Here is a 57,671-nt window from a genome sequence, read left to right as displayed (position 1 = left end):
ATGGGACTCTCCTCCCTTTGAGCCGGTCATTAAAAATGAAAAAATTTACGCCCGTGGATCTGCCGACGATAAAGGGCAGATGTACATGCACGTAAAAGCCTATGAAGCACTAATAAAAACAGACAGCCTGCCTTGTAATGTAAAGTTTATGATTGAGGGTGAAGAAGAGGTCGGTTCTGAAAACCTGGAGGTATTCGTAAAAGAAAACAGGAAAAAATTAGCCGCTGATGTCATCCTGATCTCGGATACCGCCATGATCAGCAATGAAACCCCATCCATTAATGTAGGCTTAAAGGGTTTGAGCTATTTGGAAGTAGAAGTGGTAGGCCCCAATCGTGACTTACACTCCGGAGTATATGGTGGCGCAGTAGCCAACCCAATCAACATTTTATGTCAGATGATTGCATCTCTACAGGATGAGAAAGGAAGAATTACCATTCCTGGTTTTTATGACAAGGTGCAAGAGCTCTCTGATGAATACCGGGCAAAAATGGCTGAAGCACCATTTAATCTGGATGATTTCAAAAAAGACCTGGGCATTGATGAGGTCAAAGGAGAAGAAGGATATTCAACCATCGAACGAACAGGCATCAGACCAACGCTGGATGTGAATGGTATTTGGGGCGGATATATTGGAGAGGGGGCTAAAACCGTGCTTCCTTCTAAAGCAAATGCCAAAATCTCTATGAGATTGGTTCCAGACCAAACCAGCGATGAAATCACGAAACTTTTCGAAGAACATTTTAAAAGCATCGCTCCTAAGTCCGTGAAAGTGAAGGTAACGCCTCATCATGGAGGTGAACCGGCAGTAACTCCTACAGACTCGATCGGCTACAAAGCAGCAGTAAAAGCGATGGCCAAATCATGGGGAAAAGATCCTATACCTACACGTGAGGGAGGAAGTATTCCAATCGTTGCGTTATTCAAGGAAGAGCTGGGTTTAGATTCGATATTAATGGGATTCGGATTGAATGAAGACGCCATTCACTCTCCTAATGAAAGCTATGGACTCTTCAACTATTATCGTGGGATTGAAACGATTTCCTATTTCTATCAGTTTTTCACGGATATGTCAAAATCGTAATCGATGAAGAAAGCACTTGTTTTTGTATCATTCTTCTTAGTTCTTCTATCTGCATCTAGTCAGGTTCTCAAGCCGATCGAATGGAAGGTTGAGCTCTCAAATGAAAACCCTGAGGTAGGAGATGAAATTGAGATAAGGTTCAATGCAAAGATTGAAAAAGACTGGTACCTGTATTCTTCAGATTTTGATCCAGATCTGGGACCACTCGTTACGGAATTCACTTTTGAAGAAAATGACTCCTATGAATTAATCGGTGAAATTGTCCCGATAGACCCAAAGAAAAAGTACGACTCTCTTTGGGAGGGCGAATACACCTATTTCAAGAAAAAGGGCCTCTTCATTCAAAAGGTCAAAGTTCTAAAAGAGAATTTCAAAATTACTGGTGGCTATTTCTATCAAGTTTGTTCCGACATTGACGGCAAGTGTATTCCTTTTGAAGATGAATTTTCATTCGGTGGGAATTCAAAAAAAGCTGACGGTTTAAAAAAAAAGACTGAACCGGAAGAAGAAGGAAGCCTTTGGTCCATTCTAATCACGGCGTTTTTAGCCGGGCTAGTAGCACTCCTCACCCCATGTGTTTACCCGATGATTCCGATTACGGTCTCCATCTTTTTAAAACAAAGCAAAACGAAAAAAGAAGGAGTTGGTAAGGCCTTGATTTATGGCCTATCCATCATTGTGTTTTTTAGCCTTCTGGGATTTCTCATTTCTTTGATTTGGGGATTCACAGCCCTAAATGAGCTTAGCACACATTGGCTATTTAACCTGATCATTTTTTCCGTTTTCATCCTTTTTGCCCTTTCGTTTTTTGGGTTATTTGAAATCACACTTCCTTCAGGATTGGTCACTAAAATTGATCGACAAGCAGACAAAGGAGGCCTTATTGGGATATTCTTCATGGCCATTACCTTAGTGCTGGTGAGCTTTTCTTGTACGTTCCCTATTGTAGGAACCGCACTGATCAACACTTTAAGTGGTGGTAGCATAGTGGAAGGAACGATGGCCATGTTTGGCTTTTCTTTGGCATTCGCTATCCCTTTTACAGGGTTTGCTATTTTCCCAACCTGGTTAAAGTCAATGCCGGAATCCGGTGGCTGGCTGAATTCCGTCAAAGTTGTTCTGGGTTTTCTAGAGCTTGCACTTGCTCTAAAATTTTTAAGCGTTGCTGATTTAGCCTATCACTGGGGCATACTTGACAGAGAGGTGTTTATCGCGCTATGGATCGCCATATTTGGTTTGCTGGGATTGTATTTAATCGGAAAACTCAAGCTGAAGAGCGATACGGACTCTGATAAGATCCCTGTTTTTAGACTGATTCTGGCAGTAATTACATTCTCTTTTACTATCTCACTAATCCCCGGACTATGGGGTGCCCCATTAAAATCATTGTCTGGTTTCTTGCCCCCAATGGCTACTCACAATTTCAATTTGCTTCAGGAGGAAGCAGGCGGAAATACATGCGAGGAGCCAAAATATGATGACATTTTAGAGTGGCCACACGGACTTCAAGGTTACTTCAACTATGAGCAGGCATTAGCATGCGCTAAGGATCAAAACAAACCACTATTCATAGATTTTACGGGTCATGGATGTGTAAACTGCAGAGAAATGGAGCAGCGGGTATGGTCTGATCCGGCAGTATTAAAGCGACTGAGTGAAGACTTTGTGCTGGTTGCCCTTTATGTAGATGACAGAACAAAGCTCCCGGAAAGTGAGTGGTATACCTCCTCCTATGATGGCAAAACTAAAAAGACTATTGGTCAACAAAATGCAGACTTTCAAATCAACAGGTTCAATAACAACGCTCAGCCTTTTTATGTGATTTTGAATGACGATGAAGAAATGCTTATCGCCCCAAGAGCATATAATTTGGATGTTTCCGCATTTGTTGATTTTCTGGATAAAGCATTGGAAAACCACCGAAATGACGCAGTTTTGTAGCGTCATCAAACCAATTGCATGAGAAGAACGAGAATTTGGCTGGTAATTACCGGACTGACCATCGCATTGATTTCTGTTATTTACTTACAATTTCCACAAGTGGAAAAGGATAATGTTGTCGCAGAGATTGAAATCGATCCTTCTTTTTTTCACTTACCCACACTCCACTATGGTTTCCCTATTGATTCTTTCGAAGTAGTAGAGGGAAAAGTAAAGTGGAATCAGAACCTCTCAGAGATTTTATCAGAATTCAACATTTCGTTCCAGGACATCCATACACTCGCACAAAATGCAAAAGAAGTTTACGATGTACGCAAGCTTAAAGCTGGTTCCAACTACTCCATTATTCTGAATAAAGATTCTTTAAGAACCGCTCGTCAGTTCATTTTTGAGCCTTCCCCTACAGAGTTTGTGGTTTATAATTTAACCGATACCATTTTTGCCAAACTTGAGCAAAAGCCGGTTAAAGTCACAGAACGGATGATCGCTGCAGAGATCAATTCCTCGCTGTACGAATCCCTTTTGGATCAAGGCGCCTCCCCTGTTCTAGTTCATCCTTTAGTGGATGTTTTTGCCTGGCAGGTAGATTTCTTTAGAATCGCACAGGGTGACAAATTCAAGGTCATTTATGATGAACAAACGGTAGATGGGAAAATCGTTGGTATAGGAGATATCAAGGCAGCATACTTCGAACATTGGGGCAAACCATATTATGCTATTCCATATAAAACCAATGATGAAGTTGATTACTTTGATGAAGAAGGCAATAGTTTACGAAAGACTCTTCTTAAATCCCCTCTTGAATATTTTAGTCGAATCAGCTCTCGATACTCACTCAGAAGATTTCACCCGGTACAAAAGAGATACAAAGCTCACCTTGGCACAGACTATGCTGCACCCACCGGAACTCGTATTCGAACAGTAGGTGATGGAGTTGTACTTGAGGCTCGATACCATGGAGGAAATGGTAACTATGTGAAAATCAAACACAACAGCAACTACACCACACAATACCTTCACATGTCTAAAATTGCCAGAGGAATTAGGCCCGGAGTAAGTGTGAAACAAGGACAGACGATTGGGTATGTGGGTAGTACCGGTCTGGCAAATGGACCACACCTCTGTTATAGGTTCTGGAAAAATGGGCGACAGGTAGATGCGTTGAAAGTAGATATCCCGTCATCAAGCGGAATCGATGAATCGATGCTCAGCGAGTACAGGTCAGTAGCCGACTCTATCAGGTCCGTTTTGGACAATATTGATTTTCAATTAGAGGAAACTAGGTTGGCAAAAATCCCATCAAACGAGAAGGATAATCCATAGTCAGAATCAAATCGGCTCAACTATTCTTTAGTTTTTGCATTTATTTACGTTATTTTGGCTTAAATCATCCAAAATACACATGCGAAAAATATTTCTTTTAGCCTTTTTTTCGCTCATTATCGTAACCGCCTCACACGCCCAGGTAAGCAATGACACCTTAGTTCTGGTTTATGGTAAGATGCTAAAGGCTTCTGATAGTTCCGTCCTTACAGGAAACATCCTTTATGAAAAGCTACCCTATTATGACGACATGGGAATGGCTTCCGTCCAATCAGATGGCACCTATGAAGTTCAGCTCATTCAAGGTGAGAGCTACAATTTCTCCGTTACAAAAAACGGATTCAAAAAGTATAAAAAGGAAATAAAGGTCAATGGAACGTTAAATCATGATATTTACCTTGTTGAAGATGTTGTGGAATTGATGAAGCTTGAAAATCTAATTTTTGCCAGAGGCAGTGATCAGATCTCATCAAGTTCATTCCAGGAACTGGACGAATTGGCGGAATATTTAAATGAAAACCCAACCCTAATTATCCAATTGGAAGGTCACACGGATTTTGCTGGAAATCCTGATGCAAACATGCGTCTTTCTGAAGCTCGGGTACTTGCCGTAAAGGAGTACCTCATTGACAAAAAAGTTAAAAAGAATCGAATTTTCACCAAAGCCTTTGGTGGATCTCAGCCTGTAACACAAGAACGTACAGATGAAGCTAAAGCGCTCAACAGAAGAGTAGAAGTAAGGTTCATCCGCCGCTAAATTGAAGCAAATGAAAAAGTTTTATTTATTGATCGTTGGATTACTTACTATGCAGTACACTTCAGCACAGGAAACTGTTGCCTGGGGAACGCAAGTAGTCGATGTTTCATCAGAGTATTCACCATATGAATATTCTGCTATACAGGTCTTACACAGACCAAATGTCCTTCCAAATGGAGGGGAGAATCCAAATGCCTGGAGACCAAAGAGCACGGACAAAGAGGAGTTCATCATGGTTTCCTTTCAAAACCCTATACAAGCAAAGCAGGTAGCTATCGCTGAATCTGAAAATCCAGGTGCTGTAAAAGCAGTATATGGATATGACAGTGAATACAATGAGTACACCTTGTTTGAACTTACGCCGCGCGACTTGCCAATAGAATCAAGATTATTAAATCTTTTCTTTGAAGAGACCCCTTATAAAATTGAAGCAATTCGTGTGGTGCTTGATTGTAGCATCTCCGACGGATACAATGCCATCGATGCGATTGGGGTTTCTGCTTCAAACATTCCTATCAACGTTTTACTAAACCTTGCAAAAGGAGTCAACAGCTCAGTTGATGCCGAAAAGCTTAGCACCAATGTAAATAGTGATTACGTTGAGCATAGTCCAATCATTTCCCCTGACGGGAAGAAACTATATTTCAGTAGGCAATTTCACCCTGACAATGTGGGGGGAGTAAATGATGCTGAAGATATATGGGTGTCCGAATTAGATGAAGAAACAGGTGAGTGGCTACCCGCCAAAAATGTAGGTCCTCCTCTTAATACTCAAGGTCCAAACTTTATTAGTTCGATCACAAAAGTTGGTGATAAAGAGGTTTTGATACTTGGTAACCGATACGGTAAAAAAGGAAGGATGTACACAGGAGTATCAATGTCTACAAAAGATGGTGACACCTTTACTGATCCGGAATCAATAGAAATCGCAAATGAGTACAATTACTCCCCAAATGCGGACTTCTTCCTGGTTCCAGGTGGAGAAGCCATGATCATGTCAGCAGAGCGTGACGACACCTATGGTGACAGAGACCTTTACGTTTCTTTTAAGCAAAAAGACGGTAGCTGGTCTGAGCCTATGAATTTAGGAAATGACATCAACACCATTGGAGAAGATGAATCTCCATTCATGGCAGAAGATGGCAGAACACTTTATTTTTCATCCGATGGATACACAGGGTATGGAGGTGCCGATATTTATGTGTCCTTTAAACTGGATGATAGCTGGAAAAGGTGGTCTGAACCGGAAAATTTAGGCCCGGGCATTAACAAAGAAGGAAATGATGAATATTTCAGTATCCCTTCTACCGGCCAAAATCTTTACTTCACTCGTGGTGAAAAAGGAGAAGACACAGACATTTTCAGCTTCAAGGTAGAAGATCTTTTTTCTGATCAGGTTGAATCGCCTTATGTCGCTTCAGTTGATCATTTGATACCCAAAGAAATCATTGCAACTGTATCAGGCACTGTTCTCGATGCAAAAACAGAACAACCGGTTAGCGGAGCAACGGTTTTAATCGAGCGACTCCCTGATGGGCTTGATATTGGACATGCGGCGACCGACGAAAGCGGATCATTCAGATTTACTGTACAAGGTGGATGGCAGTATGGACTGGTAGGAGAAGCAGAGGGATATATTTCTGAAACAGAGAGACTAAATTTCGTAGAGTTAAAAGAGTCAGATACGGTTGAAAAAGCAATCCGAATATTCCCAATTCAGAAAGGAGAGACCATCGAACTTAAGAATATCTTCTTCGATTTTGATAAGGCTGAATTAAAAACTGCGTCATATCCTGAGCTAAATAGAATTTTAGATTACCTCAAAGAGGATAAAATCGAGAAGATCCACATTACAGGACATACCGATAGTGTAGGAGACGAGAATTATAATATGACTCTATCAGGCAAGAGAGCTAAAGCAGTCATGGACTATTTCATTAGAAATGGAATTAACCGAGATCGCCTTTCCTACAAAGCATTTGGAGAATCTCAACCAAAAGCCCCTAATGACACCCCTGAAAACAGGCAAAAGAACAGGCGTGTAGAATTCCAAATTCAATAGGTATTAAAAAGACTTCAGGTTAAAGTCAGCTTTCTGAGCTGACTTTTTTTATTTTTAATCCATGGATACAGCAACCCAATCTCATATTCGTGACTTATTTGAAGGTGTTAAAAAACACTCCATTCGTTTACGGACTTCCTCCATTCAGGAAAGAAAGGCGTTACTCAATAAGCTAGAGGGTTGGATCATGAGCAACAGGTCAAATATCCATGATGCCGTCTATAATGACCTTCAAAAACCACATCATGAAACAGACATCACCGAAGTGTTTGTCGTGCTTTCGGAAATCCGTAAGGCTAAAAAGAACTTAAAATCATGGATGATGTCGAAACCGGCAGCATCTTCTATCACTTATCTAGGTACAAAAGCTTACACTCAATACGAACCAAAAGGAGCGTGCCTGATTATAGCCCCATGGAATTATCCTTTTCAACTGGCTGTAGGTCCGTTGGTTTCTGCACTAGCTGCGGGAAATACCGCCATTGTGAAACCTTCCGAATTTGCTGAGAGTACCTCAGAACTTATTCTGCGAATGTGCAAAGAGGTTTTTAAACCGGAAGAAGTATCAGTGGTTCTCGGCGCAGTAAAGGAGTCTCAGGAGTTGATTTCACTTCCTTTTGATCATATCTTCTTCACCGGTAGTCCGCAGGTAGGTAAAATTGTGATGGAGGCCGCTTCTAAACACCTAACCTCAGTTACATTAGAACTGGGAGGAAAGTCGCCAACCATTGTCGATGAAAAAGTAAACATTAAAGATGCTGCAGAGAAAATTGCCTGGGGAAAATGGCTTAACGCCGGCCAGGTCTGTATCGCACCTGATTATCTATTTGTACATGAGCGTGTCAGAGAGAAGCTCGTAGATGAACTCACGGTACAATCAGAAAAGCTATATGGAACGAAAGAAAGCTATGGAGGCATCATTAGCCGACAGCATCACAATCGCATCAATGATTTAATGGCTGACGCCATCAACAAAGGTGCAGATATTGAATTTGGCGGAAAATCAGATCGTGATAACCTGAGATTTACACCGACATTACTTTCAAATGTTTCCAAAGACTCAAGGGTACTGGAAGAAGAAATATTCGGACCTATTCTTCCGCTGATGGTTTATACCGATATCAGTGAAGTAATCGAGTTCATCAACAGAAAGCCTAAACCACTTGCATTATATGTTTTCTCTAAACGCCAGTCAATCATTGAAAAAGTGAAGAAGGAAACTAGTTCAGGGATGATGGCAATTAATGATGTGGTGCTTCAATTCGCACACCCCAACCTTCCAATAGGTGGAGTTAATAATAGTGGAATAGGAAAAGCACATGGGCATGCAGGGTTTATTGCCTTTTCAAACGAAAAAGCAGTGGTAAAGCAACGAACCGGATGGACGATGACAAAAAGCGTTTATCCACCATATTCTACTGTAAAAAAATTTATGATTGATTTTATGGTTAAGTATTTTTAAGCCGTGAAAAAATTACCATTTATTCTATTCATCATCGTTTGCTCTTGTACCTCTCCATCAAGTGAGAAAGCGAATCTCAGGCCATCAGAATGGCAGGGAACATGGGTCGCAGAATGGGAGACACCTCCTGAATCGTATCCGGGCATTGAAGACATGGAGTTTTACATGGATGGTCGTTTCATATTCAATGAAGACAGCCTCACTAAAGTTGTATACGGATATCCGGGGTGCATCTTCGCCATTGATACATTGTCACACACCCAATCATGGTATGTATCGAACGACACATTGTTTCTTGTCAATGGCCCGGATAGCCCGGGAATGACATACCGAGTGTCATCAAAATCAGAAAGCCGCATCAAGCTTCAGTTGATGGATGACATCTTCGTTACATTGACTAAGTAAGTTTTCTTTCTGTTAAAATTCTTGCCGGGCTTATTAGATGGCATGCATTCTCTTTAATTTGGTGGTAAATTATTGAGGTCATGAAAAAATTTCTTGTCATTCTCGGCGTAGTAATTGTTCTTATTATCGCTGCAGTCATCATATTACCTGTCATCTTCAAAGATGATGTGAGAAAAGCCCTTGATGATTCGATGGCGGATAATCTTAACGCGAAGGTTTATTACGATATTGATGGTTTTAGTCTATCACTCATTAAAAACTTTCCAGATATCACCGTTAGCATGAGTGATTTTGGTGTTGTTGGAATAGGATCTTTTGAAGGGGATACACTAGCGGGAGTAAAGAACTTTGAAATAACAGTTGACCTTATGTCCGTCATAAGCGGAGATCAAATTGTCATTGAAGAAATTGCCCTAAATCAACCAAAAATATTGGTGAAGGTTTTACCTGATGGATCGGCTAACTATGATATTGCAAAGACTTCCGGAGAAGCAGAAGTGACAGAAGAGACAAGCAGTGAGCCAGGCAATCTTAGTATAGGAATTAATCGCTGGAGCATTAATGATGCAGAGGTAACCTATACTGACCAGTCACTGAACTTTTACACGACTCTCATGGGACTGAATCATGAAGGTTCCGGTGACTTTACGCTTTCCCTATTCGACCTTACGACTAAAACCACAGTAGATGCTGCATCACTTGGCTTTGAAGGTGTAGAATACGTCTCAAACAAAAGTTTAGACCTGGATGTAACGCTTAATATGGACCTGGACCAGATGAAGTTTACATTCAAAGAAAACCGGGTGGCAATAAACCAGTTCGCTATGAAAGCTGATGGTTTTATCAGCATGCCGGGCGATGACATAGAGATGGACATCACCTTCGGTGGTAGTGATATTAGCCTAACCAGCATTCTCTCTTTAATTCCGGGTGTGTATCAAGCGTATCTCGATGGAGTAGATGCGAGTGGTGAGATCAACTTTGATGGATATGTGAAGGGTACTTTCAATGAAACTTCAATGCCTGCAATAGCTGCAAACCTGTCCATTGACAATGGTCGAGTAAGCTATTCAGAATTCAACATCCCTATTGAAAACATTGACCTAAAGTCTAACTTCAATTATCCTTCTGCAGACCTAAGCGAAACAAGCTTCAATATTGACAATTTTTCAATGCTTGTAGATGGCCAATCAGTTGCTGCCTTTTTGAAATTTAAGGACCTTGAAAACTATCAATGGGATTTCGGGTTTGAAGGAAATCTTGATCTGGAAACAATTACTAAAGTGGTTCCACTTGAGGGAATGACCCTGGCAGGTCAAATAAATGCTCAATTGAAAAGTGCTGGTCAAATGGCGGATGTAGAAGCCGAGCGTTACGATCAACTGCCTACCAGTGGAAGCTTAACAATTGATGACTTTCTTTTTAAAAGCGGAGATCTCCCTCAAGGGTTCTCAATTTCTCGAGCTAATCTTACCTTCAACCCTTCCGAAATTAACCTTGCAGAATTTGCTGCAAAATCCGGTAATTCAGACTTTAGTCTTGCGGGCAAGGTGAATAACTATCTAGACTATGCATTAAATGAAAATGGTGTTTTAACAGGCCGTCTGGATTTTAACTCAACCTTAATCGACATTGATGAATTAATGCCTGAAGAAATGGAAGAGGACACGGTTAGCTCCGATGAGCCGCTGGAAGTGGTGAAAATACCTGAAAATATAGATTTCACTTTAGCTTCCTCTATTGACAAGATTGCATATTCAAACATGCCAATCACAGATTTTAAAGGAACAGTATTAGTAAAGGATGGAGCAATCATTCTTGAAAAGAATACCTTCAATATGCTGGAAGGAGCATTTGAGATGACCGGCTCTTATGTTACAAGAGATCTTGAAAAGCCAAAGTACGATCTTGGTTTTAAGGTTTCCGGACTCTCTATAGCAAGTGCTTTCAATACGTTTGAAACCGTTCAGAAATACGTTCCAATTGCTGAACAAGTCACCGGAAAATTCTCAGCAGATTTTAACGCTGATGGGATACTTGGCGAAGATATGATGCCGATAATGGATGAAATTTACCTGCAGGGGCTGGTCAATGTTGCACAAGCTACATTGGAGAAAGGCCAGTTTATGCAAAAACTGTCATCTGTTGCTGCTCTTAAATCGGGGGCTAATTCAAATACCTCAAATAAAATATCACTCCGGGATGTACTTGTTCAAACTGAAATTAAGGATGGGCGATTATTTGTAGAGCCCTTTGAACTGGATGTAAGTGGCCAAAAGGCTGTTGTAGGAGGAAATAACACACTCGATGGCAAGCTTGATTATTCCATGCTTTTGAAGGACATCCCAACAGGTCAAATTGGAAATGCCCTAAATAGTGCAGTTAGCTCTTTAACAGGGGGCAAAAAGCTTGTCGCAGATAAGATCAATCTTAACCTGGGAATTGGAGGTACCTATGACGATGTTTCGGTTAAGCTCCTAGGGACAAGTAATGCTTCGGGTGAGAGCACCAGTGCTTCAGAAACATTCAAAAAGGAAATCACTTCCAAAGTAAACGAGCAAAAAGAAAAAGCTGAAGCAGAGCTTGAAGCAAAGAAGGAAGAACAGCGCCAAAAGATCATTGCAGAAGCTCAAGCGCGGGCGGAGGAAATAAGAAAGAACGGAAAAGCGACTGCTGAGAAAGTCAGAAAAGAAGGATATGCTGCAGCAGATAAGGTAATTGCAGAAGCAGGTTCTAATCCAATTAAGAAGAAGTTGGCTCAGGAAACGGCAAAGAAACTCCGATCCGAAGCAGATGAAAAAGCAAACAAAATAGAAGCAGAGGCTAACAGTAAAGCAGACAAGCTAGTTGCTGAAGCAAAAGAGAAAGCTGCGAATCTATAAATATCAGACAAGGAGAATATATTACCACCTCTGAAGCACCTGCATGCGGTGCGCATCCAGCTTTAAAAAGCTGAATAGCAATATGGTAAATGCCCAAAGTGAAGATCCTCCATAGCTAAAAAATGGAAGAGGAATTCCAATCACCGGGAAAAGCCCAATTGTCATTGCAATATTGACGGTGAAATGGAAAAATATGATCCCGATAACGCTGTAACCATATATCCGTGAAAAAGTAGACTTTTGCCGCTCTGCCAGGTGAGCAAGTCGCAAAAGGAGTGTGGTAAAAAGTCCTAAGAGGAGCATGCTTCCCAGCCAACCTTGTTCCTCGCCAATGGTACAAAAAATGAAATCAGTAGTTTGCTCAGGCACAAAATCAAACTTCGTTTGAGTCCCTTCCAGATAGCCTTTGCCGGCAAAGCCACCTGAACCTATCGCAATTTTTGATTGCGTAACATTCCATCCTGCGCCTAAGGGATCTATGTTCGGATTGACCAAAGACAACACCCGTTTCTGCTGATGAGGTTTAAGGACATCTGTCAGAATAAAGTCCACACTTCGAACAGCAAATGTGACAACAATAGCGGAAGCCACTATATACACCAGTCTTTTGGGGTTTCTTGCATTTAAGCCAAGCGCCAGGAGTGTAAGAACAGCAATACCGGCCAAGAGCACCGTCTGACTTACTAGCAGTGTCAACAAGAAAACAGCTAAAATAGATACCCCAATGATCAAAAGTAAAGGCGGCATTCCTTCACGAAACATCGGAAGGACAAGCGCTGCGAACACCAGAGCTGTACCCGTATCACCCTGTAAAATGGTCATTGCCATCGGCAATAAAATAATAGCGAAAGCCACCATTAAGGTGTTGAGGTCGGTCAGTTTTCTGGTGGGATGATTCAAGTATCTCGCCAATGCAAAGGCGGTAGCGAATTTTGCAAATTCGGAGGGCTGCAGGCCAAAACCTCCTATACCCACCCATGACCTGGATCCGGCCACCTCTTTTCCTCCAATCAAAATGAAAAGAAGCAATGCCATTACCACTCCATAAATGACGTAAGCAAACGAATCAAAAAACTTGTAATCAAAAAAGAATATGGTAAATGCAATGACCACAGATGTAGCAATCCAGATCAGTTGCTTTCCTGCGCTGGTACTAAAGTCAAAAATGCTTTGATTAACCTCCGGGTCATACTCTGCCGCATAGATATTCAGCCAGCCTGCCATCACAAGCACCCCAAATAAAAGGACTGACAGCCAGTCAGTTTTCTGCGAGAGTTGGTCTTGGCGCATTTTCAGGTAAATATCTTTCTTCTAACACATAATCTTCGAGCCAGGGACGTGAAACCTTTCCCAATACATACTTTTCGGCCATCAAACTGGCAACCGATACAGCTGCTCTACCTCCCTGACCCGCATTTTCAACATAGGCAGCAATTGCGATCTTGGGATCGTCAAGGGGAGCAAACCCCATAAAGCCGGAGTGATCCTCACCATGCGGGTTTTGAACGGTACTCGTCTTTCCTGCCAATTTCAGCGTATCCAAAAATCCTCGAATCCCGGATCCTGCCCTTACCACCTGCTCCATTCCGTAAAGTATCGGATCAAACAGTTCTGGATCGAATGGTAAGATTTCTTTTTTTACATGGGGGTTAGGCCAGCCTTCAATTTTATCAACCACATGAGGGGTAATAAAGTATCCCTTGTTAGCCAAAATCGCTGCTAGATTAGCCATCTGGAGTGGGGTCACTAACAACTCTCCCTGTCCAATACTAAGTGAAGCAATGTTAGAGTACTTCCATCGCTTGGCACCATAAAGTCTATCGTAATACTCGATACTTGGCACTTTCCCGGCTTTTTCATTTGGTAGATCCACACCAAGTGTTCGGCCCAACCCAAACTGCATCACATATTCTCTCCATTTTTCCAGACCAATCCTGGAATCCAGGTATTGGCTTTCTTCGATTCCTTGCTCTACCATCCTTCTCATTATTAGATAGAAGTAGTTATTGGAAGATTTCGTGATTGCCTTGATCATATTATAAGGACCCGGAGGCGCAAGGTCTCCAATATTAGAGCCATCCGTACGTATAATCTCGTCGGCCTTTACTACCTCCTCGTGCATTGCAATGATTCCCTGGATGGTCTTAAACATTGATCCCGGTGGATACATAGCCTGTAAAGGGCGATTAAAAAGCGGTTTGTCTTCATTCCTGTTAAGTTCAGGAAAGTTTTTACTTAGGTTTTTCCCACTCAAAAGGTGAGGGTCATAAGACGGGGCAGAAACGAATGCTAAAATTCTCCCCGTTTTCGGTTCGATAGCAACAACGCTTCCCACCTTGTCCTGCATGAGTTTTTCAGCGTACTGTTGCAATTCCAGATCAATCGTAAGGTGAATGTTTTCTCCCGACTTAGGCAAGGTGTCATACTCTCCGTCACGATAATCATCTTTAATAATCCCCTGAACATTCACTACTTTGTAGGAGGCACCTCGTCTGCCTCGTAGGTATTGCTCGTATGATTTTTCGATTCCTCCAATCCCAATGTAATCCCCAGGGCGATAGTAGTTTGTAGTGTCTCTGTTTATAAAGCTGCCGCTTACTTCCCCCACATAGCCCACCACATTGGCTAGCGAAGTAGTATTATACGAGCGAATCGTTCTTGGAAGCACATAAAAGCCGGGATAGTTTATCAGTTGATCCTGTAGTTTGGCAAAGAGTTCATCAGAAAGCTGCTCAATTAATTTTGACGCTAAAATGGATGAGTACTTCTCAGCATCTTTCAATCGCTCATTCAGCTCTTCTTTTTCGATACCCAGCAATTTGCAAAAGGCCGTAGTATCTGCAATTTCTGCTTCTTTTGGAACGACCATGAGATCATAAACCGGAGAATTGTAAATCACCAGACTATCATTGCTGTCATATACCAAACCACGAAAAGGATATTGAATAATCTTTTGAACGACATTATTCTCTGCGGCAACCTTATAGTCCTCTTCCAGAAGTTGGATATAAAACAGGCGAGCCGCGAAAATGACAGTCGTAAAAACTATTAGCGCTCTGATTATGACACCTCTGCCTCTCATACTCTCCGTCTTTTAGGTGTAATCACAAAGTTGATTGTGAAAATCACCAACGTACTAAAGATAGCACTGAAAAACACTTTACTCAAGACCATCCCAAATAAATGGAACCCTCCATTTTCAACGAAGAATAAGACGAAGTGATGAATAAAAACGAGTGGGAAAATAAAGTAAAGAAACCCTGATTTTTTCAGGCTCTCAATGTTTAGGTTGTTTACATCCTGAAGATCATCATTAACGATGTTGAGCCAAAAGCCCCGGATAAACATGATGAATACTGAGGCTGATGCATGCATCCCGGGTGTGTCGGTAAACATATCTACCAATAAGCCAACAAAAAATCCGATAATCATCAAATATGTTCGGCCCAGATTTCTTGGCAGAAGCAACAGAAAACCAATATAGAAAAACCCAAATGCTTGATTGAATAATGTAACCCGATGCACTAGAGGTAGCTGGATCAGCAATAGCAAGACCAGGTTCAGTATTTGTTCTTTTACGCTTACCCTATTCATAGCACTTCTAATGAATCCTTTTCCTGCTTCAGTAAATCCTTAATGACAAAAACCTGGTGTAAGCTGGTAAAGTCTGTGGCCAGCTTCAATTTGGCTTCATAAAAGGTCATATGTTCTTCCAGGTGCAACTCATCCACTGTACCTACCAAAATATTTTCAGGAAATACTGAATTAAACCCGGAAGTAACGATCGAATCCCCTTCCTTAAGATCAATGTGGCGAGGTATATACTTCAGGCTGGCCCGATCATATGTGACTTGATCCCACTGCACAGTGCATTTTGTTTCTGTCCGCTTCACTTTGGATGACACCATTAGCTTCGGATGAAGCAGTGAATAGATGGTCGCAAAATTGTTTGTTACTGACTTCACCTGGCCTACCACACCAAATGACGAGATCACACCCATTCCCACATTTATACTATCTTTTCTTCCGGCAGAAATGGTAAGAAAGTTGACATTTCGATCAAACGTATTGTTGATCACTCTCGCGCCAATTACTTGATATTGATCAATGGTATCAAGCTGGGAGTTTTTTTCTGTGCGTAGCTTCTGAAGCTCTTGCTGTAATTTTTCATTTTCCAGCATCAGCTGTTTATTGACCTCTGTCAAATGAAAATATTCGCCAATGTTTTCAGAAGTTTGATTGACGTTAGCAATTGCCTCGTTGCTGGAATTTAAAAAAGCTGCATTGTGTCGGTTGTTAAAATTGACCAGCAACCACACACTTAGAATTTCCAAGCCCAAAAAAACGGCTATCTCTCGTTGTTGATAGAGAAAATCTAAAAGCCTTTGCATTCACTTCTTAGGTCATCAATACCGCTTTGAACTGGTTCAGGTTCTTAAGCGCTGCTCCGGTTCCCCTTACTACGGCTCTCAATGGATCTTCAGCGATATGAATCGGGAGTTTCGTCTTCATGGAAAGACGCTTATCCAAACCTCTCAACATGGCTCCTCCACCCGTAAGGTAAATTCCATTATCGTATATATCCGCTGAAAGCTCGGGAGGAGATATCTCCAATGCTTTAAGCACAGCCTCTTCAATTTTTGACACAGACTTATCAATGGCAAAAGCAATCTCTGAGTATGAAATCTTGATCACTTTAGGAATGCCTGTCATCAAATCTCTTCCTCGGATCTCATAATCTTCCGGAGCATCATCATCCAGCTCAGTCAGTGCTGACCCAACTTCAATTTTTACTTTTTCCGCAGTTCGTTCTCCGATAAGTAGATTATGCTGTCTTCGCATGTAGTCCAGAATGTCTTTGTTGAAGGAATCTCCAGCTACTCGAATGGATTGGTCACATACGATTCCACTTAAAGCTATAACCGCGATCTCTGTAGTACCTCCTCCAATATCTACTACCATGCTTCCGACAGGTTGGTCTATATCAATCCCAATACCTATTGCAGCAGCAATTGGCTCGTGGATCATATACACTTCTTTTGCTCCGGCATGTTCGGCAGAATCTCGAACGGCTCGTTTTTCCACTTCTGTAATGCCTGAAGGAATACAGATGATCATCCTGTGAGAAGCAGGCAAAAAGTTTTTCTTGCCCTTATCCATCATTTTGATCATACCCCTGATCATATGCTCTGCAGCATGGAAATCAGCGATCACCCCATCCTTAAGCGGTCGGATGGTTTTAATATTTTCATGTGTTTTTTCATGCATCTGCATGGCATTGCGACCGATTGCCAGCACCTTGTTGGTGTTTTTATCAATCGCAATGATGGATGGTTCGTCTACAACTACCTTATCCTTACTGATGATAAGTGTGTTTGCAGTACCTAAATCGATAGCTATGTCGCTCTGGAAAAAATCAAAAAGACCCATGAATGCTCACTCAGAATTTGAGCACGAATTTAGGTTCGATTTTGCATAAAAGCTAAAGCATCACCAAATAGTGATAAAAGTTTCATTTTTAAGAAGTTGTGCGTGCATTTTTTGCCTTCACCATGCGCATTTTTCCACGTAGCTCATTGATGGTTTCCTTTGACAATTCCATGTAGATTCTAAAACTGTCATTGGCAACTAACTTTTCAGCAATCAACATCTCAAAAGCCTTATTTTGAGCTGCTTGTACACGCTTTACATACTCGATTGCAGTTGGGATTTGATTGATTTTAGGTATAGCGTTTTTAATATTCATCAAATCCTCATAAAACTCATCAATCTTATCTTTCTTCTTTTGAGCCTGCCACTTGGTGAGCGAAACAATTCCACTGAAGATGGCGATTACTATCGAGAGAATTACGCCTCCTAGTTCAGCATATCGCTCCAGAAAGCTGGGCTCGTCCCGATCCAAAAATGTGCGTGCTCCTTCATGAAGAGGTATATTCAAAATTCCTTGATTGAAGTCCTCTCTCAGACCATTGAACAGTAGCGGGTCAATGGATGTAAAAACCTGTCGGTTTCGAAGCATCGTCTTAGTGAAATCATTGACAGTCACTTCAAGCAAATCTGATCTAACCACCATAATTAAATCGACAGAAAGCGTAACTATCGGATCCATAGTATAACCCCAGTATGAATTTTCCGGGATAACAAATGGAGACAGCCTTGGGTATTTTAACGCAATCCCTTCCACAATTGAAGCATTTCCAATATTCTCTACCTGATCAAATGAAAAGAGCTTAAATCCTTCATAATTTTTGAGCTTCTCAAGTGTAAACAGGTTGGTAAACTCAACAATGACTCCTGCCTGTGGCATGTCAAAGGTGACTTCAATTCTGGATGGGTCTAATCCATAGAAGTCAAAGAGATCCATCATCATGTTGTACGTAGGAGATTCTGCTCTTCCGATATAAATGGGGCCTGAATACATCATTGATTCAAAAGAGCTGCCATCAATATCTTCCCTGTAAAAGATGTGTAGTACTTCCGAATAGACTGAAAATGCAGAGCTAATGCCTTCCTGATAGTTGACATAGTTTTCAACTAAAGCGATATCTACACCTCCTAAGCTAAGGCTGTCCAGGTTTGCATTCGTCCCTACCCCTTTGATTAACTGGATATCTACATTATAAAATTTGCTTTCAAGCAACTCCTCCATTCTGAGAGCTATTTCTTCATTAGGGCCCTCATCATTATAAATAAATTTGAATGTGTTTAAAGTAGGATTACAAGAAGTCACCAATAAAAATATGATGACCAGGCGCGGGATTATCTTCTTCATAACTGCATATTACGCATACATTAAAAATACCGCTAATTTTCTTTGTCTCCTCTTTGACACATGCCATTTTTCAGCTAAATGACGTCCAGTCATTATTTTGCATTATTTTTAGGAGTAGTTTTGCTGCCTGTAGTAAAGAGTGATTATTTTTTGAATGAAAGCAAGTCACCGCACATTTTAAAGTGATCTGAAAAAGATTGCGGCTGCAAAAAATACTTATAGACACATGAAAAACATTTCCTTTAAGGATAGACTCAGTTACAGATTTGACAGTTTCGTTTCGCAAGGAACAATGTCCATGATCAAGGGGCTTGGGGTTATAACAGTTGTAATTATCATCCTGTTTGGGGGGGTGCTTTTATTGCTGGGCCTTCATCCTGACCATGATAATGATTTCACTATTTACGAATCTGTTTGGGTGAACCTTACACATGCCCTTGACCCTGGTGTGATCGGGAACCACGAAGAGAATTGGCCATTTCGCTTGTTTATGATGATAACAACCGTGTTAGGTCTTGTTATTATTTCCACATTGATTGGTTTGGTGTCCAATGGTATCCTTACGAAACTGGAGGTGTTAAGGAAAGGTAGATCATTTGTAATCGAAGAGGATCATGTGCTAATCCTTGGGTGGTCTTCAAAAATATTTACCATCATTCCGGAAATCGTAGAAGCAAACGAAAATCAAAAGCGAGGCGTAATCGTGATTCTTGCTGACATGGACAAGGTGTTGATGGAGGATGAGATCAAAGACAAAGTGGGAAATACTGGTAACACCCATGTGATTTGCAGAACCGGAAATCCTATTGATATCCATGACTTAAAAATTGCCAATCCTTTCGAAGCAAAATCAATCATCATTCTGGATAAGGAAAATGAGAACTCCGATAGTCAAATAATTAAGACTATTGTGGCTATTGTAACGGATCCAAAAAGAGATAAGCTCAGGGGTCCGGCAGAAAAAAGACCATACCACATCACAGCAGAGATGGAAGACAAACGAAACTTTGAGGTGGCCAAGATGGTGGGGAAAGATGAAGTGGAGCTTATACTGTCTGACGAGATTATCTCGAAAATCATGGTGCAAACCAGTAGGCAGTCAGGGTTGAGTGTGGTTTATCAGGATCTAATGGATTTTGATGGAGATGAAATTTATTTTGAGGACGCTCCGGCCTTAGTAGGTAAACCTTTTAGAGATGTGCTGTTCGCTTATGAAGATTCAGCCATCATGGGAATTCAGTTTGCTGACGGTCATGTGGCAATCAACCCACCGATGGAGACTATCTTTAGTGAGGGTGATAGAGTAATTGGTATTACAGAAGATGATGACACGTTGATTCCAAATGTAGATCAGGAGATTGATCCTCACGAGAGCAAAATAGTGTATACCGAACCAGAGCCTCAAGCTCCTGAAAAGCTTCTCATTGTCGGTTGGAATAATAGAGCACGATATATCATCCAGGAGTTAGACAATTACGTGCCTCATGGGTCAGAAGTTCGTATTGTGTCAAAATTTCCAGACGCTGAAAAGACCGTTGAACGGTTGAAGAACAGTGTTCAAAATATCAACATAAGCTTTGAGGTAAAAGACACTACAGGAAGAGAGACACTGGAGTCGATGGGTCTTGAGCATTATAACTACATCATCCTACTTTGTTACCAAAATTATTTCCCTATTCAGGAGGCCGATGCACAAACACTTATTACACTTCTTCACCTTAGAAATTTCACTGAAGTTAGAGGAAGTAAGTATAAGATCGTAAGTGAAATGCTCGATATCAGAAATAGACAACTGGCTGATATCACTAGTGCTGATGACTTCATTGTAAGTGATAAACTAATCAGTTTGTTGATGAGTCAGGTGTCAGAGAATAAAGATTTGATGCGCGTATTTGAAGATTTATTCGATGCTGATGGATCTGAGATCTACATTAAGCCGGCGAGAGAATATGTTCAAACCGGTGTTCCGATGAACTTTTATACAGTGCTTGAGTCGGCGGCAAGAAAGAATGAAGTCGCTATTGGCTATCGAAATATATCGAAAGCGAAGCTAGCGGATGAACAATATGGCGTTGTGCTCAACCCTAAGAAGACCGATGAATTCGTGCTCGAAGAAAACGATATGGTAATCGTTTTATCGGAAGACTAAGAACTCTTAAGTGCTTCCCTAATTTCCTTCATAGCTCTTCTTCTGTATAGCCTGGAATTGTGGCTTGTAGGCCGGATGTTTTTGATGTAATCAAGCACATCATTCTTTTGATGTCCATTCAAATGCTGTACAGAAGAAATAATTTCGCTTTCTAGCTTTAAATAATTCATAGTACGTGTGGTTTATATCTAAACTAATTTACGTGCTAGATGTTAGTCTGGTTTTAGGCTAATATTGTATTTCGATTAAATTCACCCTTTTTAATGTTAACTCTACTGTAATATTCGTTGTTTTAACGGATGCTTAATAGATAAAAAACACCTAAATTCAACTCATTAAATAAACTAACCCATGTCCAATCACTCTAAAGAAATTTCTCAATTCATTGATAAGGTTGCGAGTAAAAACCCCAATGAACCTGAATTTATGCAGGCGGTAGACGAGGTAGCAGAAACGATTATTCCTTTCATCGCCGACAAGCCAAAATACAGAGACACCAACTTACTTGAAATGATGTGTGAGCCTGAACGGGTGTTCATGTTTCGCGTCCCATGGATGGATGACAAAGGAAACATTCAGGTGAATAGAGGGTATCGAGTGCAGATGAACTCTGCGATTGGACCATATAAAGGAGGGTTGCGATTCCACCCTTCAGTTAATCTAAGTATTCTAAAATTTTTGGCTTTTGAACAAACTTTTAAGAATAGCCTGACTACACTGCCTATGGGTGGTGGAAAAGGTGGATCCGATTTTAACCCAAAAGGTAAGAGTGACAATGAAGTTATGAGGTTTTGCCAAAGCTTCATGACTGAGCTAAGCAAATACATCGGGCAGTTCACGGATGTGCCTGCCGGAGATATTGGTGTGGGAGGAAGAGAGATTGGTTACCTTTTTGGCCAATATAAACGTGTGCAGGGAGAGTTTACGGGTGTTTTGACAGGTAAAGGACTTCCATATGGTGGCTCTTTAATTCGTCCGGAAGCTACAGGATACGGATGTGTATATTTTAGTCAGGAAGTGCTAAGCCTAAAAGGTGATGATCTTGAAGGAAAAGTATGTACTGTTTCAGGGTCAGGAAATGTAGCTCAGTTTGCCATTGAGAAATTAATTCAAAGTGGTGCCAAAGTGGTGAGTGTATCTGATTCCGGAGGGTGTATCTATGACAAGGATGGGATCAATGAAGAAAAACTTGCATTCATTAAAGAATTAAAGAACGTTAAACGAGGAAGAATCAGTGAATATGCTGACAAGTTTAGCGGCTCAGAGTTCAGAGCAGATGAAACTCCATGGAATATTAAATGCGATCTGGCCTATCCGTGTGCGACTCAAAATGAGTTGCCACTGGAAGACGCAAAAACATTGATTTCAAATGGGTGTGTAGGTGTTTTCGAGGGTGCTAATATGCCTACCACTGCCGACGCTGTGGAATTAATTAAGTCTAAAAAATTAATGTTTAGCCCGGGTAAAGCTTCCAACGCAGGTGGTGTAGCTACATCAGGATTGGAAATGTCTCAGAATTCCTTAAGATTATCCTGGACGCGAGATGAGGTTGATGAAAAACTTAGAGGAATCATGAAAGACATTCATGAAAACTGTGTGAATCACGGCCAGGAGAGCAAGGATTATGTCGACTATGTGAAAGGTGCTAATATTGCTGGGTTTGTGAAAGTGGCGGACGCCATGCTCGCCCAGGGATGTGTTTAAACCTTTCTCAAAATTAAAAAGCTTTGTGCACGCTCATTGTGCTGCACCCATGTTCTTAAGGGTTCGATTTCTTCGAACCCTTTTTTCATTACCTCATACAAAGCCTCCGTCAATACAAATCGTGTTTTCGTATCAGGAAATTCGTGCTTGCCTTCCGCTAAAGGCTTCCCGATTTGAGTATCGACAACTGAGTCCATGGAGACATAAATACCTCCGCCAACACGCAGGAGAGATTTAAGCTTTTCCCACATTTTAAGAAACTGTGCTGATGATTCAGCGAAATGCAGTACCCGACTACAGATTATAAAGTCATATTGTTTAGAGGAATCAGCTTGAAGTAAATCTTGAGTTTTGAAGCGAGCTTTGGCAGGAGTAATTGAACGAGATAAGTATTCAACAAGGCGAAGTTTCGACTCATCAGTGTCTATGCCCGTGTATTCATATCCATTCTGGATGAAGTAAATTCCGTTTCTTCCCTCTCCGCACCCAACATCAAGCACTTGGGCATTTTGTGGGATTTTTTCTTTAAGGATCAAATCCATAAGGAAAAGATCCATGTCACCAAAAAAATTATTGACCTCTGATGCTTTCACACCAGCAATTTAATGCCTGTGAATATCAATTTCCTTTTGAAACCCCCCTGACATTTCACTGAAAGGCATTATAACTATCAATAGATCGTCATCGAATTCCGCATGAATATTCTCCAGTTCGACATCCACGGATATCTTCACTTTCCCCAACACATTAGGAAGGGTATAGGCGTTTACGTGAATATTTTGGTATACCAGAAGGTCACTCCCGTTCACCTCTACCTTGATATCTTCCGGGTCTATTGAGGGTGCGCTTACTTCCAGCCGATAGTGATCTGCTTCGGTACTTTTCTTAAAGGTGGGGAATATCGTACCACCATTTATTCCATTTATGATGTTGGCTGTTTCAGCCAGTCGTTTCGTTACTTCTCTTTCTACTTTCATCTCATCTCATTTCTATCTGTGGTTTGGCAAAAGACATTCCAAAAGCTATTTGCCTTAAAAACATGTCACCTTGACCGATATCCCTCAAGTTACTAGCCATTTTGACTGATTCCAAGAAATCAACAATTCATCCCGCTTAAGAAACATTCCGTCATTTTTTCTGTCTTTGGAATAATTTGATTACATAATTTCAAACTCATAAATAAAATACTCATGAAAAGGACACTATTTGTTTTCTCGCTACTTGTCGCAATAATCGCTCATGCTCAAAGCGATCGACCAAAAACGCTGATCGGTAACGACCCTGAGGACATCTCCGGGTTTGGTGGGGTGCTATTTTCTTTTACGCCTATTGACGGACAGCTAAACACCCTGACAGGTGGTGGTGGAGCCGTGCTCTTTGATAACACCTTTTTTATTGGTGGTTACGGACTAGGATTAACTACAAACAAGGAAACAACACTGGATGGTGCCGGATATTCTTCCAGTTTCGATCACGGTGGGTTTTGGTTGGGTTATAACATTAAGCCAGACGAGCTCCTTCACCTCGGTATTGACACCAAATTAGGCTGGGGAGGCATTACTACAAAATCAGAAGCAACAAACCAGGAAGTGAATGAGGATGATGTTTTCGTATTTAATCCTTCATTCTACGGAGAGGCAAACATTGCCTACTGGTTTAAAATCAACGCAAATATCGGATTTCAAAAAACCATCGGAGTTGATTCGCAGTACTTTGATCCTGGGGACTTTGATGGACCCACTTTTGGTATTTCTCTGCTTTTCGGGTGGTTTAATTAACCGAAAAATGAGCTAAATTCCCGTTAAACCAAGCCCGAATTACTAACAAACACGGGATGCGTTTTATAAAACCTAAACTAAAAACCTATGACTTCACCTAACAGCAAACGAGCCATTATTGGCATCATCCTGATCTTATTGGGTACCATATTCCTTTTGGATAACATGGGATATGATATGTATCTACCTTATTATTTATTCTCCTGGCCAGCAGTTTTTGTGGTATTAGGCGTGATTAATTTATTGTCAGGAAATGGCAAATCATCTTTAATCTTTTTTGGATTGGCTGCCGTTTTTTATCTACACCATTACAATGTGGTAAGGATAGGAGAAATATGGCCGGTTATCCTGATCATTATTGGCCTCACATTTATCTTTCGGCGAAGAGGTCAGGCAAGGAATATTGCCGAGAGCTCAGATGATGTCATCGATGAAGTGGCCATTTTCGGAGGTACTGAGAAAAAACTAGTCTCTGAAAACTTCCAGGGAGGTAAAATCACCTGCTTGTTTGGTGGCTCAGAAATTGACATGAGGGGATCTAAAGCTCAAGATGGAGCAGTCATCGAAATCTTCTGCATGTTTGGAGGTGTCGAGTTGATCCTGCCGGAAGACTGGAAGGTAAATATGGATGCCACCGCCATTTTTGGAGGGTTTAGTGATGCCAGAAAAAACATCAGTGACACTCCGTCCGCCACGGTTCACATTAAAGGGTTCACCATGTTCGGTGGTGGAGAAATAAAGAGTTGAGTATAAGTAAAAGACCTGAGGTTTAATCTCAGGTCTTTTACTCCTTCCACTAATCCTCCTCTAATAATTCATACCCCTGATTAATCCCTAACTCAGTCGGTGGAACACCATCTCGCATCCATTTAGGCATTGGTGCTCCCTTTAGGTAATAATCAAAAAATTGGGCCAGACGAATGTTAAAGTCGATTCGGTTTTGCACTTTGACGGGCCAGTGTGGCTCCCCTCGGTAATTCAACATCCAGGCGGGCTTGCCTAATCGTCTCAATGCTCCAAAATATTCAATGCCTTGGTACCATGGCACAGCTCCGTCTTCATCGTTGTGCATAATCAACACTGGCGTTTGCACTTTGTCAACAAAGAAAATCGGGGAGTTTTCAATATACCGGAGCGGGTATTCCCAAAGGGTTCCTCCAATTCTGCTCTGTGTGCGCTCGTATTGGAACATCCGACTCAAACCAGACCCCCAGCGAATACCACCGTACGCACTAATCATATTGACAACCGGCGCACCGGACTCAGCACATTTAAATATGTTCGTTTCGTTTATCAAATGCGCAATTTGGTAGCCTCCCCAGCTATGCCCCTGTACACCAATATTGTCCTCATCCACAAACCCTTTCTCAATCAGTGAAGTAACTCCAGGAATCACACAGTTGAAGGCATCTTCTCCCGGATAGCCTGTTTTATAATTTACATTTGGATTAAATATCAGGTAGCCTCTTGATGCATAAAAACTATATGTAATGGTAGACCTGCCCGGGTATGGGTCTCTATGACGATTGAGTCCATCAGAGCTTTTCTCATAGAAATTGACAATCATTGGATACTTTTTATTCGGGTCAAAGCCTTCAGGTTTCACCAGCATGCCTTCCATTTTTTGACCATCAAGGGATGTCCAATAAACCAGCTCGATCGTGCCCCACTTATAATCTTTTTGCTGTGGATTGATATCAGAAACTTTCTTAACGGACTTGAAGCTTAAATCAGATGCCAGAATGTCCGGGAAAACCTGAAAATTCTCCTTTGTGAAAATCACATTATTTGCATCCCGAGCTTTAGTAAAGGAGCCATACTGATAGTCTCCGGAGAGAAGCTTGGTCGGTTTGTTTTTTCCATAAGTCATTGAAAAGAGTGCTTCACTTTTATCTCCTTCGTAAAACCCGGATAACAGGAGTTCTTGATTCTTTTTGATAAACCGCTCCTCATCGTCAAGCTTGACATAGCGATAGGACAACTTCTCAGCCCTGCCATTCGGCGTGATCCGCTTAGGTGCTATCTTCCCTGCCGGATCAATTTCCCAAATATCATATCGATCATAAATCAGTACACGATCATCGTTTTCTGTCCAGCTCATGACTCCATAAGGCCATGGGTCTGACGGTGTATCATGAATTTCATTAAAAAAAGGAACCTGTTTATTGTTTGTGATTTGCCTAATCTGATCGTCATTAAATGAATAGGTAAACCACGATGAGTCGCTGTTATTATACCAGTAGGCGTACTTTCCTTTGGGTGAAAGTGAGACAAACCCTCGAACACCTTCAGCAACCTTTGTCTTGTTCCCTGAAGTAAGATCAACCCGATAAAGGTCATTCAAAGAATATCCCTCCCAGGTAATGAGCTTTTGATAATTGTAATCACTCATGGCTAATGCTGTATTGCCATCACCCTCATCACTGACAATGACCCGTGAATAGTCCGCCCCGCCCAACTTCACGTTTTGATTTTTTTGAGCGTCATAGTAGTTGAGGTAGCCAAATTTCAAGTCATCATTCTTTTCATCCTCCTGGTGTGTATAAATTCGTTGGTCCTGGTAGTTCCAAACCTCAACATTCACTATTTCTTCATCCAGCAGTGACGTGTCTTGCAAAACAGGAAACTCCTTCACCTCATAAAAAAGGCGGCTTCCGGATTCAGAAAAATATGGATTGAAGTCATCGTTAACCATCAGGTCATTCAAGCTTTCATTAGTAGCAATGGTCTTGCTGCTGTCCCAGTCTGTTTTATAATAATGCAGATGATAGTCTCTTTTTAGCGCCTTGGTGGTATCTGTATCTGAAATAAAGGCTAGTTGCTCCCCGGCATTATCCCACGCCAATCGGCTGTATTTGCCTTTCGCCCGATAAATAGGTGAAAATGATTTTTCTTCAAAATCAAACCGATATACACCTTCGGCAAGGGTGCTGTCATTTCCGGTGGTTGTCAATGCCAGGCTTGCCCCATCTTCTGCAATTTCATAGTCCAGCACATATGGAAACGTGTATTCCGATTGATCACTCAGGTTCCTTAGCACCAAGTCATAACCATTCTTTTTGCTCCGTTTTTTCTCCTTTTTCTTAGCAGTATCGGGTGCAGGTTCATACAAATACACCACATAGTCGTCCCACTCTTTGGGCACCTTAAAAGACTGTAATCCGGCTATCTTTTCAATGCTGCCCGAGGCAATATTGTATATCGCAAGTGTGTCTCCCGGAAGATCATCTTCCTTCGTTTTTTTTCGCTTTAAGTCCCTGAGCTCATCAAAATCAGGAGATACCTTAAAAACTAAAAACTTTGAATTATTGGTGAAATACGGACTATACGATCGGTCATGCTGAAGCACAAGTGCTCCATTAAATTCATGAAGCATCAAAGATTCATTGCCATATCCATTTGGCTTTAACGAGTAGGCTATATGTGTGCCGTTGTTGCTAACCATCCTTTTTTCTACACTGCGCCATTCATTATAGGCGCTGTGGTCTAGTTCTTTCTTGGATTGAGCAATTCCAAAAAATGGAATTACAGCAAGAAGTAAAATGAGTTTTTTCATATCAATCATTTTTCTGGGGATTAAAAAGCTTACTAAAACGCTAATTGAAATTTAATACTAATGAAAATAAGCTCTAGCACTTAGGTAAAACTATACAGGCGGTTGTATGGGGGTTTTACATTACCAATTTCAACAAAAAGTAAACGCCCAACCCTAACAATAAGAAGCCCGGAACTTTATGCACAAGGAATGTATTATCGGCAATTTTTGTAAAGCGCTTGCCGGATGCATTGACCGTGAGCAGCAGGCAAAAGGTACCGGTTGCAAGACCAATCAAATACATCCAAAAACCGTATCCATCCACATTGATCAGGTCGTCATTTTCCAGGTAGGTGGTAATGGCCAGCCAAAATGGGATCGTCATCGGATTTAATATGCCTAAAATTAACCCGCGCAAAAAGCCGTGCCTTCCGGTCACCTTCGTGTCTACCTTAATCGATGATGAAGTTGATTTTGAGAATATATTGTACAAGCCCAGAGCAATAAGGGCAATAGAGGTAATGATCTTGAAATAATCTGCTATGGTCTCATTGTTGTTGAGAAAAATGTGGAACTGTACCGTGATACCTGCATAGATAAATTCAACTGCTGATGCTGCCAATGCGAAAAAAACGGCGGCTCTTCTTTTCTTCAGAATAGCCAACTGCATTACAGAAACGTTGATGGTTCCGGGTGGAATGGAACCAATATAACTGACTATAAAAGCAACGATTAATGTTTGAATAATCATGAACTGGTAAGCAAGCGATTATATCGACGATGCGATTTCCACATGTGATAGCCCTTCCAAAAGCTCCAATAGGAATGGCCTCTTTTTCGATTCAGAGCACTAATATCAGACAAAAGACGCAGATGCCAAAGGATGTCACTGTAGGCTTTCCACAAAGGATATCCCGGCTCATAGATGTGCCCCGGCTCAGCCCCAGCTCCATTTAATTCCAATATTTTGAAATTCTTTAATTGCTTTAAGTCGCTATAAGAAGTACACTTCAAGTCAAATCTTCCAAAGTAAAAATCAGGTACTTGATCCGCTAATTCATTAAAAGCATCAGTCAGTTCGTCATCTATTTCATGGTTGTCGTTTAAGAACTTGGTGCCTCTGCAGTGGTTCCCAATGGGTTCGACCACCAATGTTTCTCCATGCTTTAAAATCAACTCTTTGTTTGCCACAACGAAATCACTTTTAAGATCTGCCGTCATCAATGCACGCTCATTCTTTTCCAATAAATCAATCAGCTTGGTGTTTCCATCACCGGTTACTGTTAAGAAATCCTTTCGTACAATGGATGTAATTTTTCCTTTTTCATCCGGTTTTCTAACAAAGAATACGCCTAGCTCGATTGGATAATCGATTAGCTCCTGAAGCAGAAAATTAACAGGACATTTTCTTACATATTCTTTTAGCTGATTCTGATTGTTGATTTTCTCCACCCAAACCCCTCGTTCGCCAACATCCGGTTTAGCGATGATTGGAAAACCAATCTCCTCGGCCATGAAGGAAGCCCGTTCCAAATCACCTTGCTGAACCAATACCGTTTTTGGCAAGTGCTCAGCAGGTATCAATTTGAATATATCAGACTTCTTTTCTCCAAACATCCCACCAAACTCAATACTTGGGTTGGAGGCAGTAAAGAAGAAAAAGGAGCGGTGCTTTAGGATCAACCACCCGTAATAAATGAAAATGGGAAAGTAGAGTACCGCAAATGGCCAATACTCCCAATTGGTCAGTCTGATAAAAAACTTCTTTATCAAAATAGTAGCTAAGATTTAGTACTGGCTCGATACCTCACAGTGGAGCTGGCCACACCGAAATGTTCTGGTAACGAAATGTAATTCAGCGACTGCTTTACAGCGACTTTCAGTAATGCCATATGGTGAATGGCATGCTCAATGTTGTATGCTAGTTCTCTGTAAAAACTGCTTTTCATTTGAAAGTCCTGTCCATCCTCTTCTGAATAGTTAGCCTCAAAGACCAACTCAAAATCTTCCTGATCCTTTTCAAGGAACGTAATGATGGATGAAATGACACTTAAGGCCAACTTTCTGTCAGTTTCTATCAGTGTATCATGCTTGCGCTGATCATAGTTTACCACTCCTTCGTTTCTTGCATCAAACAAACAAATGAAAAACTCTAAGGTGTGACGAATGTGTTGGCCAAATGTAGACTTACTTAACTCATCCAGTGGACGAGCAAAGTCTTCGTCCTTACATGCGTTTACGACTATCTCTAATTGTGAAAGTAGATCCTTAGCTGATGAATGAAGCATAAAATAATTTTATCCGGAAATAAACTTACGGATTTTATTTCTTTCAGATTTTAAAAATTCCCGAAAAAGTAATTTCAGAGACGTTCTTCCAACTTATTGATAGCTGTCCAAATCAAATCCATTTCAAACCCTTTGTTTGCGAGGTAGTTGACCGTTTTTTGCTTGCGTTTCATTCGATCAGTTTCTCTTTCAAGGCTCTGCCACTTGGTTTCAGCCAGCTCAAAGAGTCTGTTTTCGTACTGGTCCGGATCGATTCTGTTGAGCGCATTGGTAACTATCACTTCGGGCAATTTATGCGAATAGATATGTGCTTTTATTTTCTGCTTTCCCCAGGAGTTAAACTGGAATTTGTCATTACAAAAAGCATTTGCAAATCGCTGCTCATCTACAAAGCCTTCTTTTGAAAGCTCTGAAAGAACCTCTGACGCTTGATCTTCCGGCAGGCCCCAGCTTTGTAATTTCTCGAAGAGCTCATTGGGTGATCGTTCCCGAAAAGCACAAAACCTGCCGGCTCGCTGCTTGGCCTCCTTGATGCCTAACCTCCCAGGCATGATCTACTTCTCCTGGATATACCCTTTGCGCTTAAGTACCGTTTCAAGAAACCGAATCTCGTTATCATTATTGAAAATCTTGAATGGCAAATGAACGAGCTGTGCTTTACTTGCAAATAAAGTGAACGCATCTTTCCCTTTTTTCGCGCGTTTGATTTGGTCCCATTTCATAGGCATGCCTTGCTTAGCATTCATTTTAATCAAGATCTGCTGAGAAGAAATCTCATAAGAGAGTTTTTGGAACATGAATTTTCCTTGTTCCAGCTGCGTAATACCAGCGAATTGGATCAACCAAAAAAGCAGGTATAAAGCCAATCCAATCGATGCTCCGGTTATCCACCAATGGCTGGGTGCCAAAAAGTAGCCCGAACAAATGGCCAGGAAAATCAAAAAGACCCACCATTGCTGCTTAAGTGTTGCTTTCAATGCTACACCGATGTATGTTTTGGTTGGAAGCTGGTATTTTTTTGTCCGTACTATCATGTCTCAATCGCTCTCGTTTCTACTTCGAAAATGTTTCTACCGCGAATATAGAATTTAAATAGCTTTGAGACTCATATCAAGACTTGTGTATGAGTGGGTGAGTGCACCTACAGATATGTAATCGACTCCTGTCTCTGCTATTTCAGAAATCGTCTTTTCAGTAATTCCCCCAGATGCTTCAGTTTCAAAGCGTCCTCCGATCATCTTTATCGCCTGCTTAATATCTGATGGAAGCATATTGTCCAACATCACTCTGTTTACCATCCCTACCTCCAACACTTCTTCCAGCTCTCTCAAGTTCCTCACTTCTACCTCAATGTTCAATTTGAGGTTGTTTTTTTCAAGGTACGCCACCGTTTGATTGATGGCATTTTTAACTCCGCCGGCAAAATCAATGTGATTGTCCTTAAGCATGACCATATCATATAACCCAAACCGGTGATTGACTCCTCCTCCTATGACAACCGCCCACTTTTCCGGTAGACGAAATAAAGGAGTAGTTTTTCTGGTGTCAAGTAAACGAGCCTTTGATCCCTTGATCAGCTGGTTCATATGATGCGTGTAGGTCGCAATTGCACTCATCCGCTGCAAGCAGTTTAAGACCAATCGCTCAGATGAAAGAATCGAACGAGAGTTTCCTTCAACCGAAAAGCCAATTTCACCATGTTGAATTGGATCGCCATCTTTTTTGTGGAAGTCAAGCACCAAGTCTTTATCAACATGATTAAAGATTTTTTCAGCCAACTCTATGCCGGCAATAATTCCATCTCCTTTAATAATCAAGTGTGCCCTATTACGTGCACCTTCAGGAATGGAACCAAGTGAGGAATGATCCCCATCTCCGATATCCTCAGAAAGGGCAGCCTTTATGAAGGCATTGATGTTTTTTGTGGTTAAATATGGTAGTTGCATAACATGGCGGATTTATTCTGGCGTGGGGGTAAGGCGAAATAAGCTACTCCTCACTGAAATTCAAAGTATCAATGAGGTATTTGTCGCCAATCTTCTTGATAAACATAACCACCCTGAAGGCTCCTTTTTCATGTGTGTACCTTCCAATCGTATACTTAAGGCCCTCAGGTGAAGCCCCTTGATGAATGTAGTTGAAGTTCTTTGGAGGGTTTTTTGTGAAAAAATTCTTCAAGATTACTTCCGCTTGTGCCTTGCTGTAATTCGAACTTTCCCCATTGATCTTAATTTCTATCGTTTGATTGCAAAACTTTATTAACTCCTTTGAACTGCCTGCTTTCATTGCAGTTCCAATATCCTGCATGATCTCATCCTGAATTGAAAAGATCGATAAGGAAAGAAAAATTATAATCAGTTTCATTATTTAATGTCGGTTTACCAGCTGCATATTTCAGCTCCTCTCAATTCTTTGTACATAATGTAGTAAAAACCATGCCCAATTTATTCATTCAGTAAACCAGATTCAAAAAATGCCGCTTCTATATTTGCCATATGAAAAAGAAAGTTATCCTCCTCATCCTTGACGGTTGGGGCATTGCCCAAGACAAGTCCGTTTCAGCGATTGATAAAGCAAACACACCTTTCATGGATCGCATGTTTGCCGAATATCCTCACAATACGCTTGAAGCTTCCGGTTTGGCCGTTGGTTTGCCTGATGGGCAGATGGGTAATTCAGAGGTTGGACACATGAATATCGGCGCAGGAAGAGTGGTGTATCAGGATTTAGTAAAAATTAGTAATGCCGTTGAGGATGGCTCTATCGCGAGTAATGAGACGCTTCGTGGCGCAATAGATTATGCTAAAGCAAACGATAAGCCCATCCATTTAATCGGGCTGGTTTCAGACGGTGGTGTTCATTCACATATCAATCATCTAAAAGGTTTACTTTCTGCCTTTTCAGAAGAAGATCTACACGATGTTCATGTTCATGCATTCACAGATGGACGAGATACCGACCCAAAAGGTGGTGTGGATTACTTAAGAGACCTTCAGCATCACATGGCTGATACGACAGGGTCACTAGCTACCATTACGGGTAGATACTACGCAATGGACCGTGACAATCGGTGGGAACGAGTAAAGCTTGCCTATGATGCCATGGTGCATGGTGAAGGAAAAAAAGTGCAAGATCCATTAAGAGCCATCGAGGAGTCTTACATGGAGGATGTAACGGATGAGTTTATCAAGCCCATCATCTGTTCTGACGCAAAGATTAAAGAAGGAGATGTTGTTATCTGTTTTAACTTCCGAACGGACAGAGGCAGACAAATTACGCAAGCGCTTACCCAGCAGAATTTTCCTGAACAGGAAATGAAAAAAATGGATCTTCATTACGTCACCATGACAAATTATGACGCTTCATTTAAAGGTGTCCATGTGATGTATGGTAAAGAAAACCTGAATATGACACTAGGTGAGGTGCTGGAGAAACATGGAAAAAAACAGATCCGTATTGCTGAAACAGAAAAATACCCGCATGTTACGTTTTTCTTTTCAGGAGGGAGGGAAAACCCATTCGAGGGAGAAACACGAATCCTTTGTCCTTCGCCCAAGGTAGCCACTTACGACCTCCAGCCGGAAATGAGTGCCTTTGAAATCAGAGACAAAATCATTCCTGAGCTTGATGCAAAGTCTGCTGACTTTATCTGTTTGAATTTTGCCAACCCGGACATGGTGGGTCACACCGGAGTGTTTGAAGCTGCGGTAAAAGCTTGTGAAACAGTGGATCAGTGTGCGGAAGCTGTGGTCAATAAGGCACTAGAAAACGACTACTTATCAATTATTATTGCTGATCATGGCAACTCAGATATGATGATCAATCCGGACGGCACACCAAATACAGCACACACCACGAACCTTGTGCCATTCATTGTGGTTGACAAGGAGTTTAAAGGTGATCTCAAAAAAGGAAAGCTGGGAGACTTGGCTCCAACCATACTAAAGTTTATGGGCATTGATAGCCCTGAAGAGATGACTGGTAATGTTTTGATTTGAAGATGAGTCGATTAATTGATTTGAAGAGTGTTCCCTTGCGGCAGTTTGTTGTTACGGGATTACAGGGGTGTTTTTTGATACTCATTCTATTGGGCTGTCAAAAGCTCAAGCCAGAGGATGTTGAAATTCCTGAATACCCGAATTTTGAGGAATTGATTAAGCAACAAGTCCCTCTCTTAGGTAAGACAACTATTAAAAAAACGGTAAGCCTGGAGGGTCAAAGTGAGGAGCAGGTTGTGCAAATGGATACGACCAAATGGAAAAACGAGCTTGACTTTCTTAAAGAAATCAATCCGAATCAGCCTGAATACATAGGAGCCTTTACCAAAGAACAAAATGGTAATCAAACAGTGCTAACACTTGGCCCTGAGGAGAAGGGGGAACTCAAAAATGTCCGCTACGTAAAGATTGGCGATATCTATTCCGCTATTAATGCTACATTTCATGAAGACAAAGACGTATATGTCCACCACCGAGACATAAGTATTGACTTCCGGGATGGACTAATTCAGTCGATTGAAATCAATGGCTATCAGAAAATGATGTTTAAGGATACGGTGAGGTTTGGGATAAGCATTTCTACCGCTCTGGATAAGTAGCTGGAGTCATTTCTTTAATAAACAGTACTCCATCATATACGTTAGTCCATTCACCCTTCAACTCTAAGTAATGAAGAACTCCAGACATTTTAAATGTTCCAAGATTCCTGTGATTCGAAAAATCTACAAAAGCTTTTTCGTGGCTTTTAGCTAAGTGATACTCAAGTGTCCTCTTTGATTTTTCTTTAATGGTTTGAATATGGTAATCTGCATTATGTAGGTATTTTCCTGAATAACTTATTGTTGCTACACTGAAAAAATCATCACCTATCAAATCTTCGAGATAGTCTCCGACGACCACTGTGTTTTCATTTTTGAAATATTTGTGGCTTTTAACTTTGGTAGGAACATTTCGTGCTATGTGCATATTAGCCGCCCAAACTATTATTTTTTCATTTTTGTATCGTTCATTCATCAACCACTGGATATTAAGAGCCATAGTGCTATCATGAACTCTATAATCGAACCAGTCAGGTTTCGTGTGCGTAGTTACATCCCACCATTCAGAAGCATGAACTTTCAAGCCATCCAAAACTCTAATCCAAAAGGTGTTCCTGATTGAAGGCTTTTTTGCTTGGAGCTCTAACGACATTCGACTTAAATAAGTCAAGAGTGCTTCCTTATTTTCATCCTCGATTGGCTTGGAAGCTCTATACTTTAAAAGGAATGCTAAATCCTGATCGAAGCTTTCATAAACTGGTATTTGAAGCGCTTTTGCCAATGAATCAACCTCCGATAAAAATACATCAAGGTATTGATAATCATCAATGTTGTCACAGCCGATAAATACTAAATCAGGATTCTCCTTTAGATAAGAGAAAAGCTCTTGCATCTCAAAAGAGTTACTCCATTGGTAGGGCATGGATTTAAGAATGTCCTCAAATTCTGCCTGCCCTTTATCCATCTTTTCACTCCACTTAAGAAATGAATACATCCCATCTTCCAAAGCCAAGACATTATATCCAAGCTCCTTATGCAGATATTTAACCAAGTCTGTTTTTAATCTAAAAGCAGCTCCATCTCCGTGAGTCATTTCACCAAGCAAAACAACTCTTTTGTCCTTAAGAATTGGCTCGAAAAAGGAAAAGTCCGCTTTCTCCTCAATTGAATGGACAGGGAGATTTGAAAAATCTTGTGTGAATGCAAAGAATGATTTGAGGATAATGAAGGTAACGGTTAGGTGTCTCATACCTACTTTAACTTCACCCCAAGCATCTTTATTGCAGTTGCGGCCGCTTCATCGCCTTTGTTTCCATGTTTTCCTCCAGCCCGATCCAGTGCTTGCTTCATGGTGTCCGGCGTGAGCACCCCAAAAATTACCGGCTTATTGAATTTCAATGATACATTCGTAATGCCATTCGCTACCGCATCGCAGATGAAATCAAAATGACGGGTTTCCCCCTGGATCACACACCCCAGGCATATTACTGCATCAATGTCTTTCCTTTCTGCCATCCACTGACCACCCAGACTCAACTCAAAAGTTCCTGGTACATTCATCCGTTCTATGTTTTCACGGATTGCTCCAGCTCCAATTAATGTTTGGTAGGCTCCCGAAAATAAAGATTCTGTTACCTGTTCGTTCCACTCCGCTACCACGATCCCGAACTTGAATTTACTGACGTCTATCGATGAATTTATCTTAACGTCGCTGAGGTTTTTATCTGCTGATGACATGGTGTAAAATTAAAAAAGGAAGTCATCCTGAGCATGTCGAAGGATAACTTCCTTTTGTGAAGATGCTGAAACAAGTTCAGCATGACTTAATATTTTATTGTGCTAACGCTTCCAGTCTCGCCTTCTGCTTCTTCGCATCATGAATCTGAGCTGAAGTTGGGTAATCTTCAATGATTACTCCATAAGTGGATGCAGCAGCGGTTAAGTCTCCATTCTGCTCTTGCGCTACAGCAAGCTTCTTTAGATAAATCGGGGTGAATGATTCATTCTCCTTATAATCAACAGCCTGCTCATAGTATGACGTGGCATTTGAGAAATCATCCATTTCCATATATGCATCACCGATGAGCGAATATGCTCTGCCTTGAAGCAAATAATCGTCACTACTAAATTCTTTTAGTTGACGAATGGCTCCATCAAAATCACCTTGCTTCAAGAATGACGCGCCCGCATAAAACCTTGAAAGATTCGCTGCTTTCGTTCCTGGGAATTCCTCAATGATTTCAAGGAAACCGTAGCTGTTACCGTCTCCATTCAACGCTAGCCCCAAGCTGTCTGCATCAAAGTAGAACTGAGCCTGAAAAAGCTCCTCTTGAGCTGTTTGATTCTGGTTGGTTATGTAGTAGTTGTATCCGGCAAAGCCTACAATTAATAAAGCAATAACTCCACCGATTCCAAAGACCATTGCTTTGTTTCGCTTGCTACTAAAAAATTCATTGGCTTTTTCAACGATTGCATTTGGATCCTCCAGGATCTCAATACCATCATCTTGCTTTTTTCCTTTTGCCATTTTATTCTAAAATCTTAATTTTTTTCCGTCGCATTCGTGCTTATATCAGCCCAATATGTCTCAGCCGATAAAAAATGCGGTCGCAAAGATATATTTTTTGTTCAGATGTATAAGACTCTCAGTCAATTATGTGTTCACAAAAGGATAGTCATCCTCCACATAGTTGTCTGTGTAGGCTTCAGAAGCTTCCGGCCATGGTGATTCTTCTGCAAAATCTACCGCTTTCTGAACTTCCTCTTTGATTTCCTTATCAATTTCCTTTAGCTCATCTTCAGTTGCCCACTTGTTTTTGATGATGGTTTGCTTCACTTGCTCGATTGGATCTTGGTTTTTATATTCCTCAAGCTCCTCTTTGGTTCTGTATTTAGCGGGATCGGACATGGAGTGTCCTTTGAATCTATACGTTCTAAACTCCAGGAAAGTAGGTCCGTCCCCTTTTCTCGCTCGTTTTGCAGCTTTTGCTACGGCATTATGCACATCCTCTACCTTCATGGCATCAATTGGTTCCGATGGCATATCATAGGCTTCAGCCAATGTATAAAGATCTGTAACGTTGGATGTCCGCTTCACAGAAGTTCCCATTGCATATCCATTATTCTCCACTACGAATATCACAGGCATCTTCATCGTCATGGCCATATTGAATGCCTCATGCAAAGCACCCTGACGAACCGCACCATCTCCCATGTAGCAGATGCAAAGATTCTTTGTTCCTTTATATTGCTCAGCAAAGCCAATACCGGCTCCTAGAGGAATCTGACCACCAACAATTCCATGACCTCCCATGAAGTTTACTTCTTTGTCAAACATATGCATGGATCCTCCTTTTCCTTTGGAAACGCCTGTTGCTTTACCAAAAAGCTCCGCCATTACTTTACCCGGATCTGTGCCCAATGCAAGCGGGTGACCGTGATCGCGATATGCGGTGATCCATTTATCGTCCTTCTCAAGCGCTGAGACAGCTCCCGCCGCACACGCTTCCTGCCCTATGTATAAGTGACAAAACCCACGAATTTTCTGCTGGCCATATAGTTGACCTGCTTTCTCCTCAAACCTCCTCATGAGCTGCATAGAGCGAAACCACTCCATATACTGCTCTTCAGAAAACTCACTTGATTTTTTTGATGTCTTTTTAGCTGCCATAGGACCCGATTGTTTGATTTACTTTGCTAAACGGATAGCGAAATTAGCTCAAAACAGATTGAGTTGAAAAAATTTGCCCGTAGATGCTTCCTTCGCCCGCCTGAACTAATGGGCAGGTTAGCATAACAACATGAAAAAGCACGAGTTGAAAATCGGAGTGTCATCCTGAACGCAGTAAAGGATCTCTCTGATAAATTAATATGATCCTAAGAGAATTAAAACTTACATCTTTCAAAAACCACCCCGAATCAACGTTCGATTTCGGCGAAAGGATCAACTGTGTTCTTGGGAAAAACGGGGCAGGTAAAACCAATTTGCTGGACGCTATCTACTACTTGTCATTCACAAAAAGTGCTGTAGGGTCACAAGATAAACTGGCCATTACACATGAGCATCGGGCATATACCATTTTCGGCACCTACGATGAACTGACCATTGCATTGCAATTTGAAAAAGGCAAAGTAAAAACCCTTAAGATTGACGGCCAGGAACCAGATCGGCTAAGTGATGTCATCGGAAAAGTGCCTTTGGTGATCGTGTTGCCAGACGATACCTCCATGATTAAAGAGGGTAGCGATGAGCGGCGAAAGTTTTTTGATGGCGCTCTATCACAATTTGATAGTGAATATTTGAAATCATTGCTCCAATACAACAAAGTACTCAAGCAGCGAAACAGTCTATTGAAAATAGAAGAGGGAACAGGGCTCAATAAAAGGTTGCTGGAAACATACGATGATCAGCTAATCCCTTTGGCTATGGATATATCCAAAAAACGCCTGGAAATGAAGGAGGTGTTTCTTCCTTTTCTTCAAAAAAACTACGCAGACCTGCATGAAGGTGGTGAAGCTCCAGGTTTGAATTTCAAAACACATGTAAATGAAGGGTTTGCCGAGCGGTTCAAATCCAATTCACAAAAAGACCAGATCATGCAACGAACCTTGATGGGGAGTCATAAAGATGATTTTGAGTTTTTGCTGGATGGAGAGTTAATTAAAAAGTTTGGATCCCAAGGGCAGCAGAAGACATTCATCATTGCGTTGAAACTGGCGCTGTATGATTTCTTGAAAGAAAAAACAGGAAAAAAACCATTGCTCTTACTTGATGATATTTTTGATAAGCTGGATGATGCTCGTATTCAGCTATTGGTTTCATTGCTTCTGGATAATGATCGCTTTCAACAGATTTTCATTTCCGATGCAAGAAAAGACAGAAGTAAAGAATTGTTCATGAGTGAGAAAGAGGTGAATTTTATCGTCCTTTCCCAGTAGTGGTAGGACGAGTCAATGATTGATTTTTTAAAGGAATAATTTTCACGCTACCTTCGAACTGAAGAAACTCGTCCTACCACTTATCTTAATGAAAGAAGATCCAATCAAAAGCTTCCGCAATGCGTTTCAGGGATTTCTCAAAGAGGAAAACCTGGAACACACCTATAAGCAAAAGCAAGTCATTGCTGATTGGGAAAAGATCATGGGCAAGACCATCGCTTCACGAACGACTAAAATGTTCTTTAACCAAAAAACACTTTTCGTAAAGCTTTCTTCAGCCCCACTTAAAAACGAGATGCAAAACTCAAAAGGAAAGATCATTGAGTTGATTGAAAAAGAAATTGGAAAGGGAGAGGTTGAGGATGTGAGGTTTCTTTAATTCTTAAAAGGCATCCTCCACATTAGATAGTAATCAAAAGCGGTCGAATTTTGTCTGCGGGTTTTCCCAAAACCAGGAATATCGTACGTTTTCAGCTCTCCTTCACCATTGATTTTTCTTGAAAACTGCCAGCGCATTGTGAACCCCATATATAAGTTTGATACAATTCTGCCGCGAATTCCGAACGCAACTTCCAGCCACCTGGCATTGAGGTCATTGTTTTCAAGTACATACGTTTGCTCACCAAATCCCTGGTCAGCTGTAAATGAAAGCTGATCCTCAAAGCTTGCTCTTGCATATCGCAAACCCAGCGTAAGGGCATTGCCACTTTCTTTGTCTTTTGAAAAGTTACGATCGAAACCGACCCGATAAAAGCTCCCTTTGTTTATGTAATTGAATGAATCGCCACGAGTACGTTCCTCAAGCCCATAGTCCACCACTAAGATGAATCGATCCATGGCAAGAGCGGCTTCTATCTCGTGTGTAGTTAGGCCATCGGAAGCAAAGGTTCTCCCTGTTCGTATAGCATTTATTCCAACTTTTAATTCGTAAGGCCGATAATTGGCCGGTTCCTTTGGAGCTTTTGGTGTTGCCGGCTGACTAAAAACACCCAGGCCAATAACCATCAATAATATGTTAAAAGTACACTTCAACATTGGTGCTTATTTGTCGGTTAGTAACTGTTCCAGGAATGGATAGTGAGTCAAAAGTATATCGAACAGTATCAAGATTCAGGAAAGTAATGGATGGATTGCATGCCGGATCGAAGATTGAAAATTCAGGATCATAGCGCATTTCAACCTCAAAATGGGACGAATCCGAGTCAAACAGGAAGGTAGAGACTGTATCCTCTGGATTTAGAGGAAGTGCTACAAATGTTGAATCGCTCGAAAGTGCAAATCGATAGGGTGAGTCTTCAGCGGTGACCATAAAACCAACTTTCCTGGTTGCTTGAGACTCTATATCACGGAATTCAAGGATCATAAAATCACGATTATCGTCCGTGCCACAGTTTTCTATGTCCTGGCATGAAATGATTATTAGTCCAATTAATATGATTCCGAGTTTTTTCACAGGCTGGCAAAATTAAACCTTAAAGGGTTCTAATAAAGAGAACGGTTGTATTTCCATTAGCTTTGCACTCGTCAAGCGAGATTGAACCAAAACATGCGATCTCAACTTTACTAAGAACATGAAAACGAAGGGGTTAAAGAAAACAAAAGTCAACATCGTCACACTTGGGTGCTCCAAAAACCTGGTGGATTCTGAGGTGATGCTGACACAGCTGAGGGGAAACAACATTGATGCCACACATGAGTCTACCAAGGACGATGCAAGTGTGGTAGTGGTAAACACCTGTGGGTTTATTGACAATGCGAAACAAGAGTCGATTGATACCATTCTTCGCTATGTGGATGCAAAGCAAGAAGGATTAGTTGAGAAAGTGTACGTTTCAGGCTGTCTATCCCAACGCTACAAAGACGAATTAAAAGAGGAAATCCCAGATGTGGATGCGTGGTTTGGCACTGGTGACCTTCCTGCTCTATTAAAAAAATTTAAGGCAGACTATAAAAAAGAATTACTTGGTGAGCGAATTCTTACCACGAGCAACCATTACGCGTATTTAAAAATCGCGGAGGGTTGTGACCGTCCGTGCAGCTTCTGCGCCATTCCATTAATGCGAGGCAAGCACGTATCCAAACCAATGGAGCAAGTAGTAGCTGAAGCTGAGTCTCTCGTTCGTCAGGGCACCAAAGAAATTCTACTCATCGCACAGGACTCTACTTATTACGGGTTGGATCTCTACAAAAAGAGAAATCTCGCTGAATTAATGGATCGTTTGGCTGATGTGGAAGGGCTTGAATGGATCCGGTTGCACTATGCGTTCCCAACAGGATTTCCGGAAGATGTGTTGGATGTCATGGCGAAGCGATCAAATATCTGCAACTACCTGGACATCCCGCTACAGCATGCCTCCACCAATATGCTGAAGATGATGCGAAGAGGAACAACGAGGGAAAATACGGAAGCTTTGTTAGATAAAATGCGAAGCAAAGTTCCGGATATTGCCATCCGTACTACTTTGATCGCCGGACACCCGGGAGAAACCCAAGAGGATTTTGAAGAGATGTTGGACTTTGTAGAGAAGAACCGATTCGAACGGCTGGGGATCTTCACCTACTCGCATGAAGAAAATACCCACTCATACAGTTTTGAAGACGATGTTCCGGATGAAACCAAACAAGAGCGCGCAAATGCCGTAATGGATTTGCAGGAAGAAATTTCCATGAGCATTAATGAAAGTAAGGTTGGAAAAGAATACAAGGTGTTGATCGACCGGATGGAGAGCGGTTCCTTTATTGGAAGGACAGAATACGACTCACCTGAGGTGGACAATGAAGTGATCATCCCTGCCGACCACTCATACTTGCGAATTGGAGATTTTGCCCAGGTAAAAATTACCGACGCTACAGCCTTTGACCTGTACGGAGAACCAATCAAATAATTAAGTATATTTATTGATATGGGAGCTTTAAACGTTAGCGATAAGACACTGAGGAAATATTTCACCTTCTTGAATAAGCTTGATGATTCCTCCAAAACCAAATTGATTGATCGGTTGAAGAAGTCTTTATCAAATCCAGGGAAAAATGCCCCTTCGATTTCAGAAATATACGGTTGCTGGGAAGAGCCCATTTCAGCAGAAGATCAAATCAAAGAAATACACAACGCTAGAATAGATCGTCCTTCGGAATTAAATTTCGAATGAAGTATTTGCTCGATACTAATATTTGTATTTACTTATTTCGTGGAAAACACGATGTAGATAAAAAAATCCTGGACAGGAAAGTAGTTAATTGTGCTATTTCAGAAATCACGCTAGCAGAGTTAGTGTATGGGGCTGAGAATAGCTCGAACCCCAAAAAACACCTTCAAATAATTTCTGACTTCACTGCTCAAATCCCTGTCCTACCCATATATGATGCGATTCCAGTCTATGGAAAAGTGAAGTCAACTTTAAGAAAAAAAGGGACTTTGATTAGTGACTTTGACCTACTGATTGGGGCGACCGCTTTGGCTAATGAAATGATCATGGTCACTGAAAATGAAGGAGAATTTACTCGATTGGAAAACCTAAAAATTGAAAATTGGGTTAAAGACCAACAATAAGAAATATCTATAGTGCACACAGAAACCATCCCTTTAGACGAGACCGACTGTTTTTCACCCTTTTTCATTGACTATATCAATCAAAAGAAGGAGTTGACTCCTTTCTACAGCGATTTTCCTACGGTTGAGAACTTTCAAAAAACCATCCAAAACCGCCAGTTTAAAGATGAGAGTCGTAGTGTTTTAGTTGAGGTTCTGAAAGAGCAATACAAACAGCTTGACACCAGCACTGCTGTTTCTCAAAACATTGAATCATTAGCTGATTCAAAGACCTTTACCATTACCACCGGTCACCAGCTCAATATTTTCACGGGTCCACTTTACTTCATTTATAAAATTGTGACGGTGATCAACGCTTGCAAAACACTAAAGCAAGCGTACCCCGATTACAATTTTGTTCCCGTTTATTGGATGGCCAGTGAAGACCATGATTTTGAAGAAATCAACCACTTCTTTTTTGAAGGGAAAAAATATGAGTGGAAGACTAATCAATCAGGTGCTGTTGGGCATTTCGATCCTTCAGGATTAAAAGAGATCGCAGATAAACTTCCCAAAGGGGCTGAGTTTTTCAAGGAAGCCTATTCTCAGAAAACCTTGGCTGATGCTGGAAGAGCATATGTAAACTACCTCTTTGGAAGTGAGGGGTTGGTTGTTGTAGATGCAGATCATGGTAAGTTAAAAACGTTGTTTGGTTCTGTAGTAGAGGATGATCTTTTTGCACACTCTTCTGAAAGTTTGGTTGCTAAAACCTCCTCTTCGCTGGAGAAGCTGGGATTCAAAACCCAGGTTCATGCACGAGAAATAAATTTCTTTTACCTGGACAAGGGGGTCAGAGAACGTATTGAAAAAACAGATAAAGGGTTTCAGGTTTTGGACACTGACATCACTTTTAGCGAAGAGGAATTGCGAGAATTGATTAGTAATCATCCGGAGCGATTTAGTCCAAATGTCATCCTGCGTCCACTTTATCAGGAAACTATTCTGCCCAATCTGGCTTATGTGGGGGGACCATCGGAAGCGGTATATTGGATCCAGCTTAAAGACCTTTTCGATCACTTCAAAACAGCCTTCCCATTATTAATGCCTAGAAATTTTGCACTTGTTGTCCCAGAAACAGCGGCCACCAAATGGCAGAAAACAGGACTTGAACAGGCAGATATTTTTCTTAGCAGTGAAAGGGCCTTTGAAAAATGGGTGAAGTCAAATAGCGATCATGATATTTCGTATCATGAGGAACTTAAAAAATTGAAAGAACTTGAAGGTTCACTTAAGAGCAAAGCCAAAGAAGTAGACCCTACACTGACTCAGCACATTGAAGCACTTCATGCCTCATTTTTCAAACGGATTGAAAAAGCAGAGAAAAAATTGGTTCGAGCAGAAAAGCGATTACATGAAGACCGGAGAAGACAAATTGAATCTGTAAAAGAAATGCTTTTCCCGGGAGGTAGTCTTCAGGAACGCAAAGACAATTTCCTTAATTTCTACCTGAAAGATCCAGGGTTTATTCAAGAGCTATTTAAATCGTTCGATGCATTTGACTATCGAATGTATTTGATGTATCTGTAGGGCCCATCACTTATCATAATGGAATCTGCATTTAGCAATTAAAATGCTTTCATCCGACACCCGATAGATGAGCCTATGCTCCTGATCTATTCTTCTAGACCAAAAGCCCTGATACTTATGCTTTAGTGGTTCCGGTTTTCCTAATCCATCAAATGGATTTCTTGAAATATCTTTAATCAGATCATTGATTCTTCTTAGCTTTTTCTCGTCAGTTTTTTGCCAATACAAATAGTCTTCCCAAGACTCATCTACAAAAACAAGTTTCATTCCTCGATAAGACTTTTTTCTTCTCCCTGACCTGCTTTAAGTTTTTCAATTGCCGAATCAAGTCGTTTCTCGTTTGCTCTTGAAGACAATTCATGACTTGTGGCATTTAAAGAATTATATTCCTCTAAAGACATAATTACTACCCCACTTCCTTCGCCTCGATTTAAAATTAGGGTCTCAAAGTTTTCAGAAACATTATCCAAATAGGACTTCATGTTATTTCGAAAATCAGAAATTGTAGTAGATAACATTTTTCACACAATTATGTACATGTAAACGTACACACGTAAAATTTTGTTTCCAAACGAATCATTTATCAATTACCTCTTTAAAATCATTCGTATTTTTCAGGTGACAACTATAAACAGCTAATGGAAATTAAAACCCCAACACTTCTGATCGACAAGGAAAAAGCGATAAGTAACATCCAAAGGATGTTAGAAAAAGCAAATAAGGCCAATGCTTCTTTAAGGCCTCACTTCAAAACACACTTCTCCGCAGAGGTCGGGAGTTGGTTCAAAGAAAAAGGAGTGACCCAATGCACGGTGAGCTCTGTTTCCATGGCGCAATATTTCGCGGATCATGATTGGGTAGATATAACTATCGCTTTTCCTTATAATCTTCTTGAACATGAAGAGATCAATCAACTTGCGAAAAAGATAAACCTCAATCTACTCATTGAATCAACTGAAAGTCTTGATCACCTTAAGAAGCATGTCAAAAATGCTGTAGGTTATTTCATAAAAGTCGATGTTGGTACGCATCGTACCGGAGTTGATCCCAGAAATGAAGAACTAATCGGTCAGCTGGTCAATGGCTCCAGCGATGGTGCGCAATTCAGAGGGTTTATTTCACATGCAGGTCATACCTACGGTTGCCGCGATTTAGAAAGCATCAAATGGATCTTTGATGGGTCTGTGAAGGTGTTAAGTGAGCTGAAAAATAAGTTTGGAGGTATTATTTCCTATGGTGACACCCCTACAAGCAGCTTAGTTGATGACCTTTCATTTTGCGATGAAATGAGGCCCGGAAATTTTGTCTTTTACGATTGGATGCAGCATCAAATTGGGTCATGTTCTATCGATCAGATTGCAGTATGCATGGCTTGCCCTGTTGTTGCCATTCACAAAGAGCGTAATGAAGTTGTAGTCTATGGTGGAGCAGTCCACCTTTCTAAAGACATGGTTTACGAAAAGGACATTCAGGGAAAAGATCGAAAGTGTTTTGGAAAGATGGTAGCTCTCGCTGAAAACGGATGGAGTACAGAAGTTCTTGGGAATGTGGAGCGTTTATCCCAGGAGCACGGGATCATCAAATTATCTGACGAGCAAATCGCTCGTGTAAAAGTGGGTGACATAATTGGGATTCTTCCTGTACATTCGTGCCTTACTGCTGATTTACAAGGACATTATCTCGCTACTACAGGTGAGGTGATTGAAAAGATGAAGAAGAAATAAATGCATAAAACACTTTCACTGTTCTTTTTTATTCTCGCCACTATCGGTTACTCCAAAACCGACCCGCCCAAAGACACAATCGATATTATGATCGGACAAATGATCATGATTGGTATAGGCGACTTTGATTTGGTAGATGAAAATGAGCCCATTTTTAAACAAATCCGAAATGGTAAAGTGGGTGGTGTTGTGCTTTACGAGAAAAACATTCTGTTCGAAAGTCCTAAACCAGAGCTCGCTCTTTTGGTGGAAACTCTTCAAAAAAATGCTTCGATCCCTCTATTTGTGAGCATTGACGAGGAAGGGGGACGAGTTTCAAGAATGAAAACGAGATATGGATTCCCAAAAAATGTATCTGCACAGTATTTAGGAGATATGGATAACCTGGACTCTACCAGGCACTATGCTAATCAGACCGCATCGATACTCAGCAGCTTTGGGATCAACATGAATTATGCGCCGGTAGTAGACGTCAACCTTAATCCCAGAAACCCGGTGATCGGGAAAATAGAACGCAGTTATTCTGAAGACTACAATGATGTAATCAGGCAGGCGTATGAAGTAATTGCTATTCATAACAAACGTGGGGTTGTCCCTGTATTAAAGCACTTTCCGGGACATGGTAGCAGCAGAAGTGATACGCATTTAGGACTTACGGATGTGACTGATACCTGGCAGTTTGAAGAGGTGTACCCTTATAGTGCGCTAATTGACAGTGGCGTAGTAAAAGCAGTTATGACAGCCCATATTGTGAACAAAACATTGGACGGCACTAAAAATCCGGCCACACTTTCAAAAAAAATTGTAACTGGCATGCTTCGTGAATTTCTAGGATTTGACGGGGTGATCATCTCAGACGATATGCAAATGGGAGCAATCAATAATGAGTATGGTTTGAGGGAAGCCATCAGAATGTCTATTGATGCGGGTGTTGACATGCTGATGTTTGCCAATAATGTCAAAGATTACCAGATGATATCAGCGGGTACCGTTCACGCCATTATTAAAGACCTACTTTTCGAAGGCATAATCACACGAGAAAGAATCTATGAATCTTACAAACGGATCATGAAACTGAAAACCGAAACAGGATTGTGTGATGAGGATTATTACCGCTCATTGAAAAATAAGCTGCGGGCATACAACTAGCCTCTGAATAAAGGTTGATTTTACTATCTTCACCAATCCATGATCCAATACAACCCAAAGTCGTGGTTCTCGCTCATATTTGACGTCTACAGCAGATATGTAATCCGAGCACTATTCCCTCTCATCTTGTTTGCAGGAGTGTTTACTACTGTGCTCTGTTTTCTATTCATAGATGTTTTGCAGATCGTCATTGTAGACACCAAAGCTTTTCACTCTATCCTTGGGGTAATCCTGGGTTTATTTCTTGTATTAAGAACTAACACTGCATATGACAGGTGGTGGGAAGGAAGAAAGCTGTGGGGACAATTGGTAAACGATACACGACAGCTTGCAATCAAAATTTCCACCTTCATCCCAGAGGATGCGAAGGAAGATCGACTTTTCTTTAAGAAAATGATCCCTAATATCACATTCGCTATGAAGCACCACCTTAGGAATAGCATCTTGGTTGGGGAAATGGACTTTTATGATGAGAAAGTAAAAGACAGAATCATCAACAGCACGCACAGACCCAATATCATCAATAAGATTTTGATGGAACGTGTGATGGATATGAACAAACGTGGATTGATCTCTGCTGATAAACTTTTCATTCTGGATAAAGAAATTAAAGGCTTTACAGACATCATTGGAGCATGCGAGCGGATCAAATCAACGCCTATTCCATACTCATACAGTATGTTTATTAAGAAGTTCCTCTTTATCTACTGCATTACATTGCCCATGACTTTTATTGGGGAGTTTGGGTATTGGTCTATTATATTAGTGGTCGTTGCTTTTTACTTTTTAATGAGTGTAGAGCTAATTTCAGAAGAAATTGAAGATCCATTTGGTAGAGATATCAATGACTTACCACTGGATGAACTTTGCGTAAAAATCAAAAAGAACATTATAGAAATTTTTAACAATAACTAACTTGGCAATCTTAAAACCTAATAAAATGAAATTCAATCAACTAAAACTTGCCTCTCTTGCACTATCGGCAGCCGTCTTAATTTCATCATGCGGTGGTGGAGGACAAGAAAAATCTTCTGAATCCGATGCTTCGTCTGAGTTTGATGCAGCTAAGGAGCAGGTCGCTGCAGATGTTTCAAAAGTACTGGAAGATCTACCTCCTCCATCTGAGGTTCCGTACATGTTAATGAGTGCCGGAGCTGATTTCAATCCGGACCTTATCAACTCCCTTGACAACATTGAATCGTATCAGTCAAGTGAATCAACAGCTGCACTTAATCTAGGCGTATATGCAACGGATATCGGATACCTTGCTTCATATGAAAAAGCAGAGCTTGCACTTGATTACATGGGTGAGTGTCAAAAGCTTGCCGCTCCTGTTGGAGTAGCAGAAGCCATTGATTACGGCATGATTGCTCGCTTCGAGTCTAACATGGAAAACAAGGATAGCCTTGCTGCAATTGTAAATGATGTGATGCAAAAGTCCGGTGAGCGATTAAGTGAACTTGACGAACTAAACAGCGCAGCGCTTTTACTTGCAGGAAGTTGGATCGAAGGTGTTTACATTTCTTCAACGATTGTAAACACGTATCCGGACGATCTTCCTGAAGAGTCCAGAACTTTAATCCTTGAGCCGTTGGTAAAAATCGTGATGGATCAAAAAACATCTCTTTATGATTTACTTAAAGTGATGAATGATGTTCCTGGAACCCAGGATGTAACCGATATGATCGCAGAACTTGAAAAAGTGAAAGCTATTTATGACGGTGAACTGGCTGAGGTTGAAAAGCAAATTGCTGAAAATACGGGAGATTTTGTTCTGAAACCAAGTACGCTGGATAACCTAACAGCTGAGGTTGCAAGAATCAGAACTTCAATTGTAGAATAATATTTATCCTTGATGGATTGAGAAGCCGTTGGTTATTGCTAACGGCTTTTTTTCATTAAAGGGAAGGGAGAATCCACTAACTTTAAAGTCGCCAACTAACCTAACCAGCCCACCATGAGTGAAGAACTTTTGAAAGCAATCATCCGCCTTCTAGTAATTGTCGCAAAGGAAGAAGGAGAAGTTGATGATAGCGAGATACAAAGTGTTCGAGATTTTCTTTATGAAAATGTCAGTCGCGATGACACCCGTTATTACCTGGGCATTCTGGATGAGTATGTCAAAGAAATTGATACGGGAAAAGGAAAAGATGACTATGCTCAAATTGAGAAAATTACCACCAACATAAACAACGAACTCACTCAGCAGCAAAAGTTGGTTGTAATGGTGCGCTTGATGGAGTTGATCATCGCTGATGGCATAATCACTGAAAGGGAGAACGAGCTTCTTAACCTGATCGGAAAACATTTCAAGTTTGATCATGAAACGGTCAATGCAATTACACATTTTGTAATCAACCGGGATCCTAACAACTTCCCGGACATATATTCCATCGTTGTTTCAGGTGCAGACGAGCCCGATAAGCCACGACAAATACACCTTGAAAACCTGAAAGGACACATCGCGTTTTTTAAGCTCCCCAAAATAGACACCTGCTTTTTCAAGTACTATGGAGGTGACATCCTTCAGCTTAATGGATTAATGGTTTCTCCCGGCAAGATCAAGGTGTTTTCAACAGGAAGCTCCATTAAAGGAAAAAGAACCGAGCGACTTTATTACAGCGATATTATCAATGTATTTAGAGACGAGGTTACCGAAACCAGTGTATCATTTGTCGCAGAGAACATCACTTACAAGTTTCCCAATGGAAATACCGGGCTAATCAACATCAATATTGCAGAGCCAAACGGAAAGCTATTTGCAATCATGGGTGGAAGTGGAGCTGGTAAATCTACGCTGTTCAATGTCCTTAACGGAACATCTAATCCTGCAGAAGGGTCGGTCAGAATCAATGGAATTGATATCTACAAAAACTCCAAGGAAGTAGAGGGCATCATTGGCAATGTGCCACAGGATGATCTACTCATCGAGGACCTGACAGTCTATCAAAACTTATACTATGCTGCTAAGCTCTGTTTTGATGAAGCAGAAAAGTCAGAGCTTCATGAACTAGTTAACAGAACGTTGGATTCATTGGGACTCTCAGAGGCCAAAAACTTGAAAGTTGGGAATCCGCTTCAAAAGACCATCAGTGGGGGGCAAAGAAAAAGACTCAACATAGGACTTGAGCTTTTGAGAGAGCCCTCGGTCCTATTTGTGGATGAGCCAACGAGTGGACTTTCCTCCAGAGATTCAGAAAACATCATGGATCTACTGAAAGAACTATCTCTTCGGGGAAAGATGGTATTTGTAGTCATTCACCAACCTTCTTCAGAGATCTTCAAGATGTTTGATCGGTTATTGATCCTTGATGTAGGTGGTCGCCAGATTTACTACGGCGATCCAGTCAAAGCAGTGACTTACTTCAAGAACATTGTAGAGATGATCGATAAAGATCAAAGTGCATGTATTGAATGTGGTAATGTAAATCCGGAACAGATTTTCAATATCATCGAAATGAAGGTGGTGGATGAATACGGTCGGTTTACAAACAAGCGAAAATACACGCCAGAGCAATGGTACGAGCAGTTCCAAAAGAACATTCAAATAGAGTCGATACAGGAAGCAGAGGATAAGCCCGAAAAATCACTGGATCTTCCCAATAAACTCAAGCAGGCTAAAATTTTCTTGCAAAGAGATGTGCTCTCGAAAATCAGTAACCGACAATATGTGTTGATCAATTTGCTGGAAGCTCCTGCACTTGCATTGCTTTTGGCCCTGATAACTAAGTATGCTCCTGCCGGAGCTTCATACACCTTTTATAAGAATGAAAACATTCCGGTGTTCTTCTTTATGAGCATTATTGTTGCGCTTTTTATGGGGCTAACCGTAAGCGCAGAGGAAATCATCAAAGACAGAAAAATCTTGAAACGTGAGGCCTTTTTGCATCTGAGCAAGATGAGCTACCTGTCTTCTAAAACGATTCTGCTTTTTAGTCTATCAGCCATTCAAACCTTGCTTTTTGTTTTGGTAGGATCCTTGATTTTGGAGATTCAGGGCATGAATTTGTGGTACTGGATCATTCTCTTTTCCGTTTCATGCTTTGCCAATATCCTGGGGTTAAATATCTCAGCGGGTTTCAACTCCGTGATTACGGTGTATATCTTAATTCCACTGTTAATCATTCCACAACTAATCCTTAGCGGTGTAGTCGTAGATTTTGATAAGCTCAATACTTCCTTTTCAAACAGGGAAAAGGTTCCGTTTATTGGAGAGGTGATGGCCTCCCGATGGGCTTACGAGGCACTTGCTGTAACACAGTTTAGGGACAACCCATACAATAAGGAAATGTATCCTTTGGACAGAAAGGTCGGGATGAACACTTATAAATCTGTTTACTACGCCAAGTACCTGCAGGAGCAGTTAGACGCCTGCTACAATAACAAAAACTATAAGGGTCGTGCCGATGATTTGCAGCTTCTCAGAACCGAAATTAAAAAGCAGCTTCGTGTCTTTGGAGAAGATAAGCTCCCGGTCGTTGATCAACTCACTGAAGAAGGGCTCGATCAACAGGTATATAAACAAACGGCAGACTTTCTTTCCGCCATTCGCTCTGTGTATAACAAGCGTAGAAAAAATGCAAAAGATGAGCTGGATGCCTATGTCGAAGAGAAAACAAGCACCCCTGAATTAACATCAGCATTCAATGCCCTACGGGATAAATATGAGAATGAACGGTTAACCATGATGGTTAAAAACATTCAAACCAAGAGAAGAGTCATAAGGTCAGGGGATGAGCTGGTACAAAAAATCTATCCAATCTATGCTAAAAACAATCATCCAGATCACGCATTGGATTTTCGCACCAACTTCTATTACCCGGAAAAGTACTTTGCAGGCAACTACATAGACACTAAAGTTTTCAATGTGATTGTTATTTGGGTGATGACTATCGTCCTGTTTATTGCAGTCTATTTTGATTGGTTAAGAAAGCTATTGCGTGGGGGTGGGGTGTAAAGGCATCAAGCTGAACCACACGTTTTTCTCCCAGTTTTAATTTTTACAAGTTAATTTCACAGACAGCTATCGGAAATCTTGTGGAATGAAACAGCTATTGTTGGCACTACTCACTATCACAGTGGGGCATGCCTTTGCCCATATTAATGCGAAAGTCTATCATAAAGAAGTAGATGATGGCTTTATCATATACGCCAGAAATAATGAACCCTGTGCTGTTTCTGTCATGGTTAGTCTTAAACTAATGAACATGGAAGCAGAAGAAGGGAAGAAAAAAGTGTACCTGGTTGAGCCATTGCAAACAGATGTGATTCTCACTAAAGTTTTCATAAAAGAAAGAGGTAAGTCATACAGCATGTCTTACAACTGCCTTATAAATTTTGGTGATCATAACCTGGAAACCTACGATAGTACGTATGAGTATCAACTACCTTTTGAGAAAGGATCGTCATACACCATTCATCAAGGATACAATGGATCGTTTTCTCATCAGGATAAAAAGGCAGTGGATTTCACCATGCCGGAAGGAACGAAAATAACAGCGATCCGAGAAGGTGTGGTTGTAAAAGTGGTGGAGAATAATAAAAAAGGTTGTGACAAGCCCAAGTGCATTGACTTTGCCAACTACATCATTGTGCAACATCCGGATGGCACATTTGCAGAATATTCACACCTGAAGAAAAATGGTGCCCTTGTTCACGTTGGTGAATATGTCAGTCAAGGACAAGTAATTGCTCAAAGTGGCAACACCGGTTGGAGTACCGGGCCTCACCTACATTTAGAGGTCTTTTTGCAGCGCATGACTAGGCGCGAAACAATCAAAACAAAGTTTCTTGTTGGAGACGGTCAAAGTGCTGACTATCTAAATGAAAAAGAGACGTACGAACGCAACTATTAGTCAATCGTTAGATTGGCACATTCACATGACGTTCTGCATGGTATGAGGATCTTACCAACGGCCCTGACTCTACGTATTTAAGCCCTCTTTTGAGTCCTTCTTCTCGGAAGTGATCGAATTTATCCGGATGAACAAATTCGGCAACTTCTATGTGTCTTTTTGTCGGCTGAAGGTATTGTCCAAGAGTCAAAATGTGAAGACCATGTTCCACCAGATCGTCCATTGCTTTGTAAACTTCCTCATCCGTTTCGCCAAGGCCCAGCATGATACCTGACTTGGTACGCTTGCCTGCTTCGTAGGTCAGTTTGATTTGCTCCAGACTTCTATGATACTTAGCTTGTGGGCGAACCCTTCTATATAGGCCTTCGACGGTTTCCATGTTGTGTGAAACCACTTCCTGTCCTGCTTCGATCATACGATATAGTGCATCCCAGTTTCCTTTTACATCCGGGATCAGTGTTTCAATGGTGGTCTCCGGAGAAGCTTTCTTCGTTTCCACGACGGTCTGATACCAAATCTCAGCACCTCTGTCTTTCAGCTCATCCCTGTTTACAGATGTAAGCACCGCATGTTTAACTCCCATCAGTTTGATGGCTTCAGCTACACGCTTTGGCTCCTCCTCGTCATATTCCGGAGGCCTTCCGGTAGCCACTGCACAAAACGTACAGCTTCTGGTACAGACATTTCCTAGAATCATAAACGTAGCTGTTCCTTCTCCCCAGCACTCGCCCATATTTGGGCAGTTACCACTCTCACAAATCGTGTGAAGTTTGTGCTGATCTACCAGCTTTCTCACCTTGGCATAGTTCTCCCCCACAGGCAACTTCACTCGCAACCAATTCGGTTTTTTCTTTCTTTCCGGTTTTTCTACAACTGGTAAATCAATCATACGCTACAATTCAGATATAAAAGTGCAAATCTAATCAGGACTAGGCGATTCCCCTTATTTTCGGGTACCCCAGAATAACGTGAAGAAAACAGAAGTAAAAAGAGATTTGTTCGGTTGGGAAGGAACAAGGATAATTTCTTTCGTAAATGCTTCCGCCATTACGCCTACTTCTACTCCAGCCACATTGCTTCTGTAGGTTCCAAACTCAAAAAATATGGAGCCTTTCGCATGGAGTCCGGGTGCAAAGCTGGATTCTCCAAGTCCCTGAAAAAGTTTTCCCGGTCCTGCTATACTTTGCGGTGATGGATGCTTAACCAGACTAAACTGGTCATATTGTTGGTCTGAGCTGAGCACGTAATATGGGGTAATTAAGCCAAAAGTTGGTCCTCCGGCAGCAGCAAAGCTGATTTGTACTCCTTGCTGGTTAGCCTTTCTAAACATCAGTTTTTCCAGCCCGTAGTTTGTTCGAATGGCATAGAGGTAATTGGACTTACCGTAAATGAACCCTGCTCCGCTTAAACCAATGTATCGAGCTTCGCTCGGATGCTTTACATTGGATAGTTCCAGCCCAAACGTATGATAGACGTCATTGGCTTTTTTCCGGCTATGCCTTAGCATCAAACCTCCGATAAGTCCTCCGTTAGTGTTTTTATTGATGCCCCAGATCCACTCCGACGTATATTCAAAATCCTCCCCATCAAAAAGCTGGGCGCTTCCTAACAATGGAAGTATTAGCAAAATGAATATGTACGTCTTCTTCATGTCTGGTTATTCCATAACAAAAATAATGCGGAGAACCCTAAAGTTTTTTTGCTTCATCGCTCAACTCCGAATAATTAATCCCCATATGAGATGAATCAAACACTGCCTTCCCATTTTTAATTAGGATCGCTTGTGGGGATTCATGCCTCACAGCGTATTTTTCAGCAACCTGATTAGAGACATCTCTATGAGCAATTAAATCCAAAAAATAAAGTTCGAAGGGTGACTCCCCTTGATATCCTCGCTCAAATCTTGACAGTGACATGGCACTTATGGAACATCGCGTGCTATGCTTAAAAAGCAAAACAGGTTTATTTTTTGAAACCTCATCTACTTCATTTAAGTCGGAAACATCTTTTAGTTGCTTCCAGGGTATATCTACCTTTTCTGATTTTGAAAATAAGCCGGACAACATATTGTATCTTAAATCTTTAGCAAGTTTGATTAATTCCAGATCACTCGCTCCTTCTTATCAAACTTCGGTTCTTTCACTGGTTCTTTAACCCCTTTTGAGTTGTGCTTGTTCCCGTGGAGGCGTGTCCAGAAAACATTCCATTTCCTAAACATCTTTCGCACTTTAGGGCTATTGAATTTCATGGCCATGTGATAGTTGCTGCTCGGGTGCTGATCGCCTATGCGATGGTGCCTGATCTTCAAATCTCCCTCCCACATGGAGGACTCCTGATAATACTTTGATTGCCCCCATTCATCCCTGTCTCTAAACAAACCGAATTTTGTCCCGGTATACCTTGGTTTTACTTTGTAATTAAGTCCTCTAAACGGATTGCCGGCTGAATATCTCGGATTTACTTTAAAGTCTCTGCCCCTAAAAGGCATCCCTTGCGAATACCTAGGGCTTACCTTATAGCGTTGGCCTCTGAATGGGTTTCCTTCCGAATATCTTGGGGTCACTTTATAATCCTTGCCTCTAAAAGGCATCCCTGGCGTATAGCGAGGTGTTACTTTGTAGTCCTTGCCTCTAAAAGGCATTCCCTGTGTATAGCGTGGAGTGATTTTATAGTCTTTCGCCCTAAAAGGCATCCCTCCTGAATATCGGGGGGTCACTTTGTACTTCATCCCTCTGAAAGGGTTGGAAGGAGAATACCGCGGAGTTACTTTATAGTCTCTTCCCTTGAATGGACTTCCTGCTGAATATCGAATGTTTACCTTGTAGTCCTTGCCTCTGAATGGATTTGATGGAGAGTAACGAGGAGAAACTCGATAATCTTTGGAGCGAAAAGGATTGCCTCCGGAATACCGCGGAGTAACTTTATACTGACTACCCCTGAAAGGATTCCCGAAAGAATATCTTGGAGTTACTTTATAGTCACGTCCGCGAAATGGATTACCTCCGGAATAGCGTGGTGACGAGGTGTATCTTCTCTCACGCACTTTTGCCGGTGAATATCTTGGACTGGTCCGTCCTGAAAACTTAAAGGGAGATGCAGCACTTGAGTAGCGAGGAGAAGTTCTGCCATCAGCACCGGGAATACCATCGCTGTTTTTTGTCTTCTTTTTAGATCTGAAGAACAAGAAGCCTTTACGCTCTACCTTCTTGGTTTTAAGTCTCCGATCAGAGTCTTCGATCAATTGAGCATCGGCGGTATAAACCGCCGAGCCAATTACAAATGCTATGATTAGAAGCCTTTTCATCCAAATACCTGTCGCCCAAAGGTTTGTAATTTAGGTGATAATCTCAACGATTTCGTCGAATCGATGCATCACCTGGTGTTTTGGGCTAAATCTGAATAGGTTCTCCCTGAGCGTTGAGCACTTCAAATTCAGTGAGCGCCTTTGAGCTGTCCTCCACCATATTAACCCAACGAAAATATTTCAGAAACCATTTAACACGACGTGAAAAAATACCGGCCGTGAAGTAAGTATACAAATACGGATGAAGTGCCACCGTGATTTTCTTCTCGTTTTGCGACTCAAAGAAATATTTGATGGTATTCTCAACCTGGTCTGCCACCTGAATAGAAGCCGAAATTTTTCCGGTACCGCTACATGTCGGACAAACTTCCTTTGTAGTGATGGAAAGCTCCGGACGCACACGCTGACGTGTGATTTCCATTAAGCCGAACTTGGAAAGAGGAAGGATCGTGTGCTTAGACCGATCGTCTTTCATTGCCTCTTTCATCTTTGCGAAAAGCTTTTTCTTATTATCGATCTTTCGCATATCGATGAAATCAACAACAATGATTCCTCCCATATCTCTCAGCCTTAGCTGACGAGCGATCTCTTCAGCAGCATCCAGATTTACCTTGAGTGCCGTGTCTTCCTGGTTGTCCTCTTTGTTGGATTTGTTACCACTGTTTACGTCGATAACGTGCAGTGCTTCCGTATGCTCGATGATTAAGTAACCCCCATTGAGCATACTTACAGATTGACCAAATGAGGTCTTCATCTGCTTTTCTACTCCGGTAGCTTCAAAAATCTTGGCTTTACCTGTGTATTGTTTTAGAATCTTCTCCTTATCAGGAGCAATCCCTTTAACAAAAGTCTTGATTTCTTGATACAGGTCTTTATCATCTACCTGTATACTATCAAAGCTCTCAT

General features: G+C 41.2%; 56 protein-coding genes (2 of these 56 cut by a window edge). 26 read left to right on the top strand and 30 right to left on the bottom strand.

Annotated features, from left to right (window positions below; all coding sequences use genetic code 11):
* The 8 genes from ACQK2H_RS01770 to ACQK2H_RS01735 form a co-directional block, all read left to right on the top strand.
* Positions 1-1,084: the 3' portion of a dipeptidase gene (locus tag ACQK2H_RS01770; protein ID WP_425389759.1), read on the top strand. Its footprint begins 284 nt before the window's first position; only the last 1,084 of its 1,368 coding nucleotides appear in the window; the start codon falls outside the window, past its left edge; its stop codon occupies positions 1,082-1,084.
* A gap of 3 nt (positions 1,085-1,087) precedes the next feature.
* Complete coding sequence (locus ACQK2H_RS01765) at positions 1,088-3,025, top strand: thioredoxin family protein (protein WP_425389758.1); 1,938 nt, start codon at positions 1,088-1,090, stop codon at positions 3,023-3,025.
* Between the two features lie 18 nt (positions 3,026-3,043).
* Positions 3,044-4,348 carry a peptidoglycan DD-metalloendopeptidase family protein gene (locus ACQK2H_RS01760; RefSeq protein WP_425389757.1) on the top strand — a complete coding sequence of 435 codons (1,305 nt, stop codon included), beginning with the start codon at positions 3,044-3,046 and terminating at the stop codon, positions 4,346-4,348.
* 79 nt (positions 4,349-4,427) lie between these two features.
* Positions 4,428-5,105 carry an OmpA family protein gene (locus ACQK2H_RS01755; RefSeq protein WP_425389756.1) on the top strand — a complete coding sequence of 226 codons (678 nt, stop codon included), beginning with the start codon at positions 4,428-4,430 and terminating at the stop codon, positions 5,103-5,105.
* 10 nt (positions 5,106-5,115) lie between these two features.
* Positions 5,116-7,167, top strand: coding sequence for an OmpA family protein (locus ACQK2H_RS01750; protein WP_425389755.1), 2,052 nt, complete (start codon positions 5,116-5,118; stop codon positions 7,165-7,167).
* Positions 7,168-7,228: 61 nt separating this feature from the next.
* Positions 7,229-8,629: an aldehyde dehydrogenase family protein gene (locus ACQK2H_RS01745; protein WP_425389754.1), complete on the top strand. Its 1,401-nt coding sequence runs from the start codon at positions 7,229-7,231 to the stop codon at positions 8,627-8,629.
* A gap of 3 nt (positions 8,630-8,632) precedes the next feature.
* Complete coding sequence (locus tag ACQK2H_RS01740; RefSeq protein ID WP_425389753.1) at positions 8,633-9,034, top strand: hypothetical protein; 402 nt, start codon at positions 8,633-8,635, stop codon at positions 9,032-9,034.
* 80 nt (positions 9,035-9,114) lie between these two features.
* The gene (locus ACQK2H_RS01735; RefSeq protein WP_425389752.1) at positions 9,115-11,916 is read left to right on the top strand and encodes an AsmA family protein; all 2,802 of its coding nucleotides are present in this window, start codon (positions 9,115-9,117) and stop codon (positions 11,914-11,916) included.
* A 21-nt stretch (positions 11,917-11,937) separates the two neighbouring features.
* On the opposite strand, the gene rodA is transcribed toward ACQK2H_RS01735, so the two are convergent.
* From rodA to ACQK2H_RS01705, 6 genes are all read right to left on the bottom strand, one after another.
* A complete protein-coding gene (rodA, locus tag ACQK2H_RS01730) occupies positions 11,938-13,206 on the bottom strand; it encodes a rod shape-determining protein RodA (protein ID WP_425389751.1) in 1,269 nt (422 codons plus the stop codon).
* Positions 13,175-14,998, bottom strand: coding sequence for a peptidoglycan D,D-transpeptidase FtsI family protein (locus tag ACQK2H_RS01725; protein ID WP_425389750.1), 1,824 nt, complete (start codon positions 14,996-14,998; stop codon positions 13,175-13,177). Before ACQK2H_RS01725 ends, rodA begins: the two co-directional genes overlap by 32 nt.
* Entirely contained in the window at positions 14,995-15,510 is a 516-nt protein-coding gene (locus ACQK2H_RS01720) for a Rod shape-determining protein MreD (protein ID WP_425389749.1), read from the bottom strand. Before ACQK2H_RS01720 ends, ACQK2H_RS01725 begins: the two co-directional genes overlap by 4 nt.
* The gene (gene mreC / locus ACQK2H_RS01715) at positions 15,507-16,307 is read right to left on the bottom strand and encodes a rod shape-determining protein MreC (RefSeq protein WP_425389748.1); all 801 of its coding nucleotides are present in this window, start codon (positions 16,305-16,307) and stop codon (positions 15,507-15,509) included. The genes ACQK2H_RS01720 and mreC overlap by 4 nt, the downstream gene beginning before the upstream one ends.
* Positions 16,308-16,314: 7 nt before the next feature.
* Positions 16,315-17,346 (bottom strand): rod shape-determining protein, encoded by a 1,032-nt coding sequence (locus tag ACQK2H_RS01710; protein WP_425389747.1) that lies wholly within the window; start codon positions 17,344-17,346, stop codon positions 16,315-16,317.
* An 88-nt stretch (positions 17,347-17,434) separates the two neighbouring features.
* On the bottom strand, positions 17,435-18,688 hold the full coding sequence (locus ACQK2H_RS01705; RefSeq protein WP_425389746.1) for a TAXI family TRAP transporter solute-binding subunit: 1,254 nt from the start codon (positions 18,686-18,688) through the stop codon (positions 17,435-17,437).
* Positions 18,689-18,914: 226 nt separating this feature from the next.
* On the opposite strand from ACQK2H_RS01705, the gene ACQK2H_RS01700 reads away from it, so the two are divergent.
* Positions 18,915-20,837: a CASTOR/POLLUX-related putative ion channel gene (locus ACQK2H_RS01700; RefSeq protein ID WP_425389745.1), complete on the top strand. Its 1,923-nt coding sequence runs from the start codon at positions 18,915-18,917 to the stop codon at positions 20,835-20,837.
* Here the strand turns inward: ACQK2H_RS01700 and ACQK2H_RS01695 are convergent.
* Positions 20,834-21,007, bottom strand: a complete 174-nt coding sequence (locus ACQK2H_RS01695) for a hypothetical protein (protein WP_425389744.1) — start codon at positions 21,005-21,007, stop codon at positions 20,834-20,836. The genes ACQK2H_RS01700 and ACQK2H_RS01695 overlap by 4 nt on opposite strands.
* 181 nt (positions 21,008-21,188) lie before the next feature.
* Between ACQK2H_RS01695 and gdhA the strand changes: the two genes are divergently transcribed.
* The gene (gene gdhA, locus ACQK2H_RS01690; protein WP_425389743.1) at positions 21,189-22,541 is read left to right on the top strand and encodes an NADP-specific glutamate dehydrogenase; all 1,353 of its coding nucleotides are present in this window, start codon (positions 21,189-21,191) and stop codon (positions 22,539-22,541) included.
* Here gdhA and ACQK2H_RS01685 read toward each other — a convergent pair.
* Positions 22,538-23,134 carry a class I SAM-dependent methyltransferase gene (locus ACQK2H_RS01685; protein ID WP_425389742.1) on the bottom strand — a complete coding sequence of 199 codons (597 nt, stop codon included), beginning with the start codon at positions 23,132-23,134 and terminating at the stop codon, positions 22,538-22,540. The genes gdhA and ACQK2H_RS01685 overlap by 4 nt on opposite strands.
* Before the next feature lie 9 nt (positions 23,135-23,143).
* A complete protein-coding gene (locus ACQK2H_RS01680) occupies positions 23,144-23,518 on the bottom strand; it encodes an Hsp20/alpha crystallin family protein (RefSeq protein ID WP_425389741.1) in 375 nt (124 codons plus the stop codon).
* Between the two features lie 213 nt (positions 23,519-23,731).
* Between ACQK2H_RS01680 and ACQK2H_RS01675 the strand changes: the two genes are divergently transcribed.
* On the top strand, positions 23,732-24,319 hold the full coding sequence (locus tag ACQK2H_RS01675) for a hypothetical protein (RefSeq protein WP_425389740.1): 588 nt from the start codon (positions 23,732-23,734) through the stop codon (positions 24,317-24,319).
* An 87-nt stretch (positions 24,320-24,406) separates the two neighbouring features.
* Positions 24,407-25,066 (top strand): LiaF transmembrane domain-containing protein, encoded by a 660-nt coding sequence (locus tag ACQK2H_RS01670; RefSeq protein WP_425389739.1) that lies wholly within the window; start codon positions 24,407-24,409, stop codon positions 25,064-25,066.
* Between the two features lie 49 nt (positions 25,067-25,115).
* Here the strand turns inward: ACQK2H_RS01670 and ACQK2H_RS01665 are convergent, their stop codons facing one another.
* The 8 genes from ACQK2H_RS01665 to ACQK2H_RS01630 form a co-directional block, all read right to left on the bottom strand.
* The gene (locus ACQK2H_RS01665) at positions 25,116-27,875 is read right to left on the bottom strand and encodes a prolyl oligopeptidase family serine peptidase (protein WP_425389738.1); all 2,760 of its coding nucleotides are present in this window, start codon (positions 27,873-27,875) and stop codon (positions 25,116-25,118) included.
* A 115-nt stretch (positions 27,876-27,990) separates the two neighbouring features.
* Positions 27,991-28,605: a LysE family translocator gene (locus ACQK2H_RS01660; protein ID WP_425389737.1), complete on the bottom strand. Its 615-nt coding sequence runs from the start codon at positions 28,603-28,605 to the stop codon at positions 27,991-27,993.
* Entirely contained in the window at positions 28,602-29,627 is a 1,026-nt protein-coding gene (locus ACQK2H_RS01655) for a hypothetical protein (RefSeq protein WP_425389736.1), read from the bottom strand. Before ACQK2H_RS01655 ends, ACQK2H_RS01660 begins: the two co-directional genes overlap by 4 nt.
* Positions 29,628-29,635: 8 nt before the next feature.
* Positions 29,636-30,142 carry a hypothetical protein gene (locus ACQK2H_RS01650; RefSeq protein ID WP_425389735.1) on the bottom strand — a complete coding sequence of 169 codons (507 nt, stop codon included), beginning with the start codon at positions 30,140-30,142 and terminating at the stop codon, positions 29,636-29,638.
* A gap of 74 nt (positions 30,143-30,216) precedes the next feature.
* Positions 30,217-30,693, bottom strand: a complete 477-nt coding sequence (locus ACQK2H_RS01645; RefSeq protein ID WP_425389734.1) for a regulatory protein RecX — start codon at positions 30,691-30,693, stop codon at positions 30,217-30,219.
* 3 nt (positions 30,694-30,696) lie between these two features.
* Entirely contained in the window at positions 30,697-31,176 is a 480-nt protein-coding gene (locus ACQK2H_RS01640; protein WP_425389733.1) for a YcxB family protein, read from the bottom strand.
* A 54-nt stretch (positions 31,177-31,230) separates the two neighbouring features.
* Entirely contained in the window at positions 31,231-32,088 is an 858-nt protein-coding gene (nadC, locus tag ACQK2H_RS01635) for a carboxylating nicotinate-nucleotide diphosphorylase (RefSeq protein WP_425389732.1), read from the bottom strand.
* 43 nt (positions 32,089-32,131) lie between these two features.
* Positions 32,132-32,506 (bottom strand): DUF4783 domain-containing protein, encoded by a 375-nt coding sequence (locus tag ACQK2H_RS01630; RefSeq protein WP_425389731.1) that lies wholly within the window; start codon positions 32,504-32,506, stop codon positions 32,132-32,134.
* 131 nt (positions 32,507-32,637) lie between these two features.
* Between ACQK2H_RS01630 and gpmI the strand changes: the two genes are divergently transcribed.
* Together gpmI and ACQK2H_RS01620 are read left to right on the top strand one after the other, a co-directional pair.
* Complete coding sequence (gpmI, locus tag ACQK2H_RS01625) at positions 32,638-34,140, top strand: 2,3-bisphosphoglycerate-independent phosphoglycerate mutase (RefSeq protein WP_425389730.1); 1,503 nt, start codon at positions 32,638-32,640, stop codon at positions 34,138-34,140.
* Positions 34,141-34,142: 2 nt separating this feature from the next.
* Positions 34,143-34,739, top strand: coding sequence for a hypothetical protein (locus tag ACQK2H_RS01620; protein ID WP_425389729.1), 597 nt, complete (start codon positions 34,143-34,145; stop codon positions 34,737-34,739).
* Here ACQK2H_RS01620 and ACQK2H_RS01615 read toward each other — a convergent pair.
* The 4 genes from ACQK2H_RS01615 to pdhA form a co-directional block, all read right to left on the bottom strand.
* Complete coding sequence (locus tag ACQK2H_RS01615; RefSeq protein ID WP_425389728.1) at positions 34,720-35,928, bottom strand: erythromycin esterase family protein; 1,209 nt, start codon at positions 35,926-35,928, stop codon at positions 34,720-34,722. The two genes, ACQK2H_RS01620 and ACQK2H_RS01615, sit on opposite strands and share 20 nt — an antisense overlap.
* A gap of 2 nt (positions 35,929-35,930) precedes the next feature.
* A complete protein-coding gene (gene ribH, locus ACQK2H_RS01610) occupies positions 35,931-36,416 on the bottom strand; it encodes a 6,7-dimethyl-8-ribityllumazine synthase (RefSeq protein WP_425389727.1) in 486 nt (161 codons plus the stop codon).
* 94 nt (positions 36,417-36,510) lie between these two features.
* Positions 36,511-37,206: a tetratricopeptide repeat protein gene (locus ACQK2H_RS01605; protein WP_425389726.1), complete on the bottom strand. Its 696-nt coding sequence runs from the start codon at positions 37,204-37,206 to the stop codon at positions 36,511-36,513.
* A 126-nt stretch (positions 37,207-37,332) separates the two neighbouring features.
* Positions 37,333-38,349, bottom strand: coding sequence for a pyruvate dehydrogenase (acetyl-transferring) E1 component subunit alpha (gene pdhA, locus ACQK2H_RS01600; RefSeq protein WP_425389725.1), 1,017 nt, complete (start codon positions 38,347-38,349; stop codon positions 37,333-37,335).
* A gap of 200 nt (positions 38,350-38,549) precedes the next feature.
* On the opposite strand from pdhA, the gene recF reads away from it, so the two are divergent.
* Complete coding sequence (recF, locus tag ACQK2H_RS01595) at positions 38,550-39,617, top strand: DNA replication/repair protein RecF (protein ID WP_425389724.1); 1,068 nt, start codon at positions 38,550-38,552, stop codon at positions 39,615-39,617.
* Positions 39,618-39,705: 88 nt separating this feature from the next.
* Positions 39,706-39,996, top strand: a complete 291-nt coding sequence (locus tag ACQK2H_RS01590) for a DUF721 domain-containing protein (RefSeq protein ID WP_425389723.1) — start codon at positions 39,706-39,708, stop codon at positions 39,994-39,996.
* Here ACQK2H_RS01590 and ACQK2H_RS01585 read toward each other — a convergent pair.
* Both ACQK2H_RS01585 and ACQK2H_RS01580 read right to left on the bottom strand, forming a co-directional pair.
* Positions 39,993-40,652, bottom strand: coding sequence for a DUF6048 family protein (locus ACQK2H_RS01585; RefSeq protein ID WP_425389722.1), 660 nt, complete (start codon positions 40,650-40,652; stop codon positions 39,993-39,995). The two genes, ACQK2H_RS01590 and ACQK2H_RS01585, sit on opposite strands and share 4 nt — an antisense overlap.
* Entirely contained in the window at positions 40,633-41,070 is a 438-nt protein-coding gene (locus ACQK2H_RS01580) for a hypothetical protein (protein ID WP_425389721.1), read from the bottom strand. The genes ACQK2H_RS01585 and ACQK2H_RS01580 overlap by 20 nt, the downstream gene beginning before the upstream one ends.
* Positions 41,071-41,188: 118 nt before the next feature.
* On the opposite strand from ACQK2H_RS01580, the gene rimO reads away from it, so the two are divergent.
* From rimO to bshC, 4 genes are read left to right on the top strand one after another with little or no spacing between them, the layout of a single operon-like run.
* Entirely contained in the window at positions 41,189-42,502 is a 1,314-nt protein-coding gene (rimO, locus tag ACQK2H_RS01575; RefSeq protein ID WP_425389720.1) for a 30S ribosomal protein S12 methylthiotransferase RimO, read from the top strand.
* A gap of 18 nt (positions 42,503-42,520) precedes the next feature.
* Complete coding sequence (locus tag ACQK2H_RS01570; RefSeq protein WP_425389719.1) at positions 42,521-42,766, top strand: hypothetical protein; 246 nt, start codon at positions 42,521-42,523, stop codon at positions 42,764-42,766.
* Positions 42,763-43,167, top strand: coding sequence for a type II toxin-antitoxin system VapC family toxin (locus ACQK2H_RS01565; protein WP_425389718.1), 405 nt, complete (start codon positions 42,763-42,765; stop codon positions 43,165-43,167). Before ACQK2H_RS01570 ends, ACQK2H_RS01565 begins: the two co-directional genes overlap by 4 nt.
* Before the next feature lie 12 nt (positions 43,168-43,179).
* A complete protein-coding gene (gene bshC / locus ACQK2H_RS01560) occupies positions 43,180-44,733 on the top strand; it encodes a bacillithiol biosynthesis cysteine-adding enzyme BshC (protein WP_425389717.1) in 1,554 nt (517 codons plus the stop codon).
* Positions 44,734-44,739: 6 nt separating this feature from the next.
* Here the strand turns inward: bshC and ACQK2H_RS01555 are convergent, their stop codons facing one another.
* Together ACQK2H_RS01555 and ACQK2H_RS01550 are read right to left on the bottom strand one after the other, a co-directional pair.
* Positions 44,740-45,000 carry a Txe/YoeB family addiction module toxin gene (locus tag ACQK2H_RS01555; RefSeq protein ID WP_425389716.1) on the bottom strand — a complete coding sequence of 87 codons (261 nt, stop codon included), beginning with the start codon at positions 44,998-45,000 and terminating at the stop codon, positions 44,740-44,742.
* Complete coding sequence (locus ACQK2H_RS01550; protein ID WP_425389715.1) at positions 44,997-45,251, bottom strand: type II toxin-antitoxin system Phd/YefM family antitoxin; 255 nt, start codon at positions 45,249-45,251, stop codon at positions 44,997-44,999. The genes ACQK2H_RS01555 and ACQK2H_RS01550 overlap by 4 nt, the downstream gene beginning before the upstream one ends.
* A gap of 120 nt (positions 45,252-45,371) precedes the next feature.
* Between ACQK2H_RS01550 and ACQK2H_RS01545 the strand changes: the two genes are divergently transcribed.
* The 6 genes from ACQK2H_RS01545 to ACQK2H_RS01520 all read left to right on the top strand — a co-directional run bounded on the left by ACQK2H_RS01545 (position 45,372) and on the right by ACQK2H_RS01520 (position 53,461).
* Positions 45,372-46,457, top strand: coding sequence for an alanine racemase (locus ACQK2H_RS01545; protein ID WP_425389714.1), 1,086 nt, complete (start codon positions 45,372-45,374; stop codon positions 46,455-46,457).
* Entirely contained in the window at positions 46,458-47,606 is a 1,149-nt protein-coding gene (locus tag ACQK2H_RS01540) for a glycoside hydrolase family 3 protein (protein ID WP_425389713.1), read from the top strand.
* 39 nt (positions 47,607-47,645) lie between these two features.
* Complete coding sequence (locus ACQK2H_RS01535) at positions 47,646-48,521, top strand: bestrophin family protein (protein WP_425389712.1); 876 nt, start codon at positions 47,646-47,648, stop codon at positions 48,519-48,521.
* 25 nt (positions 48,522-48,546) lie between these two features.
* The gene (locus ACQK2H_RS01530) at positions 48,547-49,449 is read left to right on the top strand and encodes a hypothetical protein (RefSeq protein WP_425389711.1); all 903 of its coding nucleotides are present in this window, start codon (positions 48,547-48,549) and stop codon (positions 49,447-49,449) included.
* Positions 49,450-49,563: 114 nt separating this feature from the next.
* On the top strand, positions 49,564-52,563 hold the full coding sequence (locus tag ACQK2H_RS01525) for an ATP-binding cassette domain-containing protein (RefSeq protein ID WP_425389710.1): 3,000 nt from the start codon (positions 49,564-49,566) through the stop codon (positions 52,561-52,563).
* A gap of 85 nt (positions 52,564-52,648) precedes the next feature.
* Positions 52,649-53,461 carry a M23 family metallopeptidase gene (locus ACQK2H_RS01520; RefSeq protein WP_425389709.1) on the top strand — a complete coding sequence of 271 codons (813 nt, stop codon included), beginning with the start codon at positions 52,649-52,651 and terminating at the stop codon, positions 53,459-53,461.
* A 7-nt stretch (positions 53,462-53,468) separates the two neighbouring features.
* Here the strand turns inward: ACQK2H_RS01520 and lipA are convergent, their stop codons facing one another.
* The 5 genes from lipA to ACQK2H_RS01495 form a co-directional block, all read right to left on the bottom strand.
* Positions 53,469-54,350 (bottom strand): lipoyl synthase, encoded by an 882-nt coding sequence (gene lipA, locus ACQK2H_RS01515; protein ID WP_425389708.1) that lies wholly within the window; start codon positions 54,348-54,350, stop codon positions 53,469-53,471.
* 54 nt (positions 54,351-54,404) lie between these two features.
* Positions 54,405-55,112, bottom strand: a complete 708-nt coding sequence (locus ACQK2H_RS01510; RefSeq protein WP_425389707.1) for a hypothetical protein — start codon at positions 55,110-55,112, stop codon at positions 54,405-54,407.
* Positions 55,113-55,149: 37 nt separating this feature from the next.
* On the bottom strand, positions 55,150-55,527 hold the full coding sequence (ytxJ, locus tag ACQK2H_RS01505; protein ID WP_425389706.1) for a bacillithiol system redox-active protein YtxJ: 378 nt from the start codon (positions 55,525-55,527) through the stop codon (positions 55,150-55,152).
* Between the two features lie 29 nt (positions 55,528-55,556).
* On the bottom strand, positions 55,557-56,765 hold the full coding sequence (locus ACQK2H_RS01500; protein ID WP_425389705.1) for a hypothetical protein: 1,209 nt from the start codon (positions 56,763-56,765) through the stop codon (positions 55,557-55,559).
* An 85-nt stretch (positions 56,766-56,850) separates the two neighbouring features.
* Positions 56,851-57,671, bottom strand: the 3' portion of a protein-coding gene (locus ACQK2H_RS01495) for an Rne/Rng family ribonuclease (protein ID WP_425389704.1). The gene runs 730 nt beyond the window's last position; 821 of the gene's 1,551 nt are visible here — the last part of the coding sequence; its start codon lies off the right edge, out of view; the stop codon is at positions 56,851-56,853.

The sequence above is a fragment of the Ekhidna sp. genome (assembly GCF_965228795.1).
Lineage (GTDB): Bacteria > Bacteroidota > Bacteroidia > Cytophagales > Cyclobacteriaceae > Ekhidna.
The sequence above is the reverse complement of the archived record's forward strand: the minus strand, read 5'-3'. Positions and strand labels throughout refer to the sequence as shown.

Coding starts and splice junctions, on each gene's coding strand:
- ACQK2H_RS01640 (WP_425389733.1), bottom strand. CDS start 31,176: ATGATAGTACGGACAAAAAAATACCAGCTTCCAACCAAAACATACATC.
- lipA (WP_425389708.1), bottom strand. CDS start 54,350: ATGATTGATTTACCAGTTGTAGAAAAACCGGAAAGAAAGAAAAAACCG.
- rimO (WP_425389720.1), top strand. CDS start 41,189: ATGAAAACGAAGGGGTTAAAGAAAACAAAAGTCAACATCGTCACACTT.
- gdhA (WP_425389743.1), top strand. CDS start 21,189: ATGTCCAATCACTCTAAAGAAATTTCTCAATTCATTGATAAGGTTGCG.
- ACQK2H_RS01700 (WP_425389745.1), top strand. CDS start 18,915: ATGAAAAACATTTCCTTTAAGGATAGACTCAGTTACAGATTTGACAGT.
- ACQK2H_RS01530 (WP_425389711.1), top strand. CDS start 48,547: ATGAAATTCAATCAACTAAAACTTGCCTCTCTTGCACTATCGGCAGCC.
- ACQK2H_RS01615 (WP_425389728.1), bottom strand. CDS start 35,928: ATGAGACACCTAACCGTTACCTTCATTATCCTCAAATCATTCTTTGCA.
- ACQK2H_RS01750 (WP_425389755.1), top strand. CDS start 5,116: ATGAAAAAGTTTTATTTATTGATCGTTGGATTACTTACTATGCAGTAC.
- ytxJ (WP_425389706.1), bottom strand. CDS start 55,527: ATGTTGTCCGGCTTATTTTCAAAATCAGAAAAGGTAGATATACCCTGG.
- ACQK2H_RS01735 (WP_425389752.1), top strand. CDS start 9,115: ATGAAAAAATTTCTTGTCATTCTCGGCGTAGTAATTGTTCTTATTATC.
- recF (WP_425389724.1), top strand. CDS start 38,550: ATGATCCTAAGAGAATTAAAACTTACATCTTTCAAAAACCACCCCGAA.
- ACQK2H_RS01500 (WP_425389705.1), bottom strand. CDS start 56,765: ATGAAAAGGCTTCTAATCATAGCATTTGTAATTGGCTCGGCGGTTTAT.
- ACQK2H_RS01630 (WP_425389731.1), bottom strand. CDS start 32,506: ATGAAACTGATTATAATTTTTCTTTCCTTATCGATCTTTTCAATTCAG.
- ACQK2H_RS01745 (WP_425389754.1), top strand. CDS start 7,229: ATGGATACAGCAACCCAATCTCATATTCGTGACTTATTTGAAGGTGTT.
- ACQK2H_RS01725 (WP_425389750.1), bottom strand. CDS start 14,998: ATGAGAGGCAGAGGTGTCATAATCAGAGCGCTAATAGTTTTTACGACT.
- ACQK2H_RS01565 (WP_425389718.1), top strand. CDS start 42,763: ATGAAGTATTTGCTCGATACTAATATTTGTATTTACTTATTTCGTGGA.
- ribH (WP_425389727.1), bottom strand. CDS start 36,416: ATGTCATCAGCAGATAAAAACCTCAGCGACGTTAAGATAAATTCATCG.
- ACQK2H_RS01760 (WP_425389757.1), top strand. CDS start 3,044: ATGAGAAGAACGAGAATTTGGCTGGTAATTACCGGACTGACCATCGCA.
- ACQK2H_RS01605 (WP_425389726.1), bottom strand. CDS start 37,206: ATGGCAAAAGGAAAAAAGCAAGATGATGGTATTGAGATCCTGGAGGAT.
- ACQK2H_RS01535 (WP_425389712.1), top strand. CDS start 47,646: ATGATCCAATACAACCCAAAGTCGTGGTTCTCGCTCATATTTGACGTC.
- ACQK2H_RS01510 (WP_425389707.1), bottom strand. CDS start 55,112: ATGAAGAAGACGTACATATTCATTTTGCTAATACTTCCATTGTTAGGA.
- ACQK2H_RS01710 (WP_425389747.1), bottom strand. CDS start 17,346: ATGGGTCTTTTTGATTTTTTCCAGAGCGACATAGCTATCGATTTAGGT.
- ACQK2H_RS01675 (WP_425389740.1), top strand. CDS start 23,732: ATGAAAAGGACACTATTTGTTTTCTCGCTACTTGTCGCAATAATCGCT.
- ACQK2H_RS01540 (WP_425389713.1), top strand. CDS start 46,458: ATGCATAAAACACTTTCACTGTTCTTTTTTATTCTCGCCACTATCGGT.
- ACQK2H_RS01585 (WP_425389722.1), bottom strand. CDS start 40,652: ATGTTGAAGTGTACTTTTAACATATTATTGATGGTTATTGGCCTGGGT.
- rodA (WP_425389751.1), bottom strand. CDS start 13,206: ATGCGCCAAGACCAACTCTCGCAGAAAACTGACTGGCTGTCAGTCCTT.
- ACQK2H_RS01645 (WP_425389734.1), bottom strand. CDS start 30,693: ATGCCTGGGAGGTTAGGCATCAAGGAGGCCAAGCAGCGAGCCGGCAGG.
- ACQK2H_RS01755 (WP_425389756.1), top strand. CDS start 4,428: ATGCGAAAAATATTTCTTTTAGCCTTTTTTTCGCTCATTATCGTAACC.
- ACQK2H_RS01765 (WP_425389758.1), top strand. CDS start 1,088: ATGAAGAAAGCACTTGTTTTTGTATCATTCTTCTTAGTTCTTCTATCT.
- ACQK2H_RS01665 (WP_425389738.1), bottom strand. CDS start 27,875: ATGAAAAAACTCATTTTACTTCTTGCTGTAATTCCATTTTTTGGAATT.
- ACQK2H_RS01545 (WP_425389714.1), top strand. CDS start 45,372: ATGGAAATTAAAACCCCAACACTTCTGATCGACAAGGAAAAAGCGATA.
- gpmI (WP_425389730.1), top strand. CDS start 32,638: ATGAAAAAGAAAGTTATCCTCCTCATCCTTGACGGTTGGGGCATTGCC.
- ACQK2H_RS01680 (WP_425389741.1), bottom strand. CDS start 23,518: ATGAAAGTAGAAAGAGAAGTAACGAAACGACTGGCTGAAACAGCCAAC.
- nadC (WP_425389732.1), bottom strand. CDS start 32,088: ATGCAACTACCATATTTAACCACAAAAAACATCAATGCCTTCATAAAG.
- ACQK2H_RS01555 (WP_425389716.1), bottom strand. CDS start 45,000: ATGAAACTTGTTTTTGTAGATGAGTCTTGGGAAGACTATTTGTATTGG.
- ACQK2H_RS01720 (WP_425389749.1), bottom strand. CDS start 15,510: ATGAATAGGGTAAGCGTAAAAGAACAAATACTGAACCTGGTCTTGCTA.
- ACQK2H_RS01705 (WP_425389746.1), bottom strand. CDS start 18,688: ATGAAGAAGATAATCCCGCGCCTGGTCATCATATTTTTATTGGTGACT.
- pdhA (WP_425389725.1), bottom strand. CDS start 38,349: ATGGCAGCTAAAAAGACATCAAAAAAATCAAGTGAGTTTTCTGAAGAG.
- mreC (WP_425389748.1), bottom strand. CDS start 16,307: ATGCAAAGGCTTTTAGATTTTCTCTATCAACAACGAGAGATAGCCGTT.
- ACQK2H_RS01520 (WP_425389709.1), top strand. CDS start 52,649: ATGAAACAGCTATTGTTGGCACTACTCACTATCACAGTGGGGCATGCC.
- ACQK2H_RS01695 (WP_425389744.1), bottom strand. CDS start 21,007: ATGAATTATTTAAAGCTAGAAAGCGAAATTATTTCTTCTGTACAGCAT.
- ACQK2H_RS01660 (WP_425389737.1), bottom strand. CDS start 28,605: ATGATTATTCAAACATTAATCGTTGCTTTTATAGTCAGTTATATTGGT.
- ACQK2H_RS01525 (WP_425389710.1), top strand. CDS start 49,564: ATGAGTGAAGAACTTTTGAAAGCAATCATCCGCCTTCTAGTAATTGTC.
- ACQK2H_RS01550 (WP_425389715.1), bottom strand. CDS start 45,251: ATGTTATCTACTACAATTTCTGATTTTCGAAATAACATGAAGTCCTAT.
- ACQK2H_RS01620 (WP_425389729.1), top strand. CDS start 34,143: ATGAGTCGATTAATTGATTTGAAGAGTGTTCCCTTGCGGCAGTTTGTT.
- ACQK2H_RS01650 (WP_425389735.1), bottom strand. CDS start 30,142: ATGCTTCATTCATCAGCTAAGGATCTACTTTCACAATTAGAGATAGTC.
- ACQK2H_RS01670 (WP_425389739.1), top strand. CDS start 24,407: ATGACTTCACCTAACAGCAAACGAGCCATTATTGGCATCATCCTGATC.
- ACQK2H_RS01590 (WP_425389723.1), top strand. CDS start 39,706: ATGAAAGAAGATCCAATCAAAAGCTTCCGCAATGCGTTTCAGGGATTT.
- ACQK2H_RS01570 (WP_425389719.1), top strand. CDS start 42,521: ATGGGAGCTTTAAACGTTAGCGATAAGACACTGAGGAAATATTTCACC.